Genomic DNA, 55,930 nt, shown 5'->3' on the forward strand with positions numbered 1-55,930 from the left:
CCGTTCGAGGACGAACCCGGTGTCGGAACCGTCGTCCAGTTCCCGGCGCGGCACGCGGCGTTTGGTGTCCTCGGTTCCTTCGCCCAGCGCGATGAGCCGCAGGAACAGCCGCCGCGCGGCCTGCCGCCGACTGTCGCTCAGGGCACGGTGGAACTCCTCGGCGGTCTGGGTGAGCGCGCCTTCGAAGCCCCCGGCCGCGCGGTAGCCCGCCAGCGTGAGGGCGTTGCCCCGGCGCCGCTTCCAGGTCTCCAGCAGAGCGTGGGACAGCAGGGGCAGCGCGCCCGGCCGGCCGTGGGCGTCGGCTGTGAGGGTCGTCAGCAGGGCGCTCTCGACGATGAGCCGGCAGCGGGCGGCGGGCTGGACGATCGCCGCTCTCAGCTCCTCGGCGGTCATCGGGCCGACGGGATGGTGGGCATGGGGCAGGGTGTCGACGAGGGCGGGCAGCCGTGTGCAGTGCGTGTAGAAGTCGGACCGCACGGCGATGGCGACCCGTGTGCGGCTGTCGGCGGCCTGCGCCGCGTGCACGAGCGAGGCGACGAACGCTTCCCGCTCCTCGGTGTCGCGGCAGAGGGTGAACACCTCCTCGAACTGGTCCACGACGACGAGCAGGTCGCCGTCCGCGGAGTCCGTCTCCTGCCGTCCGGCGATGATCTGCCGCGCCGTCCGGTGGAAGGCGTGCGGGTCGGCGGCGAGTGCGGCGCGCACCGGGCCGGGCGCGGTGCCGGCACGGGCCGCGAGCCGGACGGCGCATTCCTCCAGCGGATGCGGGCCGGGCGTGAAGACCAGCGAGGAAACACCGGGAAAGGCGGGAAGCACGCCTGCCCTCAGCACCGATGACTTACCGGATCCCGACGCACCGAACAAGACGAGAAGGCGCTTTTTCTGTAAATGTCCGACGAGTGTGGCGGTGAGTTTCTCGCGGCCGAAGAAGAACCCGGCGTCGTCCTCCTTGAACGAGGCCAGACCGGCATAGGGCGGCCTGGCGTCGTTCCTTCGGCAGTTCTGCGTGCCGGTCTCGTCCGAGGTGTCCTCGCCGGTGCACGCCTGAGCCGTCCGCTGCCAGATCAGCCTCCATTCCCGCTCGTCACCGCCGCAGGCACGGACGTAGGCGAGGGTGACGGCCAGGCTGGGCAGGTGACGTCCCGCCGCGGCCGAGGACAGCGTCGCGATCCCGTAATGCGTGCTCCGCGCGAGATCTCGGTAGGTGGGACGACCGGCCTGTTCCCGCAGCTTCCGCAGACGCGTCGCGAACTCGAACAGAGGACCGCCGTCCGGATCCAGAGGGCTCTCACCCCGTGGCACGCGCCCCTCCCGGAGTCACACGGATTGTTCGGCATCCGTTTGTTCACCATCGGCCGACCGGCCTCGAACAACAGCTTAGCGGCTACAAACGATGCATCGGGTCCCGCACCGAGGACCGGACGGCAAACCAAAAAAGAGGAATCTCATGAAAAATCGGAAGCACGCGATCGGGATAATGGCGGCCTCGGCCGGCCTGGCGACCGCCGCCCTGCTCGCCGCGGCGCCGGTCGCCGCCCAGGCCGCGTCGGGCTCCGAGTCCGCGCACACCGCAGCCGCACACGACCCGTGGCACACGTGCCCGGACGGTGCGGTCTGCGTCTACCCCGAGGGCGCGGATCCCGCCGGCAGCAACCCGACTTACGTCTTCAAGAAGTACGGGGCTCACAACCTGCGGAACCAGTTCGGGAACCACTGGGTCCTCAACAACCAGTACGGCGGTGCGACCGCGAGCCTGTGCAAGGGCGCCAACGGCGTCGACTGCGGCCGGCCGATCGCCGCGAAGACCGGGGTCAACGCCAACCTGACGCCGATCAACTCGATCACGCTCAACCGGCCGTAACCCCTCCCGCCCACAGGGCGACTTCCGGGGCCGCCATCGGCGGCCCCGGAAGTTCGCGGTGGTTCGCGGACCTGTTCGGGGCGGTTCTGCCGCGGCGATGCGGTATGACGTGGGTGCGCGGCCTGATGGAACCGCCTAGTCCGCTTCGGCGCTGCCGCTGACGCGCAGCTTGCGGCGGGCGCGCTCGTAAAAGGTCGTCCCGCCGAGCCGGACGACCCGGGCGGCGCCGCGGGCGGCGGTGACCCGCAGCCGGTCCCCCGCCTTGAGCTCGGCGGCGATCGCGCCGTCGACCTCCACCGCGAGGGTCCCCGACGTCGGCAGCAGGGTCAGGTCGACGTCCTCGTCCGCCGACAGCATGACGGCGCGGTTGAACGTCGAGTGCGCCGCCGCCGGCACCACCAGGAAGCCCTCGACGGCGGGCGAGACGATCGGCCCGCCGGCGGAGTAGCTGTAGGCGGTCGAGCCGGTCGAGGTCGCCACGATCACCGCGTCGCCCGCGTACCGGACGAACGGGTGGCCCTGCACCGCCACCTCCACCGCCGCGAGCCCGTCGCCCGGCATCCGCACCAGCGCGATGTCGTTGAAGGCGGAGACGACCCGCCCGCCGGGCAGCCGCATGCACACCGCCATCCGCGGTTCCACCTCGTAGCGGTGCTCGTCGATGCTGGTCAGCGCGGTGCCCAGCCCGTCCACGTCGATCTCGGCGAGGAACCCGAGGCGGCCGAGGTTGACGCCGAGCACCGGCGTCGCCGGCCCGGCCGCGAGCCGCATGCTGCGCAGCATCGTCCCGTCGCCGCCGAGGCTGACGAGCAGGTCCGCGCGCTCGGCGAGCGCGGCGGCCTCGACCGGCACGGCGCTGCAGTCGATCCGGCCGATCTCGTCGGGCAGCCCCAGCACCGCGCCGCCGCGCCGGCCCGCCCAGCCGACGATCGTGTCGACGGCGGCCTTGGAGTCGCGTTCGGGATGCAGGACGAGCCCCACGGTGTGCACCATGCCCATGCCAGCACCGTACGGCCCCGGGGTGCGGTTCAGCCGTCGTCCGGGAGCGGCGCGGCGAGGATTCGCAGCAGGATCGCGGTGAGCGGGCCGTGCAGGCCGGGCAGGCCGGGCAGGGCCGCCGCGTCGCCGGCGCAGACGTGCGCGGTGATCAGCTCGGCGATGGCGCCGACCGCGGCACGGTAGGCGGGCTCCTCGACGGGCGGCCATTCGGGGTGGCGTTTCGCGGCGTGCTCGCGCCACAGCCGCAGCACGTCCGCGACCGCCCCGTAGGCCTTGTTGCGCCCCTTGAGCGCGCGCGGGCCGACGGCCGGCAACTCGACCAGGATGCAGCGCGCGTACTCCGGCTCGCGCGCGCACAGCGCCAGGTACGAGCGCAGGCCCGCCTGCAGGACGGCCAGCGACGACGGCTTCTCGCCGAGGCCCTTCGGCGCGTTCATCAGCTCCCGCAGCACCACCTTCTGGGCGTCGGCGAGCGCGGTGAGGAAGCAGTCCTCCAGCCCGGTGAAGTGGTCGTAGAACGCCTTGCGGGACACGCGGGCGCGGGCGACGACCACCGCGACGGTGGTGCTGGGGTAGCCCAGCTCGGCGACCGCGGAGATCACCGCGCCGAGCAGCCGCTCTCGCTGCGCCTTGCGGACGACCGGGGCGGGCAGGCTGCTGCGCCCGCGGGGCAGGCCGGGACGCGCCGGGTCGTAGACCTCGGCCAGCCGGAGGCCGCCGGATCGCCGATCACCGGACCGCGGGCCGCCGGAGGAGGCGCCGTCGTCAGGGGGCCGCTGTCGTTCGATGCCGCGCATTGTAGTGGGCGGGCGCCGGCCGGCCACGCGGCCGGGCGTGGCGTTTCTATGGGCGGTTGCTAAGCGCTCCGAAGCGTTTCCGCATCACCCTCCGTATCCCGCGCCATCGGCCCGGGTTCACCATGTCCGGGACCCACAGGTACGTATGCGTACTTCTGAGAGGAGTCCCCATGAGAGTCGGACAGGCGGGCGCCGCGGCGGCCGGGCGCGGCCGGCTGCGGCGTTCCCTCGCCGCCTGCTCGGGCGCCGCCCTCGCGGTGATCGCGTTCGTCCAGGCGCCGCCCGCGCACGCGCTGCCGCCCGAGGACGTGCCCGCCGTCGGGGTGGACACCGGCCGGTTCAAGCTGCCGATCGGCTGCACGATCAGCCTCGGCGGGCTGCCGGTGTTCTACCTGCCGACGGACGTGGACGTGCAGGGCGTCGCGCCCGTCCAGCTCGGCCCGGGCCAGCAGTTCTACCTGTCGCAGGGGTCGGGCAGCATCACGTTCCCGTCCTGGCTGACCTCGCTGGCGCCGGTCCTCGGCATCGACAAGGCGGACGCGAAGATCACGGATCTGAGCATCGGGGCGAGCGACTCCACCCCGTCCAGCATCAACATCGCGGCGGGCGAGCCGTTCGAGATCGACGACATCGCGATCCAGGCCGGGCAGCCGCTCAAGGTGGGGCTGCCGCTGACCGGGACGTTCGACGTCGGCCCCTACACCGCGCCGAACAGCGGCAAGGTCACGCTCGCGTTCGAGCACGCCTACGCCGAGGTGAACCTGAAGTCGTCGGCCGGGTTCAGCCTGCCGATCACCGCCGACTGCAAGCCGTCGGCGGGCAACGCGCTGCTGACGATCGCGGTCGGCGGCGCGGCCGGGCAGCCCCCGGCGAAGATCACCGGTGCGCCGCTGAACTTCCCCGAGCCCGCCTCGAACGAGCTGGTCGGTATCATCAACGCGCCGTACGCGTGCAAGGTCGGCGCGGACACCCTCGACGTCGGGATCGCGGTCGGCGCGCACATCCCGCTGGTGGCCGAGCGCGGCAGCGCGTTCTCCTTCACCGAGGCGAGCGGCGCGCTGGTGATCCCGGCCGGCACCGTGAACAAGCTGATCGACAAGGGCTACACGTCCGCGTCCGGCAAGGTCACGGCGCTGAACCTGGCGGTCGAGGGCGGCACGCCCGCGACGCAGAACGTCATCCCGGCGAGCGGCATCGCCATCCCGAAGACGCCGCTGACGCGCGACAAGCAGATCACGGTGCCGCTGCCGAGCGACGGCACGCTGACCGCCGGACCGTTCACGCCGACCTCCTCGGCGACGAGCACCGCGGTCTCGCTCGGGTCGGCCGCCGCCGACCTGTCGTTCGACGGCGGATCCGCCGCCGCGGCGACCTGTGGCGCCCCCTCCCCCACGGTCTACCTGGTGGACAACCCGGTGACCTGACCGCCCGGCCGGCCGACCGGGCGACGGCGCCCCGCCGCCCGGCCGGCCCACGCCGACGCCCCCGCGCCCGCCTCGGTCTCAGCCCGGGGTGAGCCGCCAGTAGCCGTGCGGGTTGTGGAAGAAGTCGTCCTCCGCGAACCGGTCGCACGGCCCGTGCCGCAGCACCCAGCGCTCCGCGCCGTCCTCCAGCGCGAACGTCTCGCCGTCGTGCAGCTCCCGCGTCCGCTGCTCCATCAGCAGGTAGAGCGCCAGCCCGTCGATCAGCTCGAGGACGTCGTCGGGGTGCGGGTCGCCCGGGTGGTCCAGCTCGACGTCCGGGGCGCCGAGCAGGTGCATGCCGCAGCTGAAGTACAGCGCGCCGGTCGTGATCGGCCGCTTGACGCACGCCTGGTACAGCGGGACGGCCGCCTCCTGGCCCGCGTACGCCTTGTAGGCGAGGTCGAGCCAGCGGTCGCGGCCGTGCGCGAGGCCGTTGCTCTCGTTCTTCACCGCGGTGGCGCCGGAGCGCAGCAGCTCGGCGGTCAGCGCGAGGGTGCGGCGGGCGACGGTGAACGCGACGCCGGGACGCGCCGGGGGCGACAGCAGGTAGGCGACGGTGTCGTGGTCGCGCACCGCCGCCCAGTCCCGGCCGGTGAAGGAGGCGCCGGCGCCGCACGCCTCGAACGCGGCCGGCATCCGCGGGTCCGGAGCGTTCCCGGAGTAGTCCCAGTCGAGCTCGAAGCCCTCCTTCGCGGCGATCGCCTCGACCTCGCCGAGGTCCAGTCCGGTGCCGAGAACACAGAGGACATGCCGGGAGTCCACCGACGTCTGCTCATCAATCATCAGGCGGCAGGGTACGCGAAGATCGTGGTCATGGCAGAGGTTCGCCCGATCGTCCGGCCGCTGCACGCCCGGCTCCCCTGCCGCCGACGGCGTGCGCCGCCTCCCGCGTGGAGCGGCCCCGGGGCGGGGCCGCATCAGCGGGGCGCGGCGGGGGAAGGGTGATTACATGGACTTATGACACCGTCCGGGCGAGCGCGATGTGGGGCAGGTCACAGCCGGCCGGCCCCAGATTCGCGTCACGTTCGGCGGCACTGATCCATCTTCTCTGTGACGGGTCGTACGGAGGGTTTGGAGGGGGCATGGGCGCCGTACCGGAGAGCAGCACGCCGCGGCGGTTCAACCTGACCATGCTGAACGCCGCCTACGACGCGTTCCGGCGGGACATGGCCCGGATGTCGGCCGCCGCCGCGGACGCGGCGCCGGAACCGGGGCGGGTCGCCCGCGGATGGGCGATGTTCCGCCGGCACTGGCTGGCCCAGGAGGCCGCCGAGCAGCGCGCGTTGTGGGCGGTGATGCGCGGCCGGGAGCGTCCGGCCGTGTTCGAGGCGCTGGAGCTGCGCGCGTTCCGGGTCGTGCCGCTGCTGGACGGGGTGGACGCGGCGCTGGAGCACGGCGACCGGCGCGCCCTGTGCCAGTACGCGCGGGCGCTTCCGGCGGCGGTGAGCGACCTCCTGGACTACAAGGAGACGGAGATGCTGCCGCTGATCCACCGCGTGCTGACCCCGTTCGAGTGGGGGACCTTCGACGTCGAGATGCGCCGCGAGCTGGGCATGCGGGGGCTGGCCTCGTTCGTGCCGTGGCTGCTGGACGGGGCGCCCGACGCGACCGCCCGCGCGGTGATGCGGCTGCTTCCGCCGCCGTTCCGGGTGCTGTACCGGGCGCGCTGGCTGCCGCGCTACCGCCGCCGGGAGAGGTGGGCGGTGCCCGCCTCCTGAGCCTGCACCGCCTGAGCCTGCACCTCTGAGCGGCGCGGTGTGACGGGCGACACATCCCGGGATGTCACGTTTCGCCGGGCTTGATCGGTCTTATGCGCAGAACCGGTCCAGACCGACGAAAGGACGGCGTCGATGGCGGACCCGGGCACCGACATCGTCCCGCGGCTGTACGTCGTGCACGTGCTGCTGATCCCGGGGATCCTGGCGGCGCTGATCCCGCTGCACGCGGTGGTGCTGACGTGGCGGCAGACGCACACCCAGTTCCCGGGCAAGGGCAGCACGAACACGACCGTGCGCGGCTACCCGTTCTTCCCGGTGTTCGTGGCGAAGACCACCTCGCTGTTCCTGTGGGTGCTCGGGGTGACGGTGCTGCTCGCGGCGTTCGTGCAGATCAACCCGGTCTGGCTGTTCGGCCCGTACGACCCGGGCGCGATCAGCGCGGGCTCGCAGCCGGACTGGTACATGGGCTGGCTGGAGGGCGCGCTGCGGATCATGCCCGCGTGGGAGGTGAGCGCGTGGGGCCACACGGTGACGCTGAGCGTGCTCGTGCCGGCGCTGGTGGTCCCGGGGCTGCTGTTCACCGGCCTGGCCGTCTACCCGTTCCTGGAACGGTGGGTCACCGGCGACCCGCAGATCCACCACCTGCTGGACCGGCCCCGCGACGTCCCCGCCCGGACCGGGATCGGCATGGGCGGCGTCGTGTTCTACGGGGCGCTGTGGGCGGCCGGCGGCAACGACGTCGTCGCCGACCGGTTCGACGTCCCGCTGTACTGGACCACCTGGTTCTTCCGGTTCCTGGTCGTCCTCGGCCCGGTGCTGGCCTACGTCGTGACGTACCGGATCTGCGTCGGGCTGCAGCGCCGCGACCTCGCGCTCGTCGAGCACGGCCTGGAGACCGGCGTCATCCGCCGGTCGCCGGAGGGCCGGTACAGCGAGGTCGAGCGGCGCCTCCCGGCCGAGCGGACGGCCGCGATCACCGATCCGCGGCCGGCCCCGGCGGTCCCGCTGGACGTCCCGGCCGAGGCCGGCGGCGTCGAGAGCCCGCAGGCCCGGAGCCCGAAGGCGCGGATCCGCGCGGCCCTGAACCGGCGGTTCCGCGCCGATCTGGCCGTCGTCCCGCGCACCGCGCCGGACGCCCCCGAACTGGAGGAGGGCGCCTCCATCGAGACCGCGCCCGCGTCCCGCTGATCCGGGGCGCGCGGCAGAGCGACCGCCGGTTCAGACGGGCTTTTCGAACAGCAGGCGGATGACGGGCTCGGCGGCGGCCACGGGGTCGTCGCCGAGTTCGGCGGGCAGGGCGCCGCGGAGCCACAGCTCGGCGAAGCCGTGCACGATCGACCAGGCGGCGATCGGGGCGGTGAGGTCGCCGCTGGGGCGGCCGGGGGCGACGCTCCGGGCGCCGCGCGTGAGGACGCCGTCGGCGCGCGCGCGGGCGGAGGCGACCTCGGGGTCGTCCGCGCGGTACAGCTCGGGCCTGAACATGACCTCGAAGTACGCGCGGTGGTCGACGGCGAAGCGGATGTAGGCGAGCCCGACGTCGTGGAAGTCGTCGCCGGCGGCCTCGAGCGCGGCGGCGAACAGCGCGTACCCCTCGGCGGCGACGGCGGTGAGGAGCCCGGCCTTGTCGCCGAAGTGGTGGGCGGGGGCGGCGTGCGAGACGCCCGCGCGGCGGGCCAGCTCGCGCAGGCTCCATGTGGCCGGTCCGGATTCGGCGATCGCGTCCACGGCGGCCGCCAGCACGGCCCGCCGCAGATCGCCATGGTGGTAGGCGTCGTCGCTCATGCCGCCGATCCTATCTTTCCATTGACAAGTTCGCCGCACCGAGGCAATCTAGACATTGACAAGATTGCGCGCCCGCGCACCGCCCGAGCGAAGGACTCTCCCATGCCGACCCTGCCCTGGATCCCCGTGCGCGCCGCCGGCGCCGACGCCGAGGTGACCGTCATGGCGTCCCGGCTCGAGGTGCGCTCGCTGCGGCACGTGCCGGGCTTCCTCCTCGCCTCGATGTCCCTGCTGCGCCAGGCCCGCCGCGCCGACGGCGCGCACGGCGTCGCCCTCAGGGCCCAGCTGCTGAAGCGGACGTTCTGGACGCTGTCCGCCTGGCGCGACCAGAAGGCGATCCGCGCCTACGCCGCCGCCGAGCCGCACCGGTCGACGATGCGGGCCAAGCGCGCGGTGATGCGCGACTCCACGTTCGTCTTCTGGCAGGCGAAGGCCACCGACCTGCCGATCACCTGGGAAGAGGCGCGGCGGCGCATCGCCGAGCATTGACCCGCCCGGCTCCCGCGTCCCTAGCCCGGCGGCTCCGCGTCGTCGGCGAACGCGCGCAGGCCCGGCAGGTCGACGACGGTGATCCGGCGCCAGCCGGTGCGGATCAGCCCCGCGGCCCGCAGCCCCGTCATCGCGCGCGCGACCGTCTCGCGGGAGGCGTCCATCCAGCTGCCGAGCTCCTCCTGGGACAGCGGCGGCCCGATCGCGATCGACCCGTCCGGCGCGGGCGGCACGTGCTGCGCCGACCGCTCGGCGAGGTCGGCCAGCAGCCGCGCGAGCCGCTGGGTGCCCCGGCTGGCGACGTGCGCGCGCAGCCGCCGGTCGGAGTCGTCGATGCGCTGCACGAACGTGCCGGTGACGAGCATCCACACGTCCGGGTGCTCGTCCAGGAACCCGGTGAACCGGCCCGCCGGGACCACCAGCGCGCGCACCGGGGACAGCGCCGTCACCGTCGCCGACCGGGTGCGCCCGCCGAGCACCGCGCTCTCGGCGAGCAGGTCGCCCGGCCCGCGCACGGCCAGCACCACGTCGTGGCCGTCCTCGGTGGTCGAGGTGACCTTGGCCCAGCCCCGCTCGATGATGATCACGTGGTCGGACTCGTCGCCCTGGTACACCAGCGGCGCCTTGACCGGGAACTGGCGCGGCCGCGCGGCGGCGCGCAGCGCGATCCGCTGCGCGGCGTCGAGCGCGGCCCAGAACCCGGGCCGGGGAACGGACGGGGACGAGGGGGGCACGGTCGTCCTCCTTACCGGTCGCCGGGAATCTTGACATGCCCGCGGTCACCCCGCCGGTAAACCGGCTCACCTCGAAGTCGTCACACCCCCGGGCGCGTCGCGCTCACGTGCCGGACGGGCGCTCACGTGCCGGGCGGCGGCTCGGTCTCGACGGTCACGGCCTCGTGGTCGAAGCTCAGGTGGCCGCCGATCTTCGCCGCGTCGGTGAGCGGCTCCTCGTAGGACCAGGCCGCGTTCTCGGCGCCGTCCAGCGACCAGTACGTCGCCTCGCCCTTGTAGGGGCAGACGGTGCGCTTGCCGCTGCGGGTCAGCAGCTCGCGGCGCACGTCCTCGGCCGGGATGTAGAACCGGTTCGGCAGGCCCGTCTCCGACAGCAGCTTCGCCCGCCCGGTCTCCGCGACGACCTCGCCGTTCAGCAGCACCCGGACGTGCCGGGACGTGGCGCGCGCGTCGACCCGGTGGAACGGGTCGCGCAGGTGCCCGTGCACCTCCTCGTCCTCGTCGTACCAGGCGTCCATCGGGCCCCAGTAGAAGGCCATGTAGCCGCGCAGCCAGGACGATTCGGGCAGCGGTTCCGGGTAGCCCCACACCGCGTTCTCCGCGGCGCGGCCGCCGGCGCGGATCGTCCAGTACGCGGCGTCGCCCTTGAACGGGCAGTGCGTGGTGTGGTCGGTCCGCTCCAGCAGGTCCGTCCGGACGTCGTCCTCGGGGACGTACAGGACGGGCAGCAGCCCCGTCTCGTGCAGCAGCTTCCCCCGCTCGGTGTCGAACACGACCTCCCCGCCGAAGCGGGCGTGCACCCGGCGCGGGAAGTCGTGCATGAACAGCCGGTGCTTCGGCCCCTCGATGCGGAAGTTGACCTCGTCGCCGGGCGATCCGGCGAGCGGCCCGGGGCCCATGGTCAGCGTCATGCTCGTCTCCCTGCGTCGGCTCTGCTCACACGCCTGTCGGCCCTGCTCACACGCCCTGCTCACACGCCTGTGGGCATGGTCTCCAGCTCGCCGCGCCGCGCCGCCTCCAGGTGCAGCGGGGCGAGCGCCGAGGTGATCCGGAACCAGCACAGCGCGTCGTACCGGTCGGCGAGCCGCGTCGGGACGTACTGGCGCGGGTCGCGGTCCGGATCGTAGACGACGCCGATCGCGCGGTGCCCGAGCGTCCCGGTGAGGAAGGCGGGCATGTCGCGCTCGGGCGGCACCACGAACAGGCCGCGGTGCAGCTCCGACCCGGCGAGCACCGCCTCCAGCGACCCGTGCTCCGGCGGCGGGACGGTCATGACCTCCATCGGGTCGCCCCAGCTCGGCGCGGCGACCGCCTCGCCGGGGCCGCCCGCGAACCCGACGATCACGACGCGGTCGCGGCCGTGCCGCTCGCGGGCGAGCTGCCCGAGGTTCACCATGCCGGCGTCCGCCATGTCGGTGGCGCGCGCGTCGCCGACGTGGGTGTTGTGCGCCCACACGACGCCCTTGCCGGTCTGGCCGCCGTGGGTGTGGAAGTCCGCCAGCCGGTCGAAGGTGTCGGCCATGTGCACGTCGCGGACGTTCCACGACTCCGGCCCGCCGCCGATCATGGTGCGGTAGTAGCGCTCGGCGCCCGCGGCGATCTCGGCGTTCTGCCGGACGTCCAGCTCCTCGTCGGGGTCGCGGGAGTCGCCGTGGGAGACCGGGCGGCGCAGCCGGGTCAGCAGCGCCATGACCTCCTCGGCGCACCCGTCCGGGACCAGCGCGGTGTTCCACCCGTAGGACCGCGGGTCCTGGCCGTGCGGCTCGAAGCAGCGGTAGGCGTCCAGGGCCGTCCGCAGGTACTCGGGGCGGTGCTCGGCCAGGTGGTCGACGACGGCCCGCAGCGACTCCCACAGGCTGTAGACGTCCAGGCCGTAGAAGCCGGTCCGCCGGTCGGGCGGCAGGCCCGCGTTGTGCTCGCGCAGCCACCGGCAGAACCGGACGGTCTCCTCGTTGGCCCACATCCAGGTGGGCCAGCGTTCGAAGGCGTTCAGGGCGGTGCGCGGGTCCTCCGCGCCGCCGGGCGCCAGGGTGACCGACCGCCCGACACGGCGGCAGTCCGGCCAGTCGCCCTCGACGGCCACGAAGGAGAAGCCGCGCTCGGCGATCAGCCGGCGGGTGATCGCGGCCCGCCACGCGTAGTACTCGTGGGTGCCGTGGCTGGCCTCGCCGATCAGCACGCACGAGGCGTCGCCGATCCGGTCCAGCAGCGGGTCCAGGTCCTCTTCGTACTCCAGCGGCAGCGCGGCCCCGAGCACGTCGTCCGCGTCGCTCATGGTGTCCCCCTCCCCCAGGGTTCTCCGCGACGAAATCGACATTTCACTCAAATCGCTCCTGCTGTCGCCGTTCCCCGGATCCCCGGATCAATGCACGCCCCGGCCCGGATTCGGGCACCCCGCCGGACCGGCGGAGACCGACCGGTACACAGACGTAACTGGAATCCCCCACGAAACGCGCAGGGAATGGATAGTCTCCCTCCGATCACATTTGGTTAGGTAAGACAATCTGGAGCACCTGCCGCATGAGCGCTGCCAACCGGGTACAGGTCATCACACGGTGGGGGGCCATCGCCTTCATGGCGATCGCGGTCATGACCGCGACCGCGGGCGGCTTCGCCCAGTCCTACGCCGGGCTCTACCACTGGGCGCTGGAACACGGCCTGCGCGGATGGAAGGCCGACTCGTTCCCGCTGCTGGTCGACCTTTTCATCATCGTGGGCGAACTCGGCCTCTTCCTGCTCGCCGTCGACGCCTTCGTGCTGCGCCGCCGGGACATGATGAGCTGGCTGGACTTCTTCCTGCCGCTCGCCATCGCCCTCGCGGGTTGGACGGCCAGCCTCATCTTCAACGTCGGGCACGTCGGGCACCGGTCGTTCTCCTACCAGGCGACGGCCGCCGTCCCGCCGATCGTGTCGATGCTGGGCCTGTTCGTCCTGCTGCGAACACTGCACCGGTACGTCTCCCGCCAGTCCGCCGAGGAGGAGCCGAAGCCCGCCGAGCCCGCGCCGCGCGCCATCGCCGGCCCGGTCACGCTGCAGCAGATCACGCTGATGCCGCTGCGCAACACCGGGCCCTTCCCGCAGATCCAGGTGCCCGGCCACTCCGGCAAGGCGATCGAGTCCGGGACGAACGGCACCGCGAACGGCACGGCGAACGAAGCGGCGACCGCAAGGACCCGCGAGGCCGAACCGGCCGCCGCCCCGGCACCGTCCGCCGCCGCGCCCGCCTCACCGGCCGCCGCCCGCGAGCCCGAGCCGGCCCCCGCGCCCGAGCCGGATCCGGAGCTGGCCGCGGTCAGCGCCGCCGCGCGCGGCAGCCTCAACGGCCGCAGCGCGGTCGGCACCCCGCACGAGGAGCCCGCCCCCGGCCCCGACCCGGAGAACCTGCGCACCATCGTCATCGACGTCCTCGAGCGGCGGCACGGCGACATCGCCGCGACGCTCGCCGAGGTGCGCGCCGAGGGCTACACGTGCGACGAGGCCGAGATCCGCCGGATCAGCGACAACCACTGGTTCCCCTACGCGGTGTACCGGCTGCTGGCCAAGCACCACGGCGACGGCGAGCTGGTCGCCAGGGAGCTCGGCGAGCAGGGCATCGTCTACGACCAGGCGGCGCTGGACGAGCTCGTCCGCTCCTGGCGCGTCTGACGCGTCCGCACCACCGGCACCGCGAGCGCACCGCTCGTCCGGGACCGGCCGTCCGAAAGGGCGGCCGGTCCCGTCCGTTTCCGGGGCCATCGCGGCCCGCGGACGGTTTCCCCCGGACTCCGCACCGATCCCGTGCGACGCTGGACGCGCATCTCATGCCCATGCCGCATCAGCGATGCCGGGAGACATCATGAAGACGCAACTGCTCGCGGTGGCCGCCGCGGCCGCCCTCGGCGGCGCCCTCACCGGGTACCTGGTCGCCCCCTCGCCCGGCGACGCCGCCGCCCGCCCCGCCGCCGCCCTCGTCACCGGAACCCTGCACGCCGCGCTGAACATGCCGGCGGGCGACCGCGCGAAGGCCGCGGCGCTCGGCTACGACCTGTTCGACGTGGACCCCGACGCCGGCGAGATCGCCTCGCTGCCGAAGGGCGGCCGGGCGCTGCTCTGGGTCGGCAACACCACCTGCGGGGACTTCCAGCAGAACAGCGCGCCGGCGTTCGCCGACACGGTGAAGCGGTTCGCCGGCGACGACCGCGTGTACGGCTGGTACCTGTCGGACGAGCCGAACCCCGACCAGTGCCCGGACATCGCCGCGAAGCTGCGGCGGCGCGCCGACATCGTGCACCGGTACGCGCCGGGCCAGAAGGCGTTCGCGTCGCTGACGGACTGGCCGATGGGTCCGCTCAAGCCGTCGGAGACCCACCTCGACCTGATCGGGCTCGACCCCTACCCGTGCCGCTCCGGCCGCGGCGGATGCGACCTGAACGCGATCGACACGATGGTCGGCCAGGCGACCCGGGCCGGGTTCACCAAGAAGATGATCGTGCCGGTGTTCCAGACGTTCGGGCAGTCCTGCAGCGACGGCGAGAAGAACTGGCGGCTGCCGCGCGCGGGCGAGATGAGGGCGATCCTCGCCCGGTGGGACCGGCTCGTCCCGCGGCCCGCGTTCGACATCAGCTACTCGTGGGGCCGGCAGGACGCCTGGGCGTGCCCCGCGCTCGCCGACGCCGACGGCAGCGGCGGCAACCCCGACCTGCAGGCGGTCATGCGGAAGCACAACCTGCGCCGCACCGGCCCGGGCGTCCCCGAGCGGGATCCGGCGCCCGCGCCGAGCCCGACCGCCACCACCGGCTCCTGCCCGGAACCGGCGAAGCCGTAGCCGCGCAAGGCGGAACCCCCGGCCGCGGGAGGCGGCCGGGGGTTCCGGGGCGGGGCTGCGTGCGGCGGGCCGCGTCAGCGGTCCGCCGGGAGGGGGCGTTCTCGCCGGTTCACGCGGCGTCCTTCCCGGCCTTCACCGGCTCCGGCGCGTCCGCCGCCGTGTCGTCGTGGACGTAGCGGCGGCCGCGCAGCAGCGAGGCCAGCGCCGCGATCAGCGACATCGCGATCGCCATGGTGAACACGATCACCAGGCCGTGGTGGAACGGGTCGGAGATCAGGTGCGGGAAGTACGACCGGCCGGTCAGCGTGGCGACGTCGTGCGGGTCCATGCCCGCCAGCGCGTGGAAGGGCGTCAGCAGGTTCTGGATCGGGTTGTAGCCGAGGAACGCCGCGAACAGCGTGCCGACCGGCGGTGTCTGGCCGACCTGCGCGGCGACGTCGGGCGAGACGCCGTGCGAGGTCAGTCCGCCGGTCAGCGTCTTCGGCAGCGAGTTCGACAGCCCGGCGATCATCAGCGAGAAGAACACCCCGATCGACAGCACCATGCCGGCGTTCATGAAGGTGGCGCGCATGCCGGACGCGGCGCCGCGCTGCCCGGCCGGCACCGAGTTCATGATCGCGGTGGTGTTGGGCGCGGCGAACAGCCCGGAGCCGATCCCGTTGAGGAAGATCAGCAGCGCGAAGACCCCGTAGTTGAAGTCCGTCGGGACCAGCAGCAGGCCGAGGAAGGCCAGCCCGGACAGCACCAGCCCGCCCGAGGCGAACGCGCGGGCCCCGTAGCGGTCGGACAGGTAGCCCGAGATCGGCCCGGCCACCAGGAATCCGACGGTCAGCGGAAGCAGGTAGATGCCGGCCCACAGCGGGGTGTCCTCGAAGTCGTAGCCGTGCAGCGGCAGCCAGATGCCCTGCAACCAGATGATCAGCATGAACTGCATGCCGCCGCGGGCGATCGCGGCGAGCAGCCCGGCCGCGTTCCCGGCCGCGAACGCGCGGATCTTGAACAGGTCGAGGTGGAACATCGGCTCGTCGACCTTGGTCTCGATGTAGCAGAAGACCACGAGGACGGCGACGCCGCCGATGACGCCCGCCAGCACCCACGGGTTCGTCCAGCCCATGTCGTGGCCGCCGTACGGCTGGATCCCGTAGGTGATCGCGGCCAGCAGCGCGGTCAGCCCGACCGCGAAGGTCGCGTTGCCGATCCAGTCGATCTTGGCGCGGACGGCCCGGGTGGCCGTCTCGATCAGGCTGTGGTACGCCCAGACCGTCCCGACCAGCCCGATCGGGGCGGAGGCGAAGAACACCAGCCGCCAGTTGACCTCGCTGAGCAGGCCGCCGGCGACCAGGCCGAGGAACGTTCCGGCGATGCCGGCGACCTGGTTGACGCCCATCGCCATGCCGCGCCGGTCGGCCGGGAACGCGTCGGTGAGGATCGCGGCGGAGTTGGCCATCAGCATGGCGCCGCCGATGCCCTGGAACACCCGCCAGGCGATGAGCCAGACGGCGCCGGCGCTGCCGTGCAGCGGGTCCAGCCCGAGCATGATCGTCCCGACCGTGAAGACGGCGAAGCCGGCGTTGTACATCCGGACGCGCCCGAACATGTCACCGAGCCGGCCGAGCGTCACCACCAGCACCGCGGAGACGAGCATGTAGCCCATCAGGATCCACAGCAGGTAGCTGACGTTGCCCGGTTCCAGCGGGTTCAGATGGATCCCGCGGAAGATCGCCGGCAGCGAGATGATCACGATCGAGGAGTTGACCGTCGCGAGCAGCATGCCCAGCGTCGTGTTGCTCAGCGCGATCCACGGATAGTGCTTGGTCGGCACGCTCTCCCCTCCCCAGAGAAATAGTTTCTTGTGCTAACTAATCATATGATGGGATTTGTCCGCCAGCGCGGTACCGGGTGGCCCCTGTCACCTCCCGGCCCGGACGTTCTCCCCATCACTCCCCCATCACCGGACGGATCGCCGGGCGCGCGGCCGGCGGCCGGCCGCCCCGGCGAGTGCGCGGAGCGCCGCCGGTTTCTGGGATCCTGCTGATCACCCGGGACGAGAGGGACGAGATGCAGGGGACACGACACCGGCTGAGCCTGGATGACGAGCGGGTCCGGGAGTTCTGGCGGGAACGGCGGGTGTGCACGCTGGTCACGGTCCGGCCGGACGGCACGCCGCACGCGGTGCCGGTGGGCGCGACGCTGGACGCGGGCGCCGGGCTGGTGCGCGTGATCACCTCGGCCGGGTCGGCGAAGGCGCGGCACGTGCGGGCGGCGGGCGCGGCCGGGCTGCCGGTCGCGGTGAGCCAGGTGGACGGCCGGCACTGGGTCACGGTCGAGGGCCGGGCCGTCCTGCGGACGGACGCCGCCGCGGTCGCGGACGCCGAGCGCCGGTACGCCGAGCGGTACAGGCCGCCGCGCGCCAACCCGGAGCGGGTCGTCATCGAGGTCGCGGTGGGGCGGGTGCTGGGCAATGTCTGACGGGATCACCCGGCCCGACCTGCGGGTGGACGCACCCGGGCAGGCGGCGCCGGCGCCGGACGTCTGGGTCGTCGGGATCGGCGCGGACGGCTGGGAGGGCCTCACCGAGCCCGCTCGGGACGCGTTCCGCAAGGCTGACGTGATCATGGGCGGACCGCGGCAGCTCGGGCTGCTGCCGGACCTGGACGCCGAGCGGGCGCTGTGGCCGTCGCCGATGCTGCCGGGGCTGCCGTCGCTGTTCGAGGCGCACCGGGGCCGCCGGATCGCGGTCGCGGCGAGCGGCGACCCGATGTTCTACGGGGTGGGGACGGCGCTGGTCCGGCTGCTGGGCGCGCAGCGGGTTCGGGTGGTGCCGCACGCGTCGTCGCTGTCGCTGGCGTGCGCGCGGCTCCACTGGCCGGTGGAGGACACCGAGGTCGTGAGCGCGGTCGGACGGCCGCTGTCGGTGCTCGCCGCGGTGCTCGCGCCGCGCCGCCGGGTGCTGGTGCTGAGCGCGGGCGCGGACACGCCCGCCGAGGTCAGGGCCCTGCTGGACGAGCGCGGCTACGGCGCCAGCGAGGTGACCGTGCTGGAGCGGCTGGGCGCGCAGGACGAGCGCGTCGGCCCCGTCCCGGACGACCCCGCCGCGCTGAACGTCGTCGCGATCCGCTGCGACGGCCCTGGGACGCCGGTCGTGCCGGGCCTGCCGGACGACTCCTACGAGCACGACGGCCAGATCACCAAGCGGGAGGTCCGGGCGATCACGCTGGCGCGGCTGGGGCCGGTGCCGGGCGAGCTGCTGTGGGACGTCGGGGCGGGCGCCGGGAGCATCGGGATCGAGTGGATGCGCGCGCACCGGTCGTGCCGGGCGATCGCGGTCGAGGAGCGGGAGCGGCGCGCGGCGCGGATCGAGGCGAACGCGCGGGCCCTCGGCGTGCCGGGGATCCGGGTCGTCGTCGGGGAGGCGCCCGCCGCGCTGGCGGGCCTCCACGCACCGGACGCGGTGTTCATCGGCGGCGGCGTCACCGCGCCGGGGATGGTGGACGCGTGCTGGGAGGCGCTGCGGCCGGGCGGTCGCCTGGTCGTCAACGCCGTCACGATCGAGTCGGAGCGGGTGGTGACGCAGGCGCGCGAGCGGCTCGGCGGCGACCTGACCCGGATCGAGATCGGGCGCGCCGGGGCGGTCGGCGGGTTCACCGGCTGGCGGCCGATGATGCCGGTGACGCAGTGGGCCGTGACACGGGAGGACGGCCGGTGACCGTGCACTTCATCGGCGCCGGGCCGGGCGCCGCCGACCTGATGACCGTCCGCGGCCGGGACCTGGTCGCGGCGTCGCCGGTGTGCCTGTACGCGGGCAGCCTCGTCCCGCCGGAGGTGCTGGCGTGGTGCCCGGCGGGCGCGCGCCTGGTGAACACGGCGAGCATGGTCCTGGACGACATCGTCGCCGAGCTCGTCGCCGCGCACGAGCGCGGGCAGGACGTGGCGCGGCTGCACTCGGGCGACCCGTCGGTGTTCAGCGCGATGGCGGAGCAGATGCGGCGGCTGGACGCGGCGGGCGTGCCGTACGACGTGACGCCGGGGGTCCCGGCGTTCGCGGCGGCGGCGGCCGCGCTGGGCCGGGAGCTGACCGTTCCGGAGGTGGCGCAGACCGTCGTGCTGACCCGCACGTCGGCGCGGGCGACGCCGATGCCGCCGGGCGAGGACCTCGCGACGCTCGGCCGCGCCGGTGCGACGATGGTGCTGCACCTGGCCGTCCAGCGGATCGGGTCCGTGGTGGACGAGCTGGTCCCGAACTACGGCGCGGACTGCCCGGTCGCCGTGGTCGCCTACGCGTCGCGCGACGACGAGGTGATCGTCCGCGGCACCCTCGCCGACATCACCGCGAAGGTCCGCGAGGCGGGCATCGAGCGCACCGCGGTGATCATCGTGGGCCGCGTCCTGACCGCGGCGAACTTCACCGACAGCCACCTCTACTCCGCCGCCCGCCGCCGCTGAACACGTTCACTTGTGGCGTGTCGTGGTTATCCGGCCCTCCATAACCACGACACGCCACAACTCAACGACGGGTCAGGGGCCGGCGCGGCCGACTATCGTGCCGGCGCGGTCGATGACGACGACGTCGACCGCGACGGGCGCGCCGCGCAGGGTCGCCAGGGCCGTCTCGCGGGCGCGGGCCGCGACGAGGTCGCCGAGCGGAACGCCGGCGCGCCGGCAGATCTGGAGGGCGTCGAGCGCGGTGTTCGCGCGCCGGACGCGCTCGGCGGTCTCCGCGTCGCCGACCATGGCCGCGAGGACGCCGAAGTCGACCTGCGAGCGCTTGGAGTGCAGGTCGAGGTGCCCGGCCGCGAGCTTCGCGAGCTTGCCGATGCCGCCCGCGATCGTCAGCCTCGGCACCGGGTGGCGGCGCAGGTACTTCAGCACGGCGCCCGCGAAGTCGCCCATGTCGAGCAGCGCGTCCTCCGGCAGCCCGTGCAGCTCGGCGGCGACCCTCTCGGACGTGCTGCCGGTCGCGCCCGCGACGTGCTCGCGTCCCATCGCGCGCGCCACGTCCACGCCGCGCCGGATACTGTCGATCCACGCCGAGCACGAGTACGGGACGACGACGCCGGTCGTGCCGAGGATCGACAGCCCGCCGAGGATGCCGAGGCGCGGGTTCCACGTCCGGCGCGCCAGCTCCGCGCCGCCGTCGACGGAGATCTCCACGATGACGTCGGCGTCGCCGAGGACCTCGCGCATCATCCGGCGCGGCACCGGGTTGATCGCCGGTTCGCCCACGTCCAGGGGCAGGCCGGGGCGGGTGACGGTGCCGACGCCCGGGCCCGCGCGGAAGACGACGCCGCCGCCCGGCTCGCCGCGGCGCACGGTCGAGCGGACGAGCGCGCCGTGCGTCACGTCGGGGTCGTCGCCGGCGTCCTTGACGATCCCGGCCGTCGCGTACCCGTCGCCGAGCTCCTCGACGGCCAGCGCGAACGCGGGCGTCTGGCCCTTCGGCAACGTGATCTCGACGGGGTCGGGGAACTCGCCGGTCAGCAGCGCGGCGTGCGCGGCCTTGGTCGCGGCGGTCGCGCACGCGCCGGTCGTCCAGCCGTATCGGAGATCGCTCACGGCAATACCCTGGTCCCGTGACCCCGCCAGTGGAAGAGACCGGTGCCGGGGAGGGCAGGCGCGTTCTGCTGCTCGGCGGCACCGGCGAGGCGCGGCGGCTGGCCGGAGTCCTCGCCGGCGATCCCCGCTACGACGTGATCAGCTCCCTCGCCGGCCGGACCGCCGACCCGGACCTGCCGCCGGGCCGCACCCGGATCGGCGGGTTCGGCGGCCCGGACGGGCTCGCGGCCTGGCTCCGCGACGAGCGGATCGGCGCGGTCGTCGACGCCACGCATCCGTTCGCCGCGCTGATGACCGAGTCCGCCGTCGTCGCGGCGGCGCGGACCGGGGTCCCGCTGCTGGTGCTGCGCCGCCCCGGCTGGACGGAGGGACCCGGCGACGACTGGCGGCGCGTCCCGTCGCTGGAGGCCGCCGCGGCGGACCTGCCCGGCGAGCGCGTCTTCCTGACCACCGGCCGCAAGGACCTCGCCGCGTTCGCGGGCGACGCGCGCCGCTGGTTCCTCGTCCGGTCCGTCGACCCGCCGGAGCCGCCGCTGCCGCCCCGGATGGAGACGGTCCTCGCGCGCGGGCCGTTCACCGTCGAGGAGGAGCTGGCGCTGATGCGCGAGCACGCGATCGACGCGCTGGTCACCAAGGACAGCGGCAGCGCGATGACCTCGGCCAAGCTCACCGCGGCGCGGACGCTGCGGATCCCGGTGGTCATGGTCGACCGGCCGCCTGCGCCGGACGGCGTCCCGATCGCCGCGACGGTCGAGGAAGCGCTGGCCTGGCTCGCTCATGACGGGTAGCGGCGCGGCGTGAACACGGTCGTGCGGCCGTCGCCGCGCTCGGCGACGGTCGTCTGCGACGAGCCGACCAGCAGCAGCGTCCGCATGTCGACGCCGTCCGCGTCGAGGTCGCCGAGCCGGACGACCCGGACGCTCTCCTCCGGCCCGCCGACATCGCGCCCGATGACGACCGGCGTGTCCGGCGAGCGGTGCTCCAGCAGCACGTCGCGGGCCCTGGTGACCTGCTCCGTGCGGGTCTTCGACGCCGGGTTGTAGATCGCGATGACCAGGTCGGCGGACGCGGCGGCGGCGAGCCGGGACGCGATGACGTCCCACGGCTTCAGCCGGTCCGACAGCGACAGCACGCAGTAGTCGTGCCCGAGCGGCGCGCCGATTCGGGACGCGACGGCGTTCGCGGCGGTCAGCCCCGGCAGGACCCGCACCGGGACGTCCTTCCAGCGCTCCTCGGCGGCGACCTCCAGCACGGCGGCGGCCATCGCGAACACGCCCGGGTCGCCGGACGACACCACCGCCACGCGGCGTCCCCGCTCGGCGAGCGCGAGCGCGAACTCGGCCCGCTCGGACTCGACCCGGTTGTCGGACGCGTGCCGCTCCTGCCGGGGGTTCGCGGGCACCCGCGCCAGGTAGGGCGCGTACCCGACGAGGTCGTCGGCGGCGGCGAGGGCGTCCTGTGCCTCGGGGGTGAGCCAGTCGCGGCCCGCCGGGCCGAGCCCGACGATCGCGACCTCGCCCCGCCCCTCCCCCGGCGCGGCGGGTTCGGGCAGCTCTCGGCGGGTCCGCTCGTGCACCCGGCTCGGCAGGATCGCGACGGAGAAGTACGGGACGGTCTCCGGATCCACCTCGGCGAGCGGCAGCGCCCGCTGCCCGTCGGTGGTGGCGCGCTCGACGTACCAGGCGTCGTCCAGGCGGCCCGCCCCGTCCAGGGCCGCGCGGACGCCGCCGAACGTCCGGCCGAGCTTCAGCACGGCGGCCGAGTCGGTGGCCTCGAGATGCCGCCGCAGGTCATCGGGCGGCAGCGTGCCCGGCAGGACGGTCAGCACCTCGTCGCGCTCCACCAGCGGGCGGCCGAGTTCGGCGGACGCGGCGCTCACCGACGTCACGCCCGGCACGACCGTCGTCGGGTACCGGCCGGAGAGCCGCTTGTGCAGGTGCATGTACGAGCCGTAGAAGAACGGGTCGCCCTCGCACAGCACCACGACGTCGCGCCCGGCGTCCAGGTGCTCGGCGAGCCGCGCCGCGCACCGCTCGTAGAACTCCTCCAGCACCGCCCGGTAGTCGCCGGTCTGCTCGGTGGTGACCGGGTAGATCAGCGCTTCCTCGATCTGCCCTTCGCGCAGGTGGGGGGCCGCGATGCGGCGGGCGATGCTGCGCCCGTGCCGCGCCGCGTGGTGCACGACCACGTCGGCGGACGCGACGAGCCGGGCCGCCTTCACGGTGATCAGCTCGGGGTCGCCGGGGCCGAGCCCCACCCCGTACAGGTGTCCGGTCATCACTCTTCCTCGGCGGCGATGGCGTTGATCGCGGCGGCGGTCATCGCGCTGCCGCCGCGCCGCCCGCGCACCACCAGGTACGGCAGGCCGGACGCGGCGAGCGCGTCCTTGGACTCGGCCGCGCCGATGAACCCGACCGGGATGCCGAGCACGGCGGCGGGCCGGGGGGCGCCGTCCGCGACCATCTCCAGCAGCCGGAACAGCGCGGTCGGCGCGTTGCCGATCGCGACGACGGAGCCGTCGAGGCGGCCCCGCCACAGCTCCAGCGCGGCGGCGCTGCGGGTGGTGCCGAGCCGCTCCGCGAGCGCGGGCACGCGGGGGTCGCCGAGCGCGCAGACCACGTCGTTGTCCGCGGGGAGCCGGCGGCGGGTGACGCCGGCCGCGACCATCTGCGCGTCGCACAGGATCGGCCGCCCCGCGAGCAGCGCCTCGCGGGCCGCCGCGACGACGCCGGGCGCGTAGTCCAGGTCGCGCACCAGGTCGGTCATCCCGCACGAGTGGATCATGCGGACGGCGACCCGGGCGACGTCGTCCGGCAGCCCCGCGAGGTCCGCCTCCGCCCTGATGGTCGCGAACGACCGCCGGTAGATCTCCGCGCCGTCGCGGACGTAGTCGATCACTCGCTCCTCCGTGTCGTGGCGGCGGCGGCCGCCGTCGCCGCCAGGTCGTGGGACCGGGCGCGGACCTCGCCGCCGAGCCGCACCTCGTAGCCGCCGGGGACGGCCACGACCGCGACGTGCCGGTCGGCGGGCCGCCCGCACTGCCGCTCGCAGCCCGACCAGTGCACCGGCAGGCCGCCGCCGGCGCGGCGGGCGCGGGCCGCGTCCGCGCGCACGTCGGTGCGCGACTTCGCGCAGCCGGGACGGCCCGCGCAGGACGTCAGCCCCGCCCAGTCGGGTCCGGTGACCAGGCCAGGGAAGTGTGCCATGTCCGCGACGCCGGGAATGACGACGCCCCGCCACGGAGTGACGATGATCTCCTCGGCGGCGCCCAGCGCGGCCGGGTCGAGGCGGCCGAGCGGGACGAGCCCGGAGAACGCCGTCCGCCCGTCCCGCTGCGGGATCGCGCCGAGCGGCGTCCGGTACGGCGTCGCCGGAACGGGGACGGGCGCGCTCCGGTCGCCGGGCAGCGGGAGGTCGCGGCCGAGCTCGGCGAGCCGCCATTCGCTCGTCCGGACGCGCAGGAACGCGCGGGCGGAGTCCAGCGCGAGCGCGACGGCGTCCTTCGGACCGGCGCGCAGCCCGCTGTCCTTTCCGGCGAGGACCAGCGCGAACGCGTCCGGCGCCAGCGCGTACAGGGCGACGTCGGCGCGCAGCGCGATGACGTCGCCGCGCCCGTCGTCCACCGCGAACAGGAACCGGCCGGGCAGGGCGGCGAGGTCAGGGTCGGCGCACAGGCCCGCGTCCAGCTCCGCGACGACCGGCCGGACGTCCAGCAGCCCGCGGGCGTCGCGTCCGGTCAGCACGCTGCCGAGGATGTTGCGGACGCGTTCGTGCGCGGCGGACGGCAGCAGCCCCGCCTCGCGCAGCCGCTCGGCCAGCTCGGTCTCCGCCCCGCCGGCGAGCCCTCTGATCTGCAGGTTCGCGCGCGACGTCAGTTCGAGGAACCCGTCCCCCAGCTCCCTGGACGCCGCGGCGAGCGCGGCGAGCCGGGCCCGCGTCAGCGCGCCGCCGGGCAGCCGGACGCGCGCCAGCCCCCCATCGGCGGCGGCGTGCACCCGCAGAGCCCCCGGACACCGGTCCGGCTCCGAACGCGAAGTCGACACGCGAGGATCCTAAGGCCCGCCCCGAGAACGGGGACGACGCGCTCCGGCCGCGACCTCGGTGCCCGGACGCGCCGAACTCCGGGCGATCGGGTTAGGGTGTGGGCGGCGGCAAGGGAGGAAGCCGGTGCGAATCCGGCGCGGTCCCGCCACTGTCACCGGGGAGCGGACCCCATGCGAGGCCACCGCGCGAGCGGGAAGGCCGGGGCGAGCGGCGATCCGGGAGCCAGGAGACTCCGTGCCGCCGCTTTCCTGACCTGCGATTCGGGGCGAGGACCCCGGGTGAGGACGCGATCCGCGTGATCCTGCTGCTGTCCACCTCGGACACCGACCTGCTCAGCGCGCGCGCCAGCGGCGCCGCCTTCAGGCTCGCCAACCCGGCCCGCACGTCCGCGGACGATCTGCCCGCCCTGGTGGACGGCACCGACCTGGTGGTGGTGCGGCTGCTCGGCGGCCGGCGTGCCTGGGAGGAGGGCCTCGACGCGCTGCTCGCCGGACCGCGCCCCGTGGTGGTGCTCAGCGGGGAGCAGGCACCGGACGCCGAGCTGATGGAGCTGTCGACCGTCCCCGCCGGGGTGAGCGCCGAGGCGCACGCGTACCTGGCGCACGGCGGTCCCGGCAACCTGGCGGAGCTGTTCGGCTTCCTGTCCGACACCGTGCTGCTCACCGGGTTCGGGTTCGCTCCCCCGGCGCCCACCCCGACCTGGGGCGTGCTGGAGCGGGAGCAGGCGCCGGGCGATGGACCGGTCGTCGGCGTCCTGTACTACCGCGCGCATCACCTCGCCGGGAACACCGCGTTCGTCGAGGCGCTGTGCCGGGCGATCGAGGCGAAGGGCGGGCGGGCGCTCCCGGTGTTCTGCGCGTCGCTGCGCACCGCCGAGCCGGAGCTGCTGGAGACGCTCGGACGGGCCGACGCGCTCGTCGTCACGGTGCTCGCGGCGGGCGGCACGAAGCCGGCGTTCGCGGGCGCGGGCGGCGACGACGAGGCGTGGGACGTCGGCGCCCTCGCCGACCTGGACGTCCCGATCCTGCAAGGCCTGTGCCTGACCAGCGAGCGCGCCGCGTGGGAGGCCAACGACGACGGCCTGTCCCCGCTGGACACCGCGACGCAGGTGGCCGTCCCCGAGTTCGACGGCCGGATCATCACGGTGCCGTTCTCGTTCAAGGAGACCGACGAGGACGGCCTCAGCGTCTACGTCGCCGACGCCGAACGGGCCGCGCGGGTCGCGGGGATCGCGGTCCGGCACGGGCGGCTGCGGCACGTCCCGGCGCGGGACAAGCGGGTCGCGCTGATGCTGTCGGCGTACCCGACGAAGCACGCGCGGATCGGCAACGCGGTCGGGCTCGACACACCGGCCAGCGTCGTGAAGCTGCTCGCCGAGATGCGCGACCGCGGCTACGACGTCGGCGACGCGCTGCCCGCCGAGGGCGACGCGCTGATGCACGCGCTGATCGCGGCGGGCGGGCAGGACCCCGACTGGCTGACCGAAACGCAGCTCACCGGCAACCCCGTCCGCATCCCGGCGGCGCGGTACAAGGCCTGGTACGCGACGCTCCCGCAGGACCTGCGCGACGGCATCGAGCGGCACTGGGGCCCGCCGCCCGGCGAGCTGTTCGTCGACGACTCCCGCGACCCGGACGGCGAGATCGTCCTCGCCGCGCTGCAGTCCGGGAACGTCGTCGTGATGGTGCAGCCGCCGCGCGGGTTCGGCGAGAACCCCGTGGCGATCTACCACGACCCCGACCTGCCGCCGAGCCACCACTACCTGGCGGCGTACCGGTGGATCGCGGACGAGTTCGGCGCGCACGCGGTCGTGCACGTCGGCAAGCACGGGAACCTGGAGTGGCTGCCCGGCAAGTCCGCCGGGATGTCGGCGTCCTGCGGGCCGGACGCGGCGGTCGGCGACCTGCCGCTGATCTACCCGTTCCTGGTGAACGACCCGGGCGAGGGCACGCAGGCCAAGCGGCGCGCGCACGCCACGCTGGTCGACCACCTGATCCCGCCGATGGCGCGGGCGGAGAGCTACGGCGACCTCGCGCGGCTGGAGCAGCTCCTCGACGAGCACGCGAGCATCGCGGCGCTCGACCCGGCGAAGCTGCCCGCGATCCGCGCGCAGATCTGGACGCTGATCCAGGCCGCCCGCCTCGACCACGACCTCGGGCTGGACGACCGCCCGCACGACGCCGAGTTCGACGACTTCCTGCTGCACGTGGACGGCTGGCTGTGCGAGGTGAAGGACGTCCAGATCCGCGACGGCCTGCACATCCTCGGCGCCGCCCCGGCCGGCGGGACCCGCGTCGACCTGGTGCTCGCGATCCTGCGGGCGCGGCAGCTGTGGGGCGGCTCGGTGACGCTGCCGGGCCTGCGCGAGGCCCTCGGGCTGGCCGAGGACGGCGCCGCCCGGGCCGAGGTCGACGCGGTCGAGGAGCGGGCGCGGGCGCTGGTCGCCGCGATGGAGGAGCGCGGCTGGGACCCGGCCGCCGCGTCCGTCCTCGCGGACGGGCGGGTCGCCGACATCCTGCGGTTCGCCGCGACGGAGATCGTCCCGCGGCTGGAGCGGACCCGCGACGAGATCGGGATGGTGCTGCACGCCCTCGACGGCGGGTACGTGCCGGCCGGGCCGAGCGGGTCGCCGCTGCGCGGCCTGATCAACGTGCTGCCGACCGGCCGGAACTTCTACTCCGTCGACCCGAAGGCCGTCCCGTCCCGGCTCGCCTACGACACCGGCCGCGCGATGGCCGACTCGCTGCTGGACCGGTACCGCGAGGACACCGGCGAGTGGCCGCGCTCGGTCGGGCTGTCGGTGTGGGGCACCAGCGCGATGCGCACGTCCGGCGACGACATCGCCGAGGTCCTGGCGCTGCTCGGGGTCCGGCCGGTGTGGGACGAGGCGTCCCGCCGCGTCACCGGCCTGGAACCGGTGCCGCTCGACGAGCTGGGCCGGCCCCGGATCGACGTCACGGTCCGGATCAGCGGGTTCTTCCGCGACGCGTTCCCGCACGCCGTCGCGATGCTCGACGACGCCGTCCGGCTCGCGGCGGACCAGGACGAGCCCGACGAGATGAACTTCGTCCGCGCGCACGTCCGGGCGGACACGGCGGCGCACGGCGACGAGCGGCGGGCGACGCTGCGGGTGTTCGGGTCGCGGCCCGGCGCGTACGGCGCCGGGATCCTGCCGCTGATCGACAGCCGCAACTGGCGCGACGACTCCGACCTCGCCGAGGTGTACGCGGTGTGGGGCGGCTACGCCTACGGGCGGGGCCTGGACGGCGTCCCGGCGCGCGGCGACATGGAGAGCGCCTACCGGCGGATCAGCGTCGCCGCGAAGAACACCGACACCCGCGAGCACGACATCGCCGACTCCGACGACTACTTCCAGTACCACGGCGGCATGATCGCGACCGTGCGGGCGCTGACCGGGAAGGCGCCGAAGGCCTACATCGGCGACAGCACCCGCCCGGACGCCGTCCGCACCCGCACGCTCGACGAGGAGACGTCCCGCGTCTTCCGCGCCCGCGTCGTCAACCCGCGCTGGCTCGCGGCGATGCGGCGGCACGGCTACAAGGGCGCGTTCGAACTGGCCGCGACGGTCGACTACCTGTTCGGCTACGACGCGACCGCCGGGGTCGTCGCCGACTGGATGTACGAGAGGCTCGCGCGGACGTACGCCCTCGACGCCGAGAACCGGGCCTTCTTCAACGAGTCGAACCCGTGGGCGCTGCACGGCATCACCGAACGCCTCCTCGAAGCCGCCGACCGCGGCATGTGGGAGCACCCGGAACAGGACACCCTGGAAGCGTTGAAGCGCCTCTACCTCGAAGTCGAAGGCGACCTGGAGGACTCCGGCTGAGACCCTGAAGAGGCAGGGATCACTCCGCGGATCCGGTGTAGGCGGCGATGGTGCGGTCCGCGCGGGCGCGGGCGACGGCCTCGGCGGTGCCGGACGCGGCGTCCGCCGCGTACCAGCCTTCCGCACAGCCGGTCATGAAGTCGCGGGCCTCGTCGGACGCCTGCCACTCCGGACCGAGGTCGGCCGGGACGTTCTTCCCGGTCGACAGGTGCAGGGAGAGGCCGAGCAGGCCCATGTCCCAGCCGACGCCGACGGCTCCCGGGCCGAACTGCTCCCAGTGGTCGTCGACGTGGGTGATGTGCTCCAGCTCGAACCGCGTCCGGTCGCCGTCCTCGGGCGTCAGCCGGACCTCGATCCAGCTGGTCTGCCCGGCGAACTCCCAGGTCGCGAAGAAGCTCTTGGGCGGGTCGCAGCGCTCGACGGTGCCGCCGGCGTTGCCCTCGAGCTGGTAGCGGCCGCCGGGGCGCAGGTCGCCCGAGACGGGCAGGAACCAGCGCGGGATCCGCTCGGGGTTGGTGACGGCGTCCCAGACGTCCTCGACGGGGGCGGCGTAGGTCTGGCTGATGACGACGGCGCGGGCGGTGCCGGCCTCCATCTCCCGCTCGCCGACCCGGCGGCGCACGGCGTTGATCTGCCCGGTCACTTCGATCATGGTTCCTCCTCGGTGCGGCGTGCGCGCCGGCCCCTGGCGATCTCGGTGGCCAGGGCGTCCAGATGCGGCGTCCAGAAGCGGCGGAAGCGGTCGAGCCAGGCGTCGATCTCTTGGAGCGGCGCGGAGCCGACGCGGTAGAGGCGCCGCGTCCCGTCCGGCCGGACGACCGCGAAGCCCGCCTCCCGCAGCACCTTGAGGTGCTGCGACACGGCGGGCTGCGAGATGCCGAACTCCACCCGGATGACCGACGTCACCTCGCCCGAGGTCCGCTCGCCGTCGGCGAGCAGCTCGAGGATGCGGCGCCGGACCGGGTCGCCCAGCACATCGAAGGCGTGCACGGGCGCCAACATACAGGCTGGGCTTATATAAGCCAAGCCTTAAACAACGAGGTCGACGGAGTCTTCGAGCGCGTCGAGCAGCCAGAAGTGCAGCGTGCCGAGGACCACCGGGTCGCCGGTGACCAGCCGGAACAGGTCCCAGTACCGCGCCACCCGCGCGTCGCGCTCCACCGCTGAGTCGCGCAGGATCCAGCGCCGGAACTCCGGTGTGTCACTGGCCCTGCGTCCCGCGACGTGGGCGGCGACGAACCGGTCCAGGGCCGCGCCCGGCCCCGGCGCCTCCCCCGCCAGCACCAGCGGCGACGCCAGCTCCATCGCCTCGCTCATGCCGGCCAGCAGCGACTCCTCGTCGGCCACGACCCGCAGGTTCGACCGCCCCTGCTCCCGCAGCCGCCTGTTCAGCGACCGGTCACCGGCCAGGACGACCATCTCGGCGTACGCGACGACCTGTGCCGGCGTCGGATCGGCGGGCGGCGGCGGGACCACCATCTCCAGGAACGCCTCGACCCGCTCGGCCGGCAGCGGCGCCATGATCCGGCGCAGCCAGAACTCCGCCAGCGCGGTGCGCGCGGCACGGCCGTCCTCCGCCGCCGCGAGCAGGTCCAGCCGCGCCGCCCGCTCCTCCAGCGGCGCCGCCTCCACAGCGCCGAGCGCGGCGCGGCGCCACGCCAGCGCCGACATCTCCGCCTCCAGCGCGGCCCGCTCGGCGGCCACGGCCTCGCCCAGCGAGCGCTCGCCCGCGAGGACCGCGGCGATGGCGGGCAGGCCGAGCCCGAGGCCGCGCAGCCGCCGGACGAGCCGCAGCCGGTCCACGGCCGGCGCGTCGAACCGGCGGTGCCCGCCCGCGCTGCGCGCCGGCTCGAGGATCCCCTCGTCGCAGTAGAACCGGATCGTCCGGACGGGGACGCCGGTCAGCGCCGCGAGGTCGCCGATGCCGAGGGACCCCGGTCCTGTGGCGCCGGTCACATTCACTTGAACCTCCACCGGGCTGGAGTTCCTACGGTACGGGCACGACGTCCACGAGGAGGGAACGAACATGGACGACCAGCAGCTCGGTGCCCGCCGCATCGTCGAGGCGCTGCGCGAGCACACCGCGGGCATGGCAGCGGCCGTCACCGGCGCGGACCCGGAAATGAAGGTGCCGACCTGCCCGGAATGGACGCTGCGCGACCTCGTCGGGCACATCGGCCAGGCGCACCGGTGGGCCGCCGGGTTCGTGCGCGCCGGGGAGACCGACCTCGTCACGCAGGTGCCGAGGACGGCGCCCGGCTCGGCGGCGGACTGGCCGGGCTGGCTCCGCGACGGCGCGGACGACCTGGTCCGGGCCTTCGAGGCGGACCCGGACCGCACCGTCGCCCACCCGGTCATGGGCTCGCGCCCGGCCGCGATGTGGGTGCGCCGGATGCTGCACGACACGGCCGTCCACCACGCCGACGCCGCGTTCACCACCGGCGCCCGGTACGAGATCGCGGCCGACGTCGCCGCCGACGGGATCACCGAGTGGCTGGGCCTCGTGACCGAGCCCGCCGCCGCGACGCTCCAGCCGAGGCTCGCCGAGCTGCGCGGGCGGGGCGAGACGCTGAGCCTGCGCCCGTCCGAGCCGTCCGTGCCCGGCTGGGTGATCACCCGCGAGCCGGACGGGCTCGGCTGGGAGCGCGCCGGCCGGGACGGCGACATGACCGCCGCCGGGCCCGTCCGCGACCTGATGCTGGTGTTCGCCCGGCGCCTGGCCCCCGACGAGGCGCAGGTGAAGGTGACCGGCGACCGGGCGCTGCTGGACCACTGGCTCGCCCGTACCGCGTTCTGACCTCCACAATGGGGCGATGGCGGACGAGCGGGCCGAGTGGAGCGCCGACCCCCGGCGGGACGGGCTGGCCGCGTTCGTGGCGATCGAGGACGACCGGGCCGGGGCGCATCCCGGCGTCCGCCACATCCGGGCGCTCGGGACGATGTACCGGTTCGACGTCCACCATCCGGGCGACGTCGACACCTACCCCGACCGGCAGCGCCAGGAGGTGCGCGGCATGCGGGGGCCGGGCGGGCGGGAGCGGCGGATCGCCGAGGGCGAGACGTGGCGCTTCGCGTGGTCCTGGTACCTGACGCGGGCGCTGCGCGCGACGACGAGCTTCACGCACGTCCAGCAGTTCTTCGCCTCGGTTCCCGGCGGCGGGCCGGGCGGCGGGCCGGTGCTGGTCACGTCGCTGCGCCGGCGCGGCGGGCGGGACCTGCTGGAGCTGAACGCGATCCGGTCCGGGGTCGTCGTCGGCGCCGCCGACCTCGGGCCGCTGCGCAGCCGGTGGATCGGCGTCGAGATCGAGGCGCGGTTCGCCGCGGCCCCGGGCGGGCGCGTCCGCTGGAGGATCACGGGCGGGGACGGGGACGCGGTCGTCGACGTCGAGCGCGGCGGGCTCGACCTGCGACCCGGCGCAGCGGGCGTCTCCCCGAAATGGGGCATCTACCGGTCGCTGAAGGACGCGGCGCGGCTCGGCGACGCGCATCTCCTCATCAAGGATCTTCGTGCCCGCCAGGTGCGGCATATCGGGTGACAGCGGCGATACGGTGCAGATGCGGCGCCGGACAGGGCCGCCCGGATGGCCGCCCGCGGCCACCGGAGACCCCTGAGGAGGAACCGTTGAGCCAGCCTTCGACCGTCCCCGGGTCCCTGCGCGACGACGCCGCCGCCCTGCAGGACGATCTCGTCCGGCTGCGCGGCGCGCTGCACCGCGAACCCGAGCTCGGCCTGGACCTGCCCCGGACCCAGGAGAAGGTGCTCGCGGCCCTCGACGGCCTGCCGCTGGAGATCACCACCGGCGAGCGGCTGACCTCGGTGACCGCGGTGCTGCGCGGCGCCCGTCCCGGCCCGACCGTGCTGCTGCGCGGCGACATGGACGCGCTCCCCGTCGCCGAGCGCGGCGACGCCGCGGTGGTCTCGCGGGTCGACGGGGTGATGCACGCGTGCGGGCACGACCTGCACACCGCGATGCTGGCGGGCGCGGCGCGGCTGCTCGCCGGCCGCCGCGACGCCCTCGCGGGGAACGTGGTGTTCATGTTCCAGCCGGGCGAGGAGGGCCTCGGCGGCGCGCGGATCATGATCGAGGAGGGCGTGCTCGAGGCGTCCGGCGAGCGCCCCGTCGCCGCGTACGCGCTGCACGTGTTCTCCGCGGCGCTGCCGCGGGGGATGTTCGTCGGCCGGGGCGGGCCGATCATGGCGGCCGCGGACCGGCTGCGGGTCACCGTCCGGGGCGCCGGCGGGCACGGGTCCATGCCGCACCTGGCGAAGGACCCGCTGCCGGCCGCCTGCGAGATGGTCACCGCGCTGCAGACGCTGGTGACCCGCGCGTTCGACCCGTTCGACCCGGTGGTGCTGACGATCGGATCGTTCCACTCCGGCACGATGGACAACGTGATCCCGGACGAGGCGAGCTTCTCCGGCACCGTCCGGTCGTTCTCCCCGGCGTCGCACGAGAAGCTGAAGGAGCGGACGGTCGAGCTGGTGCGGGGCATCGCCAGGGCGCACGGCCTCGACGTCGACGTCAGCTACGTCCAGGACTACCCGGTCACGATCAACGACGGCGCCGAGGCCGCGTTCACGGCGGACACGATCCGGGAGGTCTACGGCGAGGAGCGCTATGCCGACTCGCCGCGGCCGTTCCCCACCTCGGAGGACTTCTCCTTCGTGTGCGACGAGGTGCCGTCGGCGTTCGTCGTGATGGGCGCGTGCCCGGCCGGCACCGACCCGGGCGAGGCGGCGGCGAACCACTCGGCCGACGCCCGCTTCGACGACGCCGTGCTCGCCGACGGCGCCGCGCTCTACGCCGAGCTGGCCGCCCGGCGGCTGGCCCGGGGCGCCTGACCGGCGCGGAACGGCCGCCACGCGACGGGCGCGGAGCAGGCGAAACATTCCGGCCCGCCCGGTCGTCAGACTGGGGGGCGGGACGGACCCGCCCGCCGCACGGCGGCGGAACGGAGGGCGCGGGTGTTCATCGGGCTGCTGACGGCGGTGGGCGCGTCGGCCTGCTACGGGACCGGATCGGTCCTGCAGGCGCTCGGCGCCAGGCGGTCCGCGGCGCGCGAGAGCGCCGCGGGCGCCGGCTCCACAGGGTACGGCGGGCCGAGCCTGTCCTCCACCGCCAAGGCCGTCGTGACGTGGGAGTTCATCGCCGGCACGGTGCTGGACACGGCCGGGTTCGCGCTCGGCGCGCTGTCGGCGAAGCTGGTGCCGCTGTTCCTGTCGCAGACGGTGATCAGCGCGAACCTGGTCATCACCGCGGTTCTCGGCATATGGGTGCTCGGCATCCGGCTCGTCCGGCCGGAGTGGATCTCGATCGGGGTGGTGTGCGCCGCGCTGGTGCTGCTCGCCGGCACCGCCGGGCACGAGGGCGCCGGACGCGTCGCGATCGGCTGGCACTGGGCGCTGCTCGCGGTGTCGGTGCTGCTCGTCGCCGCCGCGCTGCCGATCGTCCGGCTGATGGGGCCGCGCGCGGCGATCCCCGCTGGCCTGCTGTCGGGCCTCTGCTTCGGGGCCGTCGGGGTCGGCGTCCGGATCCTCAACGGCACCGACCCGTTCGCCTGGCGGGACCTGCTCGGCGACCCGGCCCTGTACGCGATCGCGATCGCGGGCCTCGGCGGGATGTACTTCCACACGCTGGCGCTGCAGATCGGGTCGATCAACGGCGCCACGGCGGCGCTGGTGGCGGGCGAGACGGTCGTCCCGGGGATCATCGGGGTGCTGTGGCTCGGGGACGCCTCGCGCGAGGGCATGGCGGTCCCCGCGGGCATCGGGTTCGTGCTGGCCGTCGCCGGCGCGGTGGCGGTCGCCTGGTACGGCAACCCGCACGTGCCGGGCGCCCGCGAACCCGAACCGGCCGGGACCGCCGGCGGCTGAGCTGAGGCTTGGCGGCGGCCGAGCAAGTCAGCCCTCGTGGACGGCCTGGATCTCCAAGGCGATCGCGATCGTGTCGCCGAGCATCACCTTGTCGCCCTGCAGCGGCACGTTGAACTCGATGCCGAAGTCGCGGCGGCTGATCGACGCGGTGGCGGTGAAGCCGGCGCGGGTGCCGCCCCACGGGTCGGACGCGACGCCGTGGAACTCGGCCAGCAGCCGGACCGGCCGCGTGACGTCCTTGACCGTCAGCTCGCCGTCCAGGTGATAGCGGGGCCGCTTGGCCCGCCGGCCGATCGCGGCACGTTCCACACCGCTCCCGGTGAACGTCATGACCGGATGGCGCCGCACGTCGAGGAAGTCCTCCGAGCGGACGTGCTCGTCGCGCTCGGCGCTGCGGGTGTCGAGGGAGGCCATCCTGATCTCGGCCCGGGCGGTCGAGTCCATCGGGTCGTCGCCGATCACCACCTCGCCGCCGAAGTCGGGGAACGAGCCGCGCACCGTGGTCATCAGGTGCCGGATCGTGAAGGTGATCTCGGAATGGACCGGGTCGATGGTCCAGCGGCCCGGCGCGAGGCCTCCCGCCTCGTCCCGCATGACAAATCCCCCCAAAGAGTGCAGAACGCTTGAAACACGAAAAGTTACCGCAAACCGGTCCATGATCGTTGTGAGGGCGCGGTGCGGGGGAATGCTGACCAGATGATCGGCGAACACGTGCTGGCCGGGTACGTCCACGACGCGGGCGGCCGGGAGGCCCTGGACCTGGCGCGCGCCATCGTCGCCCTCACCGGCGGCGAGCTGAGCGTCGCCACCGTCCACCCGCCGGACCGCGCGGGCGCCGCCGGCGAGGCGCACGCCCTGCTGGAGCAGGCCGCCGAGCTGCTCGGCGAGCAGCCGGCCGAGCTGCTCGTCCAGGAGAGCCGCAGCGTCGGCCGCGGCCTCACCGCGCTCGCCGGCCGGATCGGCGCCGACCTGATCGTCGTCGGCTCCCCCGAGGGCGGCGCCCGCGGCCGGATCGGCGTCGGCGCCGCCGCCGACCACCTGCTGCACTCCGCCACCGAGGCCGTCATGCTCGCCCCCGCCGGCTACACCCCGCCCGACGAGCTCGGCCGCATCACCGTCATGTACGTCCGCCGCCCGCAGTGCGACGAGGCCGTCGTCCGCGCCGCCCAGGCCGCCGACCGGCTCGACGTCCCGCTCCGCCTCGTCACCCTCGCCATCGGCGACGTCGACGCCGAACGGCTCCGCGACGACCTCGCGCTCGCCATCCGCCTGGCGATCGAGTCCGCCGAACTGCCGCCCGAGGACGTCACCGCCGACCTGGCCGAGGGCGACGACGTCGCCGGCGCCCTCGCCGACCTCGACTGGCCCGACGGCGAGCTGCTCGTCTGCGCGTCCAGCGAGGACGCCGCCGCCCACCGCGTCTTCCTCGGCGAGGTGGCCGTCAAGGTACTGCGGGCCGCGCCCTGCCCGGTGACCGTCCTGCCGCGGGGCTACTTCTGACGGGCTACTCCCGGGTAGCCCGTTTTGACCGCTTTCCCGGAACGGCTTGCCGCCCCTGGTTTACCTCGACTACATTCCAGCGAGACCGGAACGTGACCTTGGACCGGGCCACGGACCGGATCCCGGTCGGGCGCCCCCTGCCCGAGTCGGCGAGTCGGCAGGGAGCGAGATGGACCCGATCGGCAAGAAGCTGCTCGACGTTGCCCAGAAGCAGCTCGGCTACACCGAGCACGGCAGCGGCTACACCAAGTTCGGCGACTGGTACGCCAAGAACGTCGACGGCGACCACGACTCCTACTTCAAGACGGCCCCCTGGTGCGACATGTTCCTCGCCTGGGCCGCCGACAAGGCCGGCGTCACCGAGCAGGCCGGGCAGTTCGCCTCCACCGTCGACCACGCCAAATGGTTCAAGGACCACGACGCCTGGGGCCACACCCCCGAACCCGGCGCCCTCGTCTTCTACGACTGGTCCGGCTCCGGCGACATCGACCAGATCGACCACGTCGGCATCGTCGAGAAGGTCGACGGGCACACCCTCCACACCATCGAGGGCAACGCCGACGGCTACAAGCTCATGCGCAAGACGCGCAGCATGGACGAGGTCGTCGGCTTCGGCTACCCCGGCAAGATCCACGTCACCGAGGCCAAGTACACCCCCAAGCACGCCGCCCCCGCCACCACCGTCGACAAGGTCGGCGCCCCCGCCACCACCACGCACACCCACGAGGAGCAGCACAGCGGCCCCGCCGGCGAGCAGCTCCCCGCCCAGGACGTCGTCCTCGGCGGCATCCTCGCCATCGTCCTGTGCGGCACCGTCGCCCTCGCCGCCGGCCGCGCCGCCGCCGCCAAGGCCCCCACCACGCCGCCCATCCGCGTCCGCAAGCGCGGCAAGCACCACCGCCCCTCCACCCCCGTCGCCCTCCCCGCCGACGTCACCCCCGCCGACCTCGACGCCGCCGACGCCGGCACCACCGTCATGCCCGCCCTCTCCCTCGCCGCCGCCCACGAGGCCGAGGACCGCGAGTTCTGGGGCCGTATCGCCCACCTCGAAGAGGACAAGGAGCTCGCGTTCTGGAACTCGCTGCACGCCGAGGCCACCGACTCCGCCACCGACGAGTACGCAACCACTCCCGGATTCCGCTAGAGTTGTCCATGCGCGCCGGGGGAAACCCCGGAGCCGACAAGCGGACGTGGCTCAGTTGGTAGAGCATCACCTTGCCAAGGTGAGGGTCGCGGGTTCGAATCCCGTCGTCCGCTCTGAGAGGCCCGTACGGCCTCGCTCTGGTGGAGTGGCCGAGAGGCGAGGCAACGGCCTGCAAAGCCGTGTACACGGGTTCAAATCCCGTCTCCACCTCGCAGTACACGCAAGGGCGATTAGCTCAGTGGGAGAGCGCTACCTTGACACGGTAGAGGTCACTGGTTCAATCCCAGTATCGCCCACGATGGAGTTGGGGGTGGTGTGCCCGCGGAAAGCGCGGGGCCGTCACTCCCTCTTCGTGTTGACCCGGGGGGCGACCCCCGGACCCCCCGATGTGGGGGGCTCCGCCCCCCACGCCCCCCTTGTGGTTACGGTCTCCGATCCTGTTCCGCATTGCGCCGCCTCCTGTCTTTTGGGGCTCCGCCCCTTTGTAGTTGCGGTCTGCGAGCGTCTTGCCCTCTGCGCCGCTTCTGGTTTTGGGGCTCCGCCCCTCGCCCCCCGGCGGTTGCGGCCAGCGGACATCTTCCGCATCACGCCGCTCTCGGTTTTTTTGGGGCTCCGCCCCTTGCCCCCTGGTAGGTGCGGCCAGCGAGCATCTTGCGCGTTGCGCTGCTCCTGGTCTTCTGGGGCTCCGCCCCTTGCCCCCTCTGGGGGTGCGGGTTGCGGTCGGTGGGCGGGTTCTGTGTGGGGGCGGAAATCGGTGGGGGGTGCGGGGTGTTGCAGTGGGGCGAGCGTCTCGTTGAGAAAGGTGTCCCATGCGTGTCGAGATCTGGTCCGACGTCATCTGTCCCTGGTGCTACATCGGCAAGCGGCAGTTCGAGCGGGCGCTCGGTGGGTTCGCGCATCGCGACCGGGTCGAGGTCGCCTACCGGGCGTTCCAACTCGACCCGTCCTACCCGGTGGGGAGGACCGAGGACGTCGCCGACATGCTGTCCGCCAAGTTCGGCATGACACGCGAGCAGGCCGTGGGCATGAACCGGCAGATGGAGGAGCGCGCCGCTGGGGTCGGGCTGGAGTACCACCTCGAGGGCGGGCAGGTGGGCAACACCCGTGACGCCCACCGGCTCGTCCATCTCGCCGGCGAGCAGGGCGTGCAGGGCGACGTTGTCGAGGCGCTCTACAAGGCGCACTTCACCGACCGGCGCTCGGTGTTCGACCGCGGTTCGCTGGTGGAGGTCGCCGCCGAGGCGGGGTTGGACGCGGCGGCGGCCCGCGACGCGCTGGCGTCGGGGAAGTTCACCGCCGAGGTCGAGGCCGACCAGCGCGAGGCGCGGCGGCTCGGCGCCACCGGCGTGCCGTTCTTCGTCCTCGACCGCCGCTACGGCGTGTCGGGGGCGCAGCCCGCCGAGGCGTTCGCGCAGGCCCTCGACCGCGCCTGGAACGAGGCCGGTTAGCGGACCGGGGCGGTGTCCTTTCGGCGTGCACGGGGTTCGGCGGCCCGGGACGCGGCGGGCAGCCGGACGGTGAACGACGCGCCGGCGCCCGGCCGGCCGGACGCGTCGATCGCCCCGCCGTGGCTCTCCACCACCTCGCGGACGAGCGCGAGCCCCAGGCCGAAGCGGCGGCCCCGGCCCTGCGCGCCCCGGGTGAAGCGCTGGAAGATCCGTTCGGCGTCGGCGGGCTCGAAGCCGACGCCGTCGTCGCGGACGGTCAGCTCGACCCGGTCGCCGTCGCGGGCGAGCACCACCGTGACGTGCCCGCCGGGCGGGGTGTGCCCGATCGCGTTGTCGAGCAGCGCGCCCACGACGCGGCGCAGCGCCGAGGCGACGCCGCCGACGATCCGCGGCGTGCCGGCCCCGGCGACGTCCAGCGCGACGTCCTGCGCGCGCGCCCGGACCGACTCGGCGGCCACCAGGGACGCGACGATCTCGGCGAGATCGACGGGATGGCCCTCAACGGCGTGGGGGCGGAGCCGGGCCGAGAGCAGCAGGTCCTCGATGACCTCGCCGAACTGCCGGGTGTCGGAGACGATGGCGCCGAGCTCGTCGCGGAGGGCGGCGGATTCGCTGCGCCGCGCCAGCAGCTGCGCGCGGACGTGCAGGCGCGTCAGCGGGGTGCGCAATTCGTGGCTGGCGTCGGCGACGAACCGGCGCTGCCGGTCCAGGGCCTCGGCCAGCGGTGAGATCGCGCGCCGCGCGAGCAGGCGGCCGGTGGCGAGCGCGGCGAGCAGCCCGGCCACCTCGGCGACGCCGAGGGCCTTGTAGAGCCGGTGCCGTTCCTGGATCTGGTAGCGGCGGTCGAGGGCGGCCTGCACGGTGACGGGTCCGTGGTGCTCGGTGCGGACGAGGTAGCTGATGCCGTCGATGCGGTGCTCCCGCACGACCGTGCCGGGGGTGTCGAGGTCGGCGCGGACGGGCAGCCCGGCGGGCGCGTTCGGGGTGCGGCGCGTGCCGCCGTCCCCGACGGCGAACATCCACACGCAGGGCGGCGCGTTCTCGATCGCGTTCGCGGCGATCACGACGCGCAGGTCGCGTTCGGCGTCGCCGCGCTGCCCGGCGCTCATCGCCAGGTAGACCAGCGCCCCGACGAGCGCGATCACGACGGTGACCGCCCCGGCGAGCTGCAGGGTGAGGACCCAGCCGACCCGGGACAGCACCCGCGCGTCCGGCCCGTCCCTCCGCGTCCTCACAGCTCCCCCGCCCGGTAGCCGAGGCCGCGGACGGTCCGGACGGTGCCGCGGCCGAGCTTGCGCCGCAGGTAGTGGACGTAGGTGTCGACGATCGACTCCGAGGTGGCGTCCGCGAACACCCGATCGCGCAGCTCCGCGCGGCCGAACACCATGGTGGGCCGCCCGGCGAGCACGCGCAGCAGCTCGAACTCGCGGGCGGACAGCTCGTGCTCGGTGCCGTCGGCGAGCCGGGCGCGGTGCCGGACGAGGTCGAGCTCCCCGGCGCCGAGCGGCAGCGTCGCGGCCCGGTCGGCGTGCCGGCGGCGCAGCGCCCGGACCCGCGCGAGCAGCTCGTCGACCTCGAACGGCTTGACGAGGTAGTCCTCGGCGCCGGCGTCGAGGCCGGCGACCCGGTCGGCGACGGTGCCGAGCGCGGTGAGCACGAGCACCGGGGTGGCGACGCCCTTGCCGCGGAGGCGGCGCAGCATGTCCAGGCCGTCGAGGCCGGGCAGCAGCCGGTCGACGACCAGCACGTCGTAGGTGCGGGCGAGCGCGAGGTGCAGCCCGCGGTGGCCGTCGGGGGCGACCTCGACGCGGTAGCCCTCGCCGGTGAGCAGCTCGTCCAGCATCCCCGCGATCTCGGGGTCGTCCTCGACGAGGAGGATTCGGGGCGGATGCGCGTCCACGCCCCCAGGATTCCACGCGTTTGATCTTCAGGGCGCGGGGATGTGCAGGACGAACGGTTCGCAGTGCGCCCGCACGCCCCACGGGCCTCCGGAGAGGCCGAGGCCGCTGTGCCCGGTACCGCCGAACGGCTCGTCGAGCGACATCCGCATGTGCCCGTTGACCCAGGCGGTGCCGCAGTCGAGGCGGGACGCGACGGCGGCGGCGCGGGCGGTGTCGGTGCCCCAGACGGACCCGCAGAGCCCGTACGGGGTGGCGTTGGCGAGGGCGATCGCCTCGTCGGCGTCGCGGTAGCGGACGACGGGCAGCGCGGGCCCGAACTGCTCCTCGTCGACGATCCGCATGCCCGCCTCGGCGCCGGCCAGGACGGTCGGGGCGAAGAAGAACCCGGGCCGGTCGAGCGGGGCGCCTCCGGCGGCGGCGCGGGCGCCGCCCGCCAGCGCCTCGGCGACGAGGCCGCGCACGCGCTCGTACTGCGGGCGGTTGGCGATCGGGCCGATCTGCGTGGCGGGGTCCCGGCCGTCGCCGACGACGGCCTTCGCGGCGCGTTCCGCGAGCGCGTCGACGAGGTCGTCGTGGAGGGCGGCGGGCGCGTAGACGCGCTTGACCGCCATGCAGATCTGGCCGCAGTTGGCGAAGGCGCTCCAGAACAGACCGTCGGCGACCGTGTCGACGTCGGCGTCGTCGAGGACGATCGCGGCGTCGTTGCCGCCGAGCTCCAGGGTGAGGCGCTTGAGGTCGGGCGCGGCGGTGGCGGCGACGTGCCTGCCCGTCGCCACCGACCCGGTGAAGTTGATCTTCCGGATGCCGGGGTGGGCGGCGAGCCGCTCCCCCAGCGGGTCGGCGCCCGCGACCACGTTGAGCACGCCGGGCGGGAAGATCCCGGCCAGCACGCGGCCCATCGCGAGCGTCGCCAGCGGTGTGTGGGGCGACGGCTTGAGCACCACGGTGCAGCCGGCGGCGAGCGCGGGCGCGACCTTCGCGGCGCCGAGTTGCAGCGGGAAGTTCCACGGCGCGATGGCGGCGACGGGGCCGACGGGCCGCCAGTGCACCTCGACGCGCTCGCCGCCGGACCCGGGCGTGACGTCCGGGGCGATCTCCAGGTCCGCGAGGTGCTGGAAGCGGGCGGCGGCGCGCGCCACCTCGTTCTCTGCGTCCCGCAGCGGCTTGCCCTGCTCGGCGGTCAGGATCGGGGCCAGCTCGCCCGCCGCCGCGCGCAGCGCGGCGGCGGCCTCGGCCAGGCGGGCGCGGCGCGCGGCGGCGTCGTCCCGCCAGTCCGGCCAGGCGTCGTTCGCCGCGCGGACGGCCGCGTCGAGGGCGGTGCCGTCGCAGTCGGGGGCGCGGTCGAACTCCTCGCCCGTCGCCGGGTCGACGACGCCGAACGTGCGCGGCGCGCCGGTGAGGGCGCCGCCGATGAGCATCTCGTTCACGCGTCCGCCTTCAGCAGCCGGGACGGGTTGACCGAGCTGGTCTCGTGCACCTGCTCGTCGCTCAGCCCGAACGCGCGCATGTGCGCGCGGAGCAGGCGGAGCGCCTCGACGGTGTTGGGGAACAGCGGTTCGCCCGCGTCGCTGGACAGCGTCACGTACCGGGTGCCGAGCGCCTGGATCGCCGCGCACATCCGGGCCGGGTCGACGCCGAGCAGCGGGGAGATCTCGTCGTAGGTGAAGTTCATGGTGATCCCGGCGGACGTCAGCTCGCGCATCTGGTCCAGGGACAGGTCGATGAACGGGCTGAACGGGTGGTCGATGACGGCCTTGGTGATGCCGAGGTCGCGGACCGCGTCCGCCATCGCGTAGATCTCCTCGTGCGTGGCGTGCGCGAACGAGACCATCACGTCGTGGTCGGCGGCGATGCGGAAGACCTCCTTGTACTCGCGTTTCAGCGCGCCGTGCTCGTCGAGCGTGTACGCGCCGGCGCGCAGGGCGTCCGGCCAGGGCAGCGGGTCGCTCCACTCGCGGGAGTCCTCGCCCCACCAGACGGGCAGCCCGCCGACCTTGTGCAGCGTGTTGGCGCTGCGGAACACCGGCATCCAGATCGCGGAGGCGCCGTCCTCGACCGCGCGGCGCGCGGCCTCGGGCAGCGGCATGCCGCGGGTGTCGGTGGCGATCCATCCCGACCACAGCCGCACCGGCTCGATGCCGTGCTCCCCGCACCACTTCCCGAGGTCGGCCTCGACCTCGCGGACGACGGCCGCCGGGCCGGGCGCGTCCGGCCGGTTCATGCCGACGACGCTCTTGAACAGCAGCCCCTTCATCCCGCTCGCCGACGCGAGCTTGGCGATGGCGAGGGCGTCCTGCTGCCCCTCGTGGGCGTGGCAGTGGATGTCGACCGCTGCCTCGACGCCGAACACCGCCGGCGGGACGAGCGCCTGCCCGCGGTGGCCCATCCGGGCGCGGTAGGAGGACAGGAAGCGGTCGTGCGGGGCGCCGTCCGGGCGGCGCAGGCGCGCCTCGGCGAGCAGTTCGTCGTCCAACGCGGTCAGCCTTCCTCTCCGGCGGTTCGCGGGTTCTCGAAGTAGGCGGCGGCGAGCCGCTGCCGCCGCGCGTCCAGCACCATGTACGTGCCGCAGACCAGCTGGACGAGGCTGCGCCACACGTCCTCCCACCCGTCGCGCAGCCGCAGCAGGACGAGCCGTCCACCGGCGCGGCGGGCCGGGGCGCCGCGCGGCGCGAGCAGGCACGGCCCCCGGTTCGGGAGGGAGCGGGTGTGCGCGGCGGACGACGCGAGGGCGAAGCGGCGCAGCGTCTCCCGCGTCACGGCCCGCATCGCGACGGGCGCGACGCCCCGCGCCGGGCACGGCCGGTTCGCGGTGACGCCGAACGGGATGTGGTTGGCGTCCCGCACCGCGATGCGCTCCCAGCGGCCGGGGTCGAACCGGTCGGGGTCGTCGAAGCCGGTGGCGTGGAACTCGGGGTAGTTGAAGCACAGCACGGACCCGGCGGGCAGCGTGGTCCGCTCATCGACGGCGATGTCCGCCGAGGTGATGCGGTGCGCGATGCCGAACAGCGGGTAGCGGCGCATGCTCTCCTCGATGACGCGGTCGAGGTAGGCGTCGTCGGCGGGGTCGCCGGCGAGGCGGCGCTGCACGTCCGGGTGCTGCGCGATCGCCATCAGCAGGTGCGCCATCGCCTCCGACATCTGCACCACGGCCGTGTTGAAGAACGTCCCCTGCAGGTAGAAGGCCTGCTCCTGCTTGGTCAGCGATTCGGGCAGGGGGTGGCGGACGTCGCCGAGCCGGTCCAGCAGGTAGCCGGTGAGCCGGTCCCGCCGGTCCATGTGCCGCAGCCCGCAGCACTTCAGCGCGGTGATGACGTCGTCGGCGTTCGCGACGATCAGGTCGCGGGCGTGCCGGGGGCACGGTTCGCCGAACACCAGCTCGTAGGAGAACTCCGCCCAGACCGGCATCATCAGGTCGCGCAGGCGGGCGAGCCCCGGTCCGTGCTCGTTCAGCACGCGCGAGGCGCAGCGTTCCGCGAGCGCCGCCGCCTCGCCCTTCGGCCGCGCCAGGATCCGGCGGGTCGCGCGGGCGACCTCCTCGTAGCGGTCCCCCGGCTCCAGGTGCTCCTGGTGGACGTGCGGCCCCGGCGCCAGCCAGTACCAGAACAGGTCGGACAGCGGCGCCCCCGCGCTGCGGCCGTCCGCCGCCGGATGGGAGTAGACCTCGCGGAACCGGTCGGCGCCGACCAGGTCGCCGGGGATCGGGACGCCCTCCTCCCCGTTGACCCGCGCGAAGATCGCCACGCGCAGCGCGACCACCGCCCGCGGCAGCCAGGACGGCAGGCTCGCGAGCACCGCCGCGACCGCCACCGTGACGGCCGCGATCAGCACGGCCCCTCCTGGACGAGCCCGCGCCCCGCCTCCCCCGGCGTCGCGCAGCCGCACAGGGTGAGGGCGTTATCCAGCTCCCGCCGCAGCAGCCCGAGGACGTCCGCCACCCCGTCCTCGCCGGCGGCGGCGAGGCCCCACAGCGCCGGGCGCCCGATCGCGACGGCGTCCGCGCCGAGCGCGAGCGCCTTGACCACGTCGGTGCCGCGCCGCACGCCCCCGTCGAGCAGCACCGGCACCCGTCCCGCGACCGCGTCCGCGACCAGCGGCAGGCGGGTGATCGACGCGGGCGCCGTGTCCAGCTGCCGGCCGCCGTGGTTGGACACGATGACCGCGTCGGCGCCCCGCTCGACCGCGAGCCGCGCGTCGTCCGGGTGCAGCACGCCCTTGACGATGATCGGCAGGTCCGTGATGCCGCGCAGCCGGTCGAGGTCGTCCCAGCTCAGCTCGGGCGTCAGCACCACCTGCCGGACGTGCCCGGTCCGCGCCGGGTCGCCGGGCTCGCGGAGGTTCTCGCAGCGCACCCCGGGCGGCAGGTCGTGGAAGCCGTTGCGGTCGCCGCGCTCGTTGCGGCCGAGCGCGGGCGAGTCGGCGGTCACGACGAGCGCGCGGCACCCCGCCGACTCCGCCCGCCGCACGACCGCCTCCATGAACGCGGTGTCGGGCTGCGGGTACAGCTGGAACCACAGCACCGGGTCGGGCGCCGCCTTGCGCGCCTCCGCCGCGACCTCCTCGATCGCGACGGTCGACAGCATCGCCGCGATCATGATGACGCCGGCCTTCGCGGCGGCCCGCGCCGTCGCCCGCTCGCCGTCCGGGTGCGCGAGCCGGTGGAAGGCGGTGGGCGCGAGCAGCACCGGCATCGACGCCTCGCCGCCCAGCAGCGCGACGCCCAGCCGCGGCGGCCCCGCGCCGCGCAGCACCCGCGGGACCAGGGCGAGGCGGGCGAACGCCGCCTCGTTGGCGCGGACGGTCACCTCGTCCTGCGCGCCGGACGCGAAGTAGTCGTAGTGGACCGGGTCGAGACGCTCGCGCGCGAGGTCCTCGAACTCGCGGACGTTGACCGGGGCGCCCATGTCAGGACGCCACCGGGGCGAGAGCGGACGCGGCGAACGCGCGCAGCGGTTCGCGGAACTCCTCCTCGCCGGACCAGTCGTTGCAGATGTCCTCCGGCAGCAGCAGCCGCCCGGCGAGCTCCCCGTCCCGGTAGTACCGGACCACCGGGTGCAGGTAGCGGTCCTCCTTGGCCGGGTCGGCCTCCCAGGCGCGCCCCGCCTCGATGTCGAACGGGTCGATGTCGGCGTGCCCGGCGCCGTACTCCAGGCTGACGGTGAACCAGTCCCGCTCGTCCTCGCCCGCCATGTGCTCGGGGACGTGGTCGAGCGGGATCTCCTCCAGGTAGCGGGCGCCCCCGCCGCCCACCGCGATCACGTCGCAGAGGAAGCCGTACTGCTGCCACAGGGCCGAGGTCCGGTTGATCCGCTCCAGCACGGCGTCGGCGATGGCGCCGGGCTCGGCGGGGACCGCGCGTTCGGGCCAGTCCACCCCCTCGTACCGCTGCTCCAGCATGCGGTGCAGCGCGCGGACGCCGTACCGGAACCCGTGCAGGAAGGCGCTGGTGAACTTCTTGAAGTCGCGCGACTGCGTGATCGTCCCGGCGAAGAACAGGTCCGGGACGTTCACCGACTCCCACCGGGTGGTGAGCGCGGGGAACCGGTCGTCGATGACCAGGTTGGGGCGGCACGTCTCGTCGAAGACGGACGCGTCCATCCGGAAGCCGGTGCAGTTGATCACCCGGTCGTACTCCAGCGTGACGACCTTGTCCCGCCGCGCGTAGGCGATGCGGGCGCGGTAGGCGCCGCCGGCGCGGTCGATGCGCTCGACGCGGCCGTCCAGGACCATGTTCTGCGTCTTCAGCTGGTAGGTGTCCAGGAAGTTGTTGTTCACCGCGCGCAGGTGGCCGATGAAGTGCGTCCGCCACGCGAACTTGATGTCGCTCGGGCCGATAACGTGGATGACGGCGGCCCGCTCGGTCAGCGCGTCCGCGGTCTCGAACGCCGAGTTGCCCTTGCCGAGGATGAGGACGCGCTGGTCGGTGAAGTCGTCGGGGTCGACCGAGACGTCGCTGTAGTGCTCGACGGTCTCGATCCCCGGGATCGCCGGGACGTTCTGCTTCCCGAACCCGGTCGCGACGATCACCCGCCTGGCCTCGTGGACCTCGCCGCGCTGGTCGGTGACCCTGAAGTGCCCGTCCTTGGCGATGTTGACGGCCCGGGTGTCGCAGCGCACGTCCAGCTTCAGCGTCGAGGCGTAGTCGGCCAGGTAGCGGACGTAGTCGTCGGCGTGCGGGAAGTAGGCGTCGGTGTACTTGCTCAGCAGCAGGTCCGGGACGTCGCTGAGCATCGAGTTCCAGTCCATCCGCAGGTTCAGCTCGGGGTCGGTCCACCCGGTGTGCGGCTTGTTGATGGAGATCATCCGGCGGTGCCGGGGGAACGTGCGGTAGAAGGTCCCCGGGCCGGGCCCGGCCTCCAGGATGGCGTGGTCGCGGCCCGCGCGCCGCAGCAGATGCCCGAGCTGCAGGCCCGCCGGTCCCGCGCCGATAACGAGGTAGTCCCGGATTCCGTGCACCGTGCCGCCTCCGCCGACTCGACGATCGAACGCCGCAGACGGTAGGCCGGAGTTCTCAGAAGGTTCTGAGAAAGCGCCCGGACTCCCTGATCGGAGCCCGGCGCGGGGGAGAAACAAAATCCGATTCGGATGTCGACAGGCAGGCCGCGAAACGTCTATTTTTGACGAATCTTCAGCCTGAACCAGCGAGGGGGCCCCGTGCAGACTCGAGCGGCGATCCTGTGGGACAAGAACACCGAATGGAGCGTCGAGGACATCGAACTCGACGACCCCAAGGCGGGCGAGGTCAAGGTCAAGCTCGCGGCGTCCGGCCTGTGCCACTCCGACGAGCACATGGTCACCGGCGACATGGTGATCGACAAGGAGATCGCCGACCTGATGGGCTGGAAGCAGTTCCCGGTCATCGGCGGGCACGAGGGCGCGGGCGAGGTCGTGGAGGTCGGCCCGGGCGTCACCTCGGTGAAGGAGGGCGACCACGTCGTCCTGTCGTTCATCCCCGCGTGCGGCCGCTGCCCCTCCTGTGCGCAGGGCCGCCAGCACATCTGCGACCTCGGCGCCTTCCTGCTGTCGGGCCGGCAGATCAGCGACATGACCTCGCGGCACCACGCCAAGAACGGCGAGGACCTCGGCACGATGTGCTGCACCGGCACGTTCGAGCCGTACACGGTGGTGAACGAGTCGTCCGTGATCAAGATCGACGACTGGATCCCGCTGGACAAGGCCGCGCTGGTCGGCTGCGGCGTCACCACCGGCTGGGGCTCGGCGGTCAACGCCGCCGGCGTGCGGGCCGGCGACACCGTCGTGGTGATCGGGATCGGCGGCATCGGCATGAACGCGGTGCAGGGGGCGGCGATGGCCGGCGCCAGGCACGTCATCGCGGTCGACCCGGTGGAGTGGAAGCGGGAGAAGGCGACCAGCGTCTTCGGCGCCACGCACAGCGCCGCCTCCATCGAGGAGGCGCAGGCGATGGTGGCCGAGATGACCTGGGGCGCCAACGCCGACAAGGTCATCCTGACGGTGGGCACCGCCACCGGCGACCTCATCGGCCCGATGATGGGCATGGTCACCAAGGGCGGCCGCGGCGTCGTCACGGCCGTCGCGCCGGTCATGCAGGAGGACGTCAAGCTCAACCTGTTCGACCTGGCGATGCAGCGCAAGGAGCTGGTCGGCTGCATCTTCGGCAACGCCAACCCGCGCCGCGACGTCACCCGCCTCCTGCGCCTGTACGAGGAGGGCAAGCTCAAGCTGGACGAGCTGGTCACCACGACCTACACCCTGGACGAGGTCAACCAGGGCTACCAGGACATGCGGGACGGCAAGAACATCCGCGGCCTGATCAAGTACTGACCGCCCGCCGCACGGCGCCCCGGAACGGGAGAGGCCGCCGCGGGGACGCGCACCGTCCCCGCGGCGGCCTTCTCACGCGCCGGCGGTGCATCTCCGGCTGAACCGGCGAAGGCCGCGAACCGTACAACCCGGTGTGCCCACCGCGCGATCGTTCCCGGGGCGGGAGAGGCACGGCGGTCACGGGCCAGGCTGGGGAGAACCGACATGCCGGTGTTTCATGCGTTCCGTTCGGCGAGCGGGCGGCGCGACGGCGAGGACGCGCGGGAGGGCGGCGCCGCGCCGGACGCGGGAGGTGCGCCCGACGCGGACGGCGCGCCGGACGCGGGAGGTGCATCGGATGCAGGCGGCGCGCCGCCGACGGGGCGGGTGCGGCGCGCCGCGGGATGGGCGACGACGGCGCTGGCGTTCCTGCTCGTGCTGTTCGCCCTGAACGCGCCGGACCGGATCGGCCGGCTGTCGGCCGGCCAGTTCGTCCGGATCCCGGTGGAGGCGCTGGTCGTCGCGGCGCTCGTGCTGGTGCTGCCCGAGCGGGCGCGGCGCTGGACCGCGGCTTCGGCCGGGGCGGTCCTCGGGGTGCTGCTCGTCTTCAAGTGCCTGGACATGGGCTTCGACTCGGTGCTGGTGCGCCCGTTCAACCCGGTGTTCGACGCCAGCTTCCTGCGGCCCGGGTTCGAGTTCATCGACACCTCGGTGGGCCGGCCGGCCGCGATCGGCCTCGCCGCGCTCATCGTGCTGCTGGTCATCGCCGTGCCGGTGCTGACGGCGCTGGCGGTGCTGCGGCTGTCGCGGCTCGCCGCCCGGCACCGGACGTGGACGGGCCGGGGCGTCGCGGTGCTCGGGACGGCCTGGGTCGCGTCCGCCGCGCTCGGCGCGCAGGCCGTGCCCGGCGTGCCGCTGGCGTCGGGCGGTACCGCCGAGCTCGCCTACGACCACGCCCGGCAGGTCCGGACGAGCCTGAAGGACCGCGGGGTGTTCGCCAAGCAGGCCGCCGTGGACGCGTTCCGGAACACGCCGCCGAGCCAGATGCTCACCGGGCTGCGCGGCAAGGACGTCGTCCTGGCGTTCATCGAGAGCTACGGGCGCTCGGCGGTGGAGCACCCCGAGTACGCGTCACAGGTGGACGCGGTGCTGGACGCGGGCACCCGGCAGCTGAAGGCGGCCGGGTTCGGCGCCCGCAGCGGCTACCTCACCTCCTCCACGGCGGGCGGCGGCAGCTGGCTCGCGCACTCGACGCTGCTGTCCGGGCTGTGGATCGACAACCAGCAGCGGTACCGGACGCTGACGTCCAGCAGCCGGTTCACCCTCACCCGCGCGTTCGGCGAGGCGGGCTGGCGGACGCTCACCGTCCAGCCGGCGATCACGCGGGCGTGGCCGGAGGCGTCGTTCTACGGCTACGACAAGGTCTACGACGACCGCAACCTCGGCTACAAGGGGCCCCGGTTCAGCTACGCGACCATGCCCGACCAGTACACGCTGAACACGCTGCAGCGCGACGAGCTCGCCGCGTCCGGGCGCAAGCCGGTGATGGCGGAGCTGGCGCTGGTGTCGAGCCACGCGCCGTGGGCGTCGATCCCGAGCCTGGTCGACTGGCGGACGGTCGGCGACGGGTCGGTGTTCGACGGGATGGGCAAGGGCGAGAACGCGCCGTGGCCGTCGTCGGGCCGGATCCGCGGCGAGTACCGCAAGTCCATCGAGTACACGCTGAACACCCTGGTGTCCTACATGCTGACCTTCGGGACGAAGAACACCGTGCTGGTCTTCCTCGGCGACCACCAGCCCGCGCCGACGATCGCCGGGCAGAACGCGAGCCGGGACGTGCCGGTCACGATCGTCGCCCGCGACCCGGCCGTGCTGGACCGGATCTCCGGCTGGGGCTGGCAGGACGGGCTGCGTCCGGCGCGCACCTCCCCGGTCTGGCCGATGAGCACGTTCCGCGACCGCTTCCTGACCGCGTTCGGCTCCACGCCGTCCGCCTCCTCGGCTCCGTCGGCGTCGCACAGGTGACCTCCGGCCCCGATGGTGGGAGGTTGGGGGGATGAGGGCGGTGGCGGTGGCGGCCGCCGTGGTCGCGCTGCTGGCCGCGATGGCGGCGGCGATGGTCACGACGGCCGTGCAGCAGACGCCGACCATCGACGAGCCGGTCTACGTCGGCGCGTCCGTGCTGTACCTGCGCGAGCACGACCTGCGCGACAACCCGGAGCATCCGCCGCTCGGCAAGCTGGTCATCGGGATCGGGACGCAGGCGGCGGGCGTCCGGCTGGACCGGGCGTACAGCGGTCCGGAGGAGGCGGTCGGGCAGCACCTGCTGTACGCCTCGGGCAACGACCCGGGACGGGTGATGCTCGCCGCCCGGCTCCCGATGATCGCGCTGACGCTGCTGTTCGGACTGGTCGTCTTCGCCTTCGCCCGTGACCTCGCGGGCACGGGCTGCGGGCTGCTGGCGCTGGGCCTGTACGCCTTCTCGCCGGACGTCATCGCGCACGGGTCGCTGGCCACGCTGGACGTGGCGGCGGCCGGGTTCGTCCTGACGGCGGCGTGGCTGCTGTGGCGGGCGCGGGACCGGCTCCTGCCGTACCTGCCGCTCGCCGGGGTCGCGCTGGGGGCGGCGCTCGCCACCAAGATGAACACGCTCGCGGCCGTGCCGGTGCTGCTGGCCCTCGCGGCCGTGCCGGTCTGGTCGGCGTACCGGCGGCGGGACGGCGCGACGGCCGTGAAGGCCGTGCTGCGCGCCACCGCCGCGGCGGCCGGGGTCGCGGCGATCGCGGTCGCGGTGGTGTGGGCGACCTACCTGGCCGTCGACCCGCGGCTGCGGTGGACGCCGCCGCCGGACCTGCCGTCCGTCGGCGGGCTCCGCGGCCTCGCCGCCGACGCGCTGCCCCTCCCCCGGCCGTACCGGGACGGGATGCGCGTGCAGTTCGGGTTCGAGGACGCGACGTGGACCGGGTTCCTGTTCGGCCGCCACTACCAGGGCTCGCTCTGGTACTACCTGCCCGCCGCGCTGCTGGTGAAGACGCCGCTGGGGATGCTCGCGCTGTGGCTCGCGGGCGCGGCGGCGATGCTGTCGGTGCGGCGGCTGCGCCCGGCGGCGCCGTACGTGCTCCTGCCGGCGGCGGTGCTGCTGGCCGCCGCGATGACCGGATCCCGCGACCTGGGCGTCCGGTATGCGATCTTCGTCCCGGTCTTCCTCGCGGTCGCGGCGGGCTGCGCCGCCGCGTTCCGGTGGCGGTGGACGCCCGTGGCGGCGGCGGCCCTCGCGCTGTTCGTCGCGGTCAGCTCGGTCCGGACGTTCCCCTACTACCTGCCCTACTCCAACGAGGCGTTCGGCGGGCCGGCGAAGACGCACCTGCGCCTGCACGACTCCAACGCGGACTGGGGCCAGGACCTCGGCCGCCTCGCCGACCGGCTCCGCGACCGGTACGCCGGGCAGCGGATCTGGCTCGCCTACAAGGGCAGCGGCGTCCCGTCCGGCTACGGGATCACCGCGTCCGACCCGCTCGCCGTCCCGCCGGACCGGGTGACCGGGATCCTCGCGGTGTCCGACAGCTGGATCGCCAAGGCCGATCCCCGCATACTCGCCCTCGTCGGGACGAGCGAGCCGATCGACGAGGTCGGCCACTCCATCACCATCTACCGGCGGCCCGCGTCCGGGGCGCGGTAGGCCGCGCGCCGCGCATGCGGCGCCCGGTGCTGGAGATGTAGACAGGACGAGACGCTGAAGGAGAGGGCGCCATGCTGGTCCGAGAGGCGATGACCTCGCCCGTCGTGACGATCCCGCGGACGGCCACGGTCCGCCAGGCCGTCCGCGTCCTGCACGAGCACGACATCACCGCGCTGCCGGTCGTCGACGCGGGCGGGCGGCTCGCCGGGATCGTCAGCGAGATGGACCTGCTGCGCGGCGCGTTCGAGGCCGACCCGCGGGCGTTCTCCCGGCCCGTCGCCACCCCGGCCGGGCCGCCGCCGCGCCGCGTCGAGGACGTCATGACGCGGGAGGTGCAGACGGCGCGGCCCACCACCGACGTCGCCGAGCTCGCCGAGTCGATGATGCGGACCCGGCACAAGAGCGTCCCGGTGCTGGACGGCGCCGTGCTCGTCGGCATCGTCAGCCGCCGCGACCTGATCGCGCTGCTGGCCCGCGGGGACGAGCGGATCAGGGACGACGTGGTGGCCGCGATCGCCGAGTACGGTCCCGGCGGGCACGCCTGGGAGGTGTCGGTGCGGGACGGGGTGGTGGTGCTGACCGGCCCGGCCGACGAGGCGGCGCGGCGCGTCGCCGACGTGCTCGCCCGGACGGTGCCCGGCGTCACCCGCGTCTCGGTGCGCACCCCCGAACCCGGCGGGACGCCCGGCGGGACCGGCTGAGACGATGGACCCGTCGGGGAGGGAGCCATGATCGGCCTTCGTGCGCGCCGCGCCCGGGCGGGCCTGCTGCGGCTGCGCCGCCGGCTCGGGTTCGAGCGCAACGCGCTGCGGCGCGACGTCGACAGGCGGCAGCGCGCGGTCGGGGTCGGCGCGGCGGCGGTGTTCGCGGTCGCGGCGCCGCCCGCATGCGCGACCGTGGCGTCGATGGCCTACGCGGCCGGGGTCCGGGCGGAGCGCGCGGAGGCGGCCGGGCACCACCGGATCACGGCCCGGGTCGCGGGCATCGAGCGGCAGGACGACGGCGAGCAGCGCTACACCTACGCCCGGCTGGCCTGGACCGCGCCCGACGGCAGCGCGCACTCGGCGGTGATCGCCGCGGGCCGCACGACCCGGCTCGGGGCGGCGCTGCGGATCTGGGTGGACGAGCGGGGCGAGATGTCCCGGCGGCCGCAGGACCGCGCCGGCACCGTCGCGGGCGCCGTCTTCGCCGGCGCGGGCGCGGCGGGCGCCGCGGCGCTGCCGCCCCTGGCGGTGTACCTGCTCGTCCGGCGGCGCTGCGACCGCGACCGCGAGGAGATGTGGGACGCCGCGTGGGCCCGGCTGGACCGCCCGCACATCGGCTGACCGGGCCGCCCGCCGCGCACCGGTTCCGGCTCGGCGATCATGGGGTATGCCTGGTCGGGGCCCGTCGGCCGGGCCCGCCGACAGGGGCCTGGATGATCGGGTGACGATGCTGCCATGACCGAACGCCGCGAGGGGCCGGCCGCCGGGCCGCTGTCGGACCGGACGGCGTGGGCCCGTAGCCTGCAGACGCCGCTGCGCGAGTTCCTGCGCACCGAGACCGGCGGCGCGGTCGTGCTGCTGGCCGCGACCATCGCCGCGCTCGTGTGGGCGAACGCGTCCGAGGCGTCCTACGAGGGGTTCTGGACCACGCAGGCGTCGCTGCGCGCCGGCCGCCACGCCCTGTCCATGGACCTGCGGACCTGGGTCAACAGCGGGCTGATGACGCTGTTCTTCCTCGTCGTCGGGCTGGAGGCGCGCCGCGAGTTCGACATGGGCGAGCTGCGCGAGCGCCGCCGGCTCGCGCTGCCGCTCGCCGCCGGGATCGGCGGCATGGTCGTCCCGGTGGCGGTCTACCTCGCGATCAACGCCGGCGGCCCGGCCCTGCACGGCTGGGGCACCGCGATGTCGACCGACACGGCGTTCGCGCTCGGCATGCTGACGCTGGTCGGCAAGCGGTTCCCGGGCCGGCTGCACGCCTACCTGCTGACCGTCACCGTGGTCGACGACCTGGTCGCGCTGCTGGTGATCGCGACCGTGTACAGCGAGGACGTCTCGGCCGGACCGCTGCTGACGGCGGCCGGCCTCCTCGGCGTGACACTGCTCGTCCGCGCGGCGGGCGTGGCCTGGATGCCGGTGTACGCGGTGCTCGGCGTCGCGGCGTGGCTGGCGCTGAACGCCTCCGGCGTCGAGCCGATCGTGGTCGGCCTCGCCATGGGGCTGCTGACCTACGCCTACCCGGCCGCGCGCACCGACCTGGAGCGCGCCAGCGAGGTGTTCCGGCTGTTCCGCGAGCAGCCGACGCCGGAGCTGGCCCGGTCGGCGCGGACCGGCGTCGCCGCGGCGATCTCGCCGAACGAGCGGCTGCAGCAGCTGTACCACCCGTGGACCAGCTACGTGATCGTCCCGCTGTTCGCGCTCGCCAACGCGGGGATCCCGGTCGGCGGCGGGTTCCTGCGGCACGCGTTCGCCTCGCCGGTGACGCTGGGCATCGTGGCCGGCTACGTGATCGGCAAGCCGGCCGGCATCCTCGGGCTGTCCTGGCTGGTGACGGTGGTGAGCCGGGGCCGGCTGCGGCCCCCGGTCGGCTGGGCGGCGGTCGGGGGCGGCGGCGCGATCGCCGGGATCGGCTTCACCGCCGCGCTGCTGATCGCGACGCTGGCGTTCACCGGCGACCGGCTCGCCGAGGCCAAGGTCGGCATCCTGTCGGCGGCGCTGCTGGCGTCGGTGCTGACGTGGCTGGTCGTCCGGGTGACGGCGCTGCTGCCGGCGCGGCCGCGGGTGGTGGCGCTGCTCGGCACCGCGGAGAGCGTGATCGACCTCGCCGCGCCGGTCGACGACGACCGCGACCACGTCCGGGGCCCGGAGCGCGCGCCGGTCACCGTCGTCGAGTACGGCGACTTCGAGTGCCCGTACTGCGGCCGGGCCGAGCCGGTGATCCGCGAGCTGCTCGCCGGGCAGGGCGACGTCCGGTACGTCTGGCGGCACCTGCCGCTCACCGACGTCCACCCGCAGGCGCACCTCGCCGCGCAGGCCGCCGAGGCCGCCGCCGCGCAGGACGCGTTCTGGGAGATGCACGACCTGCTGTTCCGGCACCAGGACGCGCTCCAGGCCAGGGACCTCGTCCGGTACGCGGGCGAGATCGGGCTGGACGTGCCGCGGTTCCGCGACGACCTGCGCCGCGCCGCGGGCAACGCCCGGATCGCCGAGGACGTCGACTCCGCCGACCTGAGCGGCGTGTCCGGCACCCCCACGTTCTTCGTCAACGGGCGCCGCCACCACGGCGCCTACGACCTGGAGAGCCTGCGGCACGCGGTGGCCGTCGCCCGCAAGCGCGCCGCCATCGGCGCCTGACCTCCGGTCAGGGGGTGCGGGCGAACGCGATGTCGAGGGGGCTCGCGCCGAGGGTCTCGGCGCGCGAGCCGCCGCGGATCGTCGTGACGACCTCGTCGGAGGAGGTGTCGATGACCGAGACGGTGCCCGTCATGTCGTTGCCGACCCAGACCTCCGAGCCGTCCGGCGTCACCGCGATGGACGCGGGCAGCCGGCCCACCGGCACGTCGGCGAGGTGCCTGCGGCCCGCCGCGTCGTAGACGCCGGCCGAGTCGGAGTTCATGTCCGCGACGTAGACCTTCCGGCCGTCCGGCGTGGCGGTGACCGCCCACGGCTCGGCGCCCGCCTTCACCTCGCGCGTCACCGTGCGGCGCGCGGCGTCCACCACGTACAGCAGGTCCGCGTCGGGCTGCGTCGCGTACACGCGGGAGCCGTCGGGGCTCACGGCGACGCCCTGCGCGTCCGGGATCCCGGGGACCTTTCCGGCGACCTCGCCCTTCGCGGTGTCGATGACGGTGAGGCCGCCTGCGGTCGTCACGTAGGCCTCCTTCCCGTCCGGCGCGAACGCGACCCGGCGCGGCGCCGCGCCCACGTCGATGCGGCGGGCGACGGTGTCGGTGCGGGTGTCGATGACCGCGACCGTGCTGGACCCGCCCGGGCCGGTGTCGCCGCCGGTGACGGCCGTGTACGCCCGCGCGCCGTCCGGCGAGACGGCGACGTCCTGCGGATGCGCGCCCACCACGATCGGCGTCGCCCGCAGCGTTGCCGCGTCAACCGCGATCACCTGGTAATGGGCGGTGGCCGCGACGTACACCTTCCGGCCGTCGGGGGTGACGGCGACGCCCTCGGCGGCGTCGGCGCGGATCGCGGTCGAGGTGACGGTGTGGGAGGCGACGTCCACCCGGGCGACCCGGCCGCTCCCGGCGAGCGCGACGTAGGCGGTGGAACCGGTCTGGACGCCCTGCTCGTCGGACGGCCCGGCGCCCGGGTCCGGGCCGGTCCGCGCGACCGCCGCGGTGGGCAGCACGGCCAGCGCGGTGCCCGCGGCGGCGCCGGCGGCGGTAAGGGCGAATCTCCGCGGTCCTCGCGCCATGTCGGCCTCCTGTCGGTGTTCTGCCGGTGTCGATGCGTGCGGTGCGGGTGCGTGCGGTGCGGTTCAGCGCCGCGGCCGGGGGCGCGGGCCGCGCTCCTGGACGGGC

Annotated in this window: 51 protein-coding genes, 3 tRNA genes and 1 riboswitch (2 of these 55 running past the window's edge); of the genes, 28 read left to right on the forward strand and 26 right to left on the reverse strand. The window is 74.3% G+C overall.

The window, feature by feature from the left end; translation table 11 throughout:
• On the reverse strand, positions 1–1,302 hold the 5' end (the start) of the coding sequence (locus F8568_RS50370) for an nSTAND1 domain-containing NTPase (RefSeq protein WP_151594200.1). 1,611 nt of this gene lie to the left of the window's left edge; the window shows 1,302 of its 2,913 coding nt (coding positions 1–1,302); the start codon lies at positions 1,300–1,302; its stop codon lies off the left edge, out of view.
• Between the two features lie 145 nt (positions 1,303–1,447).
• On the opposite strand from F8568_RS50370, the gene F8568_RS15270 reads away from it, so the two are divergent.
• A complete protein-coding gene (locus F8568_RS15270) occupies positions 1,448–1,861 on the forward strand; it encodes a hypothetical protein (RefSeq protein WP_202124969.1) in 414 nt (137 codons plus the stop codon).
• A 135-nt stretch (positions 1,862–1,996) separates the two neighbouring features.
• Here the strand turns inward: F8568_RS15270 and F8568_RS15275 are convergent, their stop codons facing one another.
• Positions 1,997–2,860, reverse strand: coding sequence for an NAD(+)/NADH kinase (locus tag F8568_RS15275; RefSeq protein ID WP_151594201.1), 864 nt, complete (start codon positions 2,858–2,860; stop codon positions 1,997–1,999).
• A 29-nt stretch (positions 2,861–2,889) separates the two neighbouring features.
• Positions 2,890–3,657, reverse strand: a complete 768-nt coding sequence (locus tag F8568_RS15280; protein WP_151594202.1) for a TetR family transcriptional regulator — start codon at positions 3,655–3,657, stop codon at positions 2,890–2,892.
• A gap of 170 nt (positions 3,658–3,827) precedes the next feature.
• Between F8568_RS15280 and F8568_RS15285 the strand changes: the two genes are divergently transcribed.
• On the forward strand, positions 3,828–5,081 hold the full coding sequence (locus F8568_RS15285; RefSeq protein ID WP_202124970.1) for a hypothetical protein: 1,254 nt from the start codon (positions 3,828–3,830) through the stop codon (positions 5,079–5,081).
• A 78-nt stretch (positions 5,082–5,159) separates the two neighbouring features.
• On the opposite strand, the gene F8568_RS15290 is transcribed toward F8568_RS15285, so the two are convergent.
• Complete coding sequence (locus F8568_RS15290; protein ID WP_151594203.1) at positions 5,160–5,903, reverse strand: DUF4261 domain-containing protein; 744 nt, start codon at positions 5,901–5,903, stop codon at positions 5,160–5,162.
• Between the two features lie 299 nt (positions 5,904–6,202).
• On the opposite strand from F8568_RS15290, the gene F8568_RS15295 reads away from it, so the two are divergent.
• A complete protein-coding gene (locus F8568_RS15295; RefSeq protein WP_151594204.1) occupies positions 6,203–6,838 on the forward strand; it encodes a hemerythrin domain-containing protein in 636 nt (211 codons plus the stop codon).
• Between the two features lie 132 nt (positions 6,839–6,970).
• On the forward strand, positions 6,971–8,026 hold the full coding sequence (locus F8568_RS15300) for a cytochrome b (RefSeq protein ID WP_151594205.1): 1,056 nt from the start codon (positions 6,971–6,973) through the stop codon (positions 8,024–8,026).
• Between the two features lie 30 nt (positions 8,027–8,056).
• Here F8568_RS15300 and F8568_RS15305 read toward each other — a convergent pair whose 3' ends face one another.
• A complete protein-coding gene (locus F8568_RS15305; RefSeq protein ID WP_151594206.1) occupies positions 8,057–8,620 on the reverse strand; it encodes a TetR/AcrR family transcriptional regulator in 564 nt (187 codons plus the stop codon).
• Between the two features lie 102 nt (positions 8,621–8,722).
• Between F8568_RS15305 and F8568_RS15310 the strand changes: the two genes are divergently transcribed.
• Positions 8,723–9,109 carry a DUF3291 domain-containing protein gene (locus tag F8568_RS15310; RefSeq protein WP_151594207.1) on the forward strand — a complete coding sequence of 129 codons (387 nt, stop codon included), beginning with the start codon at positions 8,723–8,725 and terminating at the stop codon, positions 9,107–9,109.
• Positions 9,110–9,129: 20 nt separating this feature from the next.
• Here the strand turns inward: F8568_RS15310 and F8568_RS15315 are convergent, their stop codons facing one another.
• The 3 genes from F8568_RS15315 to F8568_RS15325 all read right to left on the reverse strand — a co-directional run bounded on the left by F8568_RS15315 (position 9,130) and on the right by F8568_RS15325 (position 12,118).
• A complete protein-coding gene (locus F8568_RS15315; RefSeq protein WP_151594208.1) occupies positions 9,130–9,843 on the reverse strand; it encodes a Crp/Fnr family transcriptional regulator in 714 nt (237 codons plus the stop codon).
• Positions 9,844–9,965: 122 nt separating this feature from the next.
• Positions 9,966–10,754 carry a DUF427 domain-containing protein gene (locus F8568_RS15320; protein ID WP_151594209.1) on the reverse strand — a complete coding sequence of 263 codons (789 nt, stop codon included), beginning with the start codon at positions 10,752–10,754 and terminating at the stop codon, positions 9,966–9,968.
• Between the two features lie 59 nt (positions 10,755–10,813).
• On the reverse strand, positions 10,814–12,118 hold the full coding sequence (locus tag F8568_RS15325; protein ID WP_151594210.1) for an erythromycin esterase family protein: 1,305 nt from the start codon (positions 12,116–12,118) through the stop codon (positions 10,814–10,816).
• 245 nt (positions 12,119–12,363) lie between these two features.
• Between F8568_RS15325 and F8568_RS15330 the strand changes: the two genes are divergently transcribed.
• Positions 12,364–13,488, forward strand: a complete 1,125-nt coding sequence (locus tag F8568_RS15330) for a DUF2637 domain-containing protein (RefSeq protein ID WP_151594211.1) — start codon at positions 12,364–12,366, stop codon at positions 13,486–13,488.
• Between the two features lie 190 nt (positions 13,489–13,678).
• Positions 13,679–14,647, forward strand: coding sequence for a hypothetical protein (locus F8568_RS15335; protein WP_151594212.1), 969 nt, complete (start codon positions 13,679–13,681; stop codon positions 14,645–14,647).
• A 109-nt stretch (positions 14,648–14,756) separates the two neighbouring features.
• Here the strand turns inward: F8568_RS15335 and F8568_RS15340 are convergent, their stop codons facing one another.
• A complete protein-coding gene (locus F8568_RS15340) occupies positions 14,757–16,469 on the reverse strand; it encodes an MFS transporter (RefSeq protein ID WP_328600890.1) in 1,713 nt (570 codons plus the stop codon).
• 236 nt (positions 16,470–16,705) lie between these two features.
• On the opposite strand from F8568_RS15340, the gene F8568_RS15345 reads away from it, so the two are divergent.
• Genes F8568_RS15345 through cobM form a run of 3 tightly spaced genes read left to right on the forward strand, consistent with a single transcriptional unit; the run spans position 16,706 to position 19,090 of the window.
• Positions 16,706–17,116, forward strand: a complete 411-nt coding sequence (locus tag F8568_RS15345; RefSeq protein ID WP_151594213.1) for a pyridoxamine 5'-phosphate oxidase family protein — start codon at positions 16,706–16,708, stop codon at positions 17,114–17,116.
• Positions 17,109–18,353: a precorrin-6y C5,15-methyltransferase (decarboxylating) subunit CbiE gene (gene cbiE / locus F8568_RS15350; RefSeq protein ID WP_151594214.1), complete on the forward strand. Its 1,245-nt coding sequence runs from the start codon at positions 17,109–17,111 to the stop codon at positions 18,351–18,353. The genes F8568_RS15345 and cbiE overlap by 8 nt, the downstream gene beginning before the upstream one ends.
• The gene (gene cobM / locus F8568_RS15355) at positions 18,350–19,090 is read left to right on the forward strand and encodes a precorrin-4 C(11)-methyltransferase (RefSeq protein ID WP_151594215.1); all 741 of its coding nucleotides are present in this window, start codon (positions 18,350–18,352) and stop codon (positions 19,088–19,090) included. Before cbiE ends, cobM begins: the two co-directional genes overlap by 4 nt.
• 72 nt (positions 19,091–19,162) lie before the next feature.
• Here the strand turns inward: cobM and F8568_RS15360 are convergent, their stop codons facing one another.
• Positions 19,163–20,200: a cobalt-precorrin-5B (C(1))-methyltransferase gene (locus F8568_RS15360; protein WP_328600891.1), complete on the reverse strand. Its 1,038-nt coding sequence runs from the start codon at positions 20,198–20,200 to the stop codon at positions 19,163–19,165.
• Between the two features lie 17 nt (positions 20,201–20,217).
• Between F8568_RS15360 and F8568_RS15365 the strand changes: the two genes are divergently transcribed.
• The gene (locus tag F8568_RS15365; protein ID WP_328600892.1) at positions 20,218–20,988 is read left to right on the forward strand and encodes a cobalt-precorrin-6A reductase; all 771 of its coding nucleotides are present in this window, start codon (positions 20,218–20,220) and stop codon (positions 20,986–20,988) included.
• On the opposite strand, the gene cobJ is transcribed toward F8568_RS15365, so the two are convergent.
• From cobJ to F8568_RS48125, 3 genes are read right to left on the reverse strand one after another with little or no spacing between them, the layout of a single operon-like run.
• Positions 20,976–22,478 (reverse strand): precorrin-3B C(17)-methyltransferase, encoded by a 1,503-nt coding sequence (cobJ, locus tag F8568_RS15370; protein ID WP_151594217.1) that lies wholly within the window; start codon positions 22,476–22,478, stop codon positions 20,976–20,978. The genes F8568_RS15365 and cobJ overlap by 13 nt on opposite strands.
• Positions 22,478–23,098, reverse strand: a complete 621-nt coding sequence (locus F8568_RS15375) for a precorrin-8X methylmutase (RefSeq protein ID WP_151594218.1) — start codon at positions 23,096–23,098, stop codon at positions 22,478–22,480. Before F8568_RS15375 ends, cobJ begins: the two co-directional genes overlap by 1 nt.
• Positions 23,095–24,243, reverse strand: a complete 1,149-nt coding sequence (locus F8568_RS48125) for a precorrin-3B synthase (protein WP_151594219.1) — start codon at positions 24,241–24,243, stop codon at positions 23,095–23,097. The genes F8568_RS15375 and F8568_RS48125 overlap by 4 nt, the downstream gene beginning before the upstream one ends.
• A gap of 115 nt (positions 24,244–24,358) precedes the next feature.
• Positions 24,359–24,476: riboswitch (cobalamin riboswitch) on the forward strand.
• A 63-nt stretch (positions 24,477–24,539) separates the two neighbouring features.
• On the opposite strand from F8568_RS48125, the gene cobN reads away from it, so the two are divergent.
• Positions 24,540–28,091: a cobaltochelatase subunit CobN gene (gene cobN / locus F8568_RS15385; RefSeq protein WP_151594220.1), complete on the forward strand. Its 3,552-nt coding sequence runs from the start codon at positions 24,540–24,542 to the stop codon at positions 28,089–28,091.
• 19 nt (positions 28,092–28,110) lie between these two features.
• Here cobN and F8568_RS15390 read toward each other — a convergent pair whose 3' ends face one another.
• From F8568_RS15390 to F8568_RS15400, 3 genes are read right to left on the reverse strand one after another with little or no spacing between them, the layout of a single operon-like run.
• Positions 28,111–28,743 (reverse strand): SRPBCC family protein, encoded by a 633-nt coding sequence (locus F8568_RS15390; RefSeq protein WP_151594221.1) that lies wholly within the window; start codon positions 28,741–28,743, stop codon positions 28,111–28,113.
• Positions 28,740–29,081 carry an ArsR/SmtB family transcription factor gene (locus F8568_RS15395; protein ID WP_151594222.1) on the reverse strand — a complete coding sequence of 114 codons (342 nt, stop codon included), beginning with the start codon at positions 29,079–29,081 and terminating at the stop codon, positions 28,740–28,742. The genes F8568_RS15390 and F8568_RS15395 overlap by 4 nt, the downstream gene beginning before the upstream one ends.
• A gap of 39 nt (positions 29,082–29,120) precedes the next feature.
• Positions 29,121–30,053, reverse strand: coding sequence for a MerR family transcriptional regulator (locus F8568_RS15400; protein WP_202124972.1), 933 nt, complete (start codon positions 30,051–30,053; stop codon positions 29,121–29,123).
• A gap of 64 nt (positions 30,054–30,117) precedes the next feature.
• Between F8568_RS15400 and F8568_RS15405 the strand changes: the two genes are divergently transcribed.
• The 4 genes from F8568_RS15405 (at position 30,118) to F8568_RS15420 (ending at position 33,966) form a co-directional block, all read left to right on the forward strand.
• Complete coding sequence (locus tag F8568_RS15405; protein WP_151594224.1) at positions 30,118–30,888, forward strand: maleylpyruvate isomerase family mycothiol-dependent enzyme; 771 nt, start codon at positions 30,118–30,120, stop codon at positions 30,886–30,888.
• Positions 30,889–30,904: 16 nt separating this feature from the next.
• Positions 30,905–31,627 (forward strand): Tat pathway signal sequence domain protein, encoded by a 723-nt coding sequence (locus F8568_RS15410; protein ID WP_151594225.1) that lies wholly within the window; start codon positions 30,905–30,907, stop codon positions 31,625–31,627.
• Positions 31,628–31,713: 86 nt separating this feature from the next.
• Positions 31,714–32,934, forward strand: coding sequence for a M20 metallopeptidase family protein (locus F8568_RS15415; RefSeq protein WP_236008761.1), 1,221 nt, complete (start codon positions 31,714–31,716; stop codon positions 32,932–32,934).
• 123 nt (positions 32,935–33,057) lie between these two features.
• Positions 33,058–33,966, forward strand: a complete 909-nt coding sequence (locus F8568_RS15420; protein WP_151594227.1) for a hypothetical protein — start codon at positions 33,058–33,060, stop codon at positions 33,964–33,966.
• A gap of 27 nt (positions 33,967–33,993) precedes the next feature.
• Here F8568_RS15420 and F8568_RS15425 read toward each other — a convergent pair whose 3' ends face one another.
• Complete coding sequence (locus tag F8568_RS15425; protein WP_151594228.1) at positions 33,994–34,560, reverse strand: YceI family protein; 567 nt, start codon at positions 34,558–34,560, stop codon at positions 33,994–33,996.
• A gap of 102 nt (positions 34,561–34,662) precedes the next feature.
• Between F8568_RS15425 and F8568_RS15430 the strand changes: the two genes are divergently transcribed.
• The 6 genes from F8568_RS15430 to F8568_RS15455 all read left to right on the forward strand — a co-directional run bounded on the left by F8568_RS15430 (position 34,663) and on the right by F8568_RS15455 (position 38,058).
• The gene (locus F8568_RS15430; RefSeq protein ID WP_151594229.1) at positions 34,663–35,466 is read left to right on the forward strand and encodes a universal stress protein; all 804 of its coding nucleotides are present in this window, start codon (positions 34,663–34,665) and stop codon (positions 35,464–35,466) included.
• Between the two features lie 169 nt (positions 35,467–35,635).
• Positions 35,636–36,610 (forward strand): CHAP domain-containing protein, encoded by a 975-nt coding sequence (locus F8568_RS15435; RefSeq protein ID WP_151594230.1) that lies wholly within the window; start codon positions 35,636–35,638, stop codon positions 36,608–36,610.
• 40 nt (positions 36,611–36,650) lie between these two features.
• Positions 36,651–36,723: transfer RNA gene (locus tag F8568_RS15440), tRNA-Gly, on the forward strand.
• Between the two features lie 26 nt (positions 36,724–36,749).
• Positions 36,750–36,820: transfer RNA gene (locus F8568_RS15445), tRNA-Cys, on the forward strand.
• 14 nt (positions 36,821–36,834) lie between these two features.
• A tRNA-Val gene (locus F8568_RS15450) sits at positions 36,835–36,906 on the forward strand.
• A gap of 513 nt (positions 36,907–37,419) precedes the next feature.
• Complete coding sequence (locus F8568_RS15455; RefSeq protein WP_151594231.1) at positions 37,420–38,058, forward strand: DsbA family oxidoreductase; 639 nt, start codon at positions 37,420–37,422, stop codon at positions 38,056–38,058.
• Here F8568_RS15455 and F8568_RS15460 read toward each other — a convergent pair.
• From F8568_RS15460 to F8568_RS15490, 7 genes are read right to left on the reverse strand one after another with little or no spacing between them, the layout of a single operon-like run.
• Positions 38,055–39,293: a sensor histidine kinase gene (locus F8568_RS15460; protein WP_202124973.1), complete on the reverse strand. Its 1,239-nt coding sequence runs from the start codon at positions 39,291–39,293 to the stop codon at positions 38,055–38,057. The genes F8568_RS15455 and F8568_RS15460 overlap by 4 nt on opposite strands.
• Positions 39,290–39,958 carry a response regulator transcription factor gene (locus F8568_RS50375; protein WP_328600893.1) on the reverse strand — a complete coding sequence of 223 codons (669 nt, stop codon included), beginning with the start codon at positions 39,956–39,958 and terminating at the stop codon, positions 39,290–39,292. Before F8568_RS50375 ends, F8568_RS15460 begins: the two co-directional genes overlap by 4 nt.
• A 27-nt stretch (positions 39,959–39,985) precedes the next feature.
• Complete coding sequence (locus F8568_RS15470) at positions 39,986–41,377, reverse strand: aldehyde dehydrogenase family protein (RefSeq protein ID WP_151594275.1); 1,392 nt, start codon at positions 41,375–41,377, stop codon at positions 39,986–39,988.
• A gap of 5 nt (positions 41,378–41,382) precedes the next feature.
• Complete coding sequence (locus tag F8568_RS15475; RefSeq protein WP_151594232.1) at positions 41,383–42,432, reverse strand: DUF6282 family protein; 1,050 nt, start codon at positions 42,430–42,432, stop codon at positions 41,383–41,385.
• A 5-nt stretch (positions 42,433–42,437) separates the two neighbouring features.
• Positions 42,438–43,787: a cytochrome P450 gene (locus F8568_RS15480; protein ID WP_202124974.1), complete on the reverse strand. Its 1,350-nt coding sequence runs from the start codon at positions 43,785–43,787 to the stop codon at positions 42,438–42,440.
• The gene (locus tag F8568_RS15485; RefSeq protein ID WP_151594233.1) at positions 43,781–44,860 is read right to left on the reverse strand and encodes an alpha-hydroxy acid oxidase; all 1,080 of its coding nucleotides are present in this window, start codon (positions 44,858–44,860) and stop codon (positions 43,781–43,783) included. The genes F8568_RS15480 and F8568_RS15485 overlap by 7 nt, the downstream gene beginning before the upstream one ends.
• 1 nt (position 44,861) lies before the next feature.
• Positions 44,862–46,412 carry an NAD(P)-binding domain-containing protein gene (locus F8568_RS15490; RefSeq protein WP_328600894.1) on the reverse strand — a complete coding sequence of 517 codons (1,551 nt, stop codon included), beginning with the start codon at positions 46,410–46,412 and terminating at the stop codon, positions 44,862–44,864.
• A gap of 198 nt (positions 46,413–46,610) precedes the next feature.
• Between F8568_RS15490 and F8568_RS15495 the strand changes: the two genes are divergently transcribed.
• From F8568_RS15495 to nhaA, 6 genes are all read left to right on the forward strand, one after another.
• Complete coding sequence (locus tag F8568_RS15495; RefSeq protein ID WP_151594234.1) at positions 46,611–47,759, forward strand: NDMA-dependent alcohol dehydrogenase; 1,149 nt, start codon at positions 46,611–46,613, stop codon at positions 47,757–47,759.
• Positions 47,760–47,963: 204 nt separating this feature from the next.
• On the forward strand, positions 47,964–49,763 hold the full coding sequence (locus F8568_RS15500; protein ID WP_202124976.1) for an alkaline phosphatase family protein: 1,800 nt from the start codon (positions 47,964–47,966) through the stop codon (positions 49,761–49,763).
• Positions 49,764–49,794: 31 nt separating this feature from the next.
• Positions 49,795–51,417, forward strand: coding sequence for an ArnT family glycosyltransferase (locus tag F8568_RS15505; protein WP_151594235.1), 1,623 nt, complete (start codon positions 49,795–49,797; stop codon positions 51,415–51,417).
• Positions 51,418–51,488: 71 nt separating this feature from the next.
• The gene (locus tag F8568_RS15510; RefSeq protein ID WP_202124977.1) at positions 51,489–52,118 is read left to right on the forward strand and encodes a CBS domain-containing protein; all 630 of its coding nucleotides are present in this window, start codon (positions 51,489–51,491) and stop codon (positions 52,116–52,118) included.
• 27 nt (positions 52,119–52,145) lie between these two features.
• A complete protein-coding gene (locus F8568_RS15515; RefSeq protein WP_151594236.1) occupies positions 52,146–52,742 on the forward strand; it encodes an Rv1733c family protein in 597 nt (198 codons plus the stop codon).
• A 114-nt stretch (positions 52,743–52,856) separates the two neighbouring features.
• Entirely contained in the window at positions 52,857–54,752 is a 1,896-nt protein-coding gene (gene nhaA, locus F8568_RS15520; RefSeq protein WP_151594237.1) for a Na+/H+ antiporter NhaA, read from the forward strand.
• A gap of 7 nt (positions 54,753–54,759) precedes the next feature.
• Here the strand turns inward: nhaA and F8568_RS15525 are convergent, their stop codons facing one another.
• A complete protein-coding gene (locus F8568_RS15525) occupies positions 54,760–55,824 on the reverse strand; it encodes a YncE family protein (protein ID WP_151594238.1) in 1,065 nt (354 codons plus the stop codon).
• Between the two features lie 63 nt (positions 55,825–55,887).
• Positions 55,888–55,930 carry the final stretch of an alkaline phosphatase family protein gene (locus tag F8568_RS15530; RefSeq protein ID WP_328600895.1) on the reverse strand. Its footprint extends 1,445 nt past the window's final position, so the window shows 43 of its 1,488 coding nt (coding positions 1,446–1,488); its start codon lies beyond the right edge, outside the window — the gene reads right to left on this strand; it ends in the stop codon at positions 55,888–55,890.

The organism is Actinomadura physcomitrii, from assembly GCF_008923205.2.
GTDB lineage: Bacteria > Actinomycetota > Actinomycetes > Streptosporangiales > Streptosporangiaceae > Spirillospora > Spirillospora physcomitrii.

Excerpts from the sequence above, each read along its gene's own strand:
- F8568_RS15290 (WP_151594203.1), bottom strand. The coding sequence starts at position 5,903 with ATGATTGATGAGCAGACGTCGGTGGACTCCCGGCATGTCCTCTGTGTT.
- F8568_RS15510 (WP_202124977.1), top strand. The coding sequence starts at position 51,489 with ATGCTGGTCCGAGAGGCGATGACCTCGCCCGTCGTGACGATCCCGCGG.
- F8568_RS15330 (WP_151594211.1), top strand. The coding sequence starts at position 12,364 with ATGAGCGCTGCCAACCGGGTACAGGTCATCACACGGTGGGGGGCCATC.
- F8568_RS15305 (WP_151594206.1), bottom strand. The coding sequence starts at position 8,620 with ATGAGCGACGACGCCTACCACCATGGCGATCTGCGGCGGGCCGTGCTG.
- F8568_RS15470 (WP_151594275.1), bottom strand. The coding sequence starts at position 41,377 with ATGCTCATCGGCGGCGCCCTCACCGGCGCGCCGCGCACGTTCGGCGTC.
- F8568_RS15515 (WP_151594236.1), top strand. The coding sequence starts at position 52,146 with ATGATCGGCCTTCGTGCGCGCCGCGCCCGGGCGGGCCTGCTGCGGCTG.
- F8568_RS15275 (WP_151594201.1), bottom strand. The coding sequence starts at position 2,860 with ATGGGCATGGTGCACACCGTGGGGCTCGTCCTGCATCCCGAACGCGAC.
- F8568_RS15320 (WP_151594209.1), bottom strand. The coding sequence starts at position 10,754 with ATGACGCTGACCATGGGCCCCGGGCCGCTCGCCGGATCGCCCGGCGAC.
- F8568_RS15285 (WP_202124970.1), top strand. The coding sequence starts at position 3,828 with ATGAGAGTCGGACAGGCGGGCGCCGCGGCGGCCGGGCGCGGCCGGCTG.
- F8568_RS15425 (WP_151594228.1), bottom strand. The coding sequence starts at position 34,560 with ATGCGGGACGAGGCGGGAGGCCTCGCGCCGGGCCGCTGGACCATCGAC.
- F8568_RS15325 (WP_151594210.1), bottom strand. The coding sequence starts at position 12,118 with ATGAGCGACGCGGACGACGTGCTCGGGGCCGCGCTGCCGCTGGAGTAC.
- nhaA (WP_151594237.1), top strand. The coding sequence starts at position 52,857 with ATGACCGAACGCCGCGAGGGGCCGGCCGCCGGGCCGCTGTCGGACCGG.
- F8568_RS15310 (WP_151594207.1), top strand. The coding sequence starts at position 8,723 with ATGCCGACCCTGCCCTGGATCCCCGTGCGCGCCGCCGGCGCCGACGCC.
- cobJ (WP_151594217.1), bottom strand. The coding sequence starts at position 22,478 with ATGACCGGACACCTGTACGGGGTGGGGCTCGGCCCCGGCGACCCCGAG.
- cbiE (WP_151594214.1), top strand. The coding sequence starts at position 17,109 with ATGTCTGACGGGATCACCCGGCCCGACCTGCGGGTGGACGCACCCGGG.
- F8568_RS15485 (WP_151594233.1), bottom strand. The coding sequence starts at position 44,860 with ATGGGCGCCCCGGTCAACGTCCGCGAGTTCGAGGACCTCGCGCGCGAG.
- F8568_RS15435 (WP_151594230.1), top strand. The coding sequence starts at position 35,636 with ATGGACCCGATCGGCAAGAAGCTGCTCGACGTTGCCCAGAAGCAGCTC.
- F8568_RS15410 (WP_151594225.1), top strand. The coding sequence starts at position 30,905 with ATGGCGGACGAGCGGGCCGAGTGGAGCGCCGACCCCCGGCGGGACGGG.
- F8568_RS15270 (WP_202124969.1), top strand. The coding sequence starts at position 1,448 with ATGAAAAATCGGAAGCACGCGATCGGGATAATGGCGGCCTCGGCCGGC.
- F8568_RS15505 (WP_151594235.1), top strand. The coding sequence starts at position 49,795 with ATGAGGGCGGTGGCGGTGGCGGCCGCCGTGGTCGCGCTGCTGGCCGCG.
- F8568_RS15525 (WP_151594238.1), bottom strand. The coding sequence starts at position 55,824 with ATGGCGCGAGGACCGCGGAGATTCGCCCTTACCGCCGCCGGCGCCGCC.
- F8568_RS15335 (WP_151594212.1), top strand. The coding sequence starts at position 13,679 with ATGAAGACGCAACTGCTCGCGGTGGCCGCCGCGGCCGCCCTCGGCGGC.
- F8568_RS15280 (WP_151594202.1), bottom strand. The coding sequence starts at position 3,657 with ATGCGCGGCATCGAACGACAGCGGCCCCCTGACGACGGCGCCTCCTCC.
- F8568_RS15300 (WP_151594205.1), top strand. The coding sequence starts at position 6,971 with ATGGCGGACCCGGGCACCGACATCGTCCCGCGGCTGTACGTCGTGCAC.
- F8568_RS15430 (WP_151594229.1), top strand. The coding sequence starts at position 34,663 with ATGATCGGCGAACACGTGCTGGCCGGGTACGTCCACGACGCGGGCGGC.
- F8568_RS15295 (WP_151594204.1), top strand. The coding sequence starts at position 6,203 with ATGGGCGCCGTACCGGAGAGCAGCACGCCGCGGCGGTTCAACCTGACC.
- F8568_RS15405 (WP_151594224.1), top strand. The coding sequence starts at position 30,118 with ATGGACGACCAGCAGCTCGGTGCCCGCCGCATCGTCGAGGCGCTGCGC.
- F8568_RS15345 (WP_151594213.1), top strand. The coding sequence starts at position 16,706 with ATGCAGGGGACACGACACCGGCTGAGCCTGGATGACGAGCGGGTCCGG.
- F8568_RS15500 (WP_202124976.1), top strand. The coding sequence starts at position 47,964 with ATGCCGGTGTTTCATGCGTTCCGTTCGGCGAGCGGGCGGCGCGACGGC.
- F8568_RS15455 (WP_151594231.1), top strand. The coding sequence starts at position 37,420 with ATGCGTGTCGAGATCTGGTCCGACGTCATCTGTCCCTGGTGCTACATC.
- F8568_RS15390 (WP_151594221.1), bottom strand. The coding sequence starts at position 28,743 with ATGATCGAAGTGACCGGGCAGATCAACGCCGTGCGCCGCCGGGTCGGC.